The organism is Mycobacterium ulcerans subsp. shinshuense (genome assembly GCF_002355775.1).
GTDB lineage: Bacteria > Actinomycetota > Actinomycetes > Mycobacteriales > Mycobacteriaceae > Mycobacterium > Mycobacterium marinum.
Window position 1 is genome coordinate 460,667 of sequence record NZ_AP017624.1, and the last position, 57,671, is coordinate 518,337.

At 66.2% G+C, this 57,671-nt stretch carries 51 protein-coding genes and 5 pseudogenes (2 of these 56 running past the window's edge); 32 read left to right on the forward strand and 24 right to left on the reverse strand.

The features are described from left to right. The 4 genes in view from SHTP_RS02170 to SHTP_RS02185 are tightly spaced (at most 15 nt apart) and all read right to left on the reverse strand, a layout consistent with a single transcriptional unit that may run on beyond the window. A protein-coding gene (locus SHTP_RS02170; RefSeq protein ID WP_096372273.1) for a TIGR03619 family F420-dependent LLM class oxidoreductase crosses the window boundary here: on the reverse strand, window positions 1-827 show its 5' portion. Its footprint begins 55 nt before the window's first position; 827 of the gene's 882 nt are visible here — the first part of the coding sequence; it begins with the start codon at window positions 825-827; its stop codon lies beyond the left edge, outside the window. A gap of 5 nt (window positions 828-832) precedes the next feature. After that, window positions 833-2,011, reverse strand: a complete 1,179-nt coding sequence (locus tag SHTP_RS02175; protein WP_096369641.1) for a thiolase family protein — start codon at window positions 2,009-2,011, stop codon at window positions 833-835. Next, the gene (locus SHTP_RS02180; RefSeq protein WP_096369642.1) at window positions 2,011-3,072 is read right to left on the reverse strand and encodes a thiolase family protein; all 1,062 of its coding nucleotides are present in this window, start codon (window positions 3,070-3,072) and stop codon (window positions 2,011-2,013) included. Before SHTP_RS02180 ends, SHTP_RS02175 begins: the two co-directional genes overlap by 1 nt. Window positions 3,073-3,087: 15 nt before the next feature. Then, entirely contained in the window at window positions 3,088-4,077 is a 990-nt protein-coding gene (locus SHTP_RS02185; protein ID WP_096369643.1) for a Zn-ribbon domain-containing OB-fold protein, read from the reverse strand. A 70-nt stretch (window positions 4,078-4,147) separates the two neighbouring features. Here SHTP_RS02185 and SHTP_RS02190 point away from each other — a divergent pair. Next, window positions 4,148-5,186 (forward strand): annotated as a pseudogene (locus tag SHTP_RS02190) (LLM class F420-dependent oxidoreductase). A 60-nt stretch (window positions 5,187-5,246) separates the two neighbouring features. On the opposite strand, the gene SHTP_RS02195 reads toward SHTP_RS02190, so the two are convergent. After that, window positions 5,247-5,957, reverse strand: a complete 711-nt coding sequence (locus SHTP_RS02195) for an acetoacetate decarboxylase family protein (RefSeq protein WP_096369644.1) — start codon at window positions 5,955-5,957, stop codon at window positions 5,247-5,249. A gap of 29 nt (window positions 5,958-5,986) precedes the next feature. Between SHTP_RS02195 and SHTP_RS02200 the strand changes: the two genes are divergently transcribed. Then, a complete protein-coding gene (locus SHTP_RS02200) occupies window positions 5,987-7,192 on the forward strand; it encodes a cytochrome P450 (protein WP_096372274.1) in 1,206 nt (401 codons plus the stop codon). Window positions 7,193-7,209: 17 nt separating this feature from the next. On the opposite strand, the gene SHTP_RS02205 is transcribed toward SHTP_RS02200, so the two are convergent. After that, window positions 7,210-8,052, reverse strand: coding sequence for a crotonase/enoyl-CoA hydratase family protein (locus SHTP_RS02205; RefSeq protein WP_096372275.1), 843 nt, complete (start codon window positions 8,050-8,052; stop codon window positions 7,210-7,212). 46 nt (window positions 8,053-8,098) lie between these two features. Here SHTP_RS02205 and SHTP_RS02210 point away from each other — a divergent pair, with 46 nt between their 5' ends. Genes SHTP_RS02210 through SHTP_RS02225 form a run of 4 tightly spaced genes read left to right on the forward strand, consistent with a single transcriptional unit; the run spans window position 8,099 to window position 12,975 of the window. Further along, a complete protein-coding gene (locus SHTP_RS02210) occupies window positions 8,099-9,751 on the forward strand; it encodes an acyl-CoA synthetase (RefSeq protein ID WP_096369645.1) in 1,653 nt (550 codons plus the stop codon). 13 nt (window positions 9,752-9,764) lie between these two features. Then, entirely contained in the window at window positions 9,765-10,532 is a 768-nt protein-coding gene (locus tag SHTP_RS02215; RefSeq protein WP_096369646.1) for a fructosamine kinase family protein, read from the forward strand. Window positions 10,533-10,584: 52 nt separating this feature from the next. After that, entirely contained in the window at window positions 10,585-11,415 is an 831-nt protein-coding gene (locus SHTP_RS02220; RefSeq protein ID WP_015357364.1) for an amidohydrolase family protein, read from the forward strand. Window positions 11,416-11,427: 12 nt separating this feature from the next. Then, window positions 11,428-12,975, forward strand: a complete 1,548-nt coding sequence (locus SHTP_RS02225; protein WP_096369647.1) for an acetolactate synthase large subunit — start codon at window positions 11,428-11,430, stop codon at window positions 12,973-12,975. Here SHTP_RS02225 and SHTP_RS02230 read toward each other — a convergent pair. The 6 genes from SHTP_RS02230 to SHTP_RS02250 all read right to left on the reverse strand — a co-directional run bounded on the left by SHTP_RS02230 (window position 12,972) and on the right by SHTP_RS02250 (window position 21,742). Further along, entirely contained in the window at window positions 12,972-13,697 is a 726-nt protein-coding gene (locus SHTP_RS02230) for a serine hydrolase (RefSeq protein ID WP_096369648.1), read from the reverse strand. The genes SHTP_RS02225 and SHTP_RS02230 overlap by 4 nt on opposite strands. Beyond that, on the reverse strand, window positions 13,697-15,460 hold the full coding sequence (locus SHTP_RS30630) for a hypothetical protein (protein WP_231991822.1): 1,764 nt from the start codon (window positions 15,458-15,460) through the stop codon (window positions 13,697-13,699). The genes SHTP_RS02230 and SHTP_RS30630 overlap by 1 nt, the downstream gene beginning before the upstream one ends. Continuing rightward, window positions 15,457-17,724: a PE family protein gene (locus SHTP_RS30635; protein WP_477505927.1), complete on the reverse strand. Its 2,268-nt coding sequence runs from the start codon at window positions 17,722-17,724 to the stop codon at window positions 15,457-15,459. Before SHTP_RS30635 ends, SHTP_RS30630 begins: the two co-directional genes overlap by 4 nt. A gap of 137 nt (window positions 17,725-17,861) precedes the next feature. Then, a complete protein-coding gene (gene fadD17 / locus SHTP_RS02240) occupies window positions 17,862-19,373 on the reverse strand; it encodes a long-chain-fatty-acid--CoA ligase FadD17 (RefSeq protein ID WP_096369649.1) in 1,512 nt (503 codons plus the stop codon). Window positions 19,374-19,435: 62 nt separating this feature from the next. Beyond that, window positions 19,436-20,533, reverse strand: coding sequence for an acyl-CoA dehydrogenase family protein (locus tag SHTP_RS02245; RefSeq protein ID WP_096369650.1), 1,098 nt, complete (start codon window positions 20,531-20,533; stop codon window positions 19,436-19,438). 30 nt (window positions 20,534-20,563) lie between these two features. Further along, entirely contained in the window at window positions 20,564-21,742 is a 1,179-nt protein-coding gene (locus SHTP_RS02250; protein WP_015357358.1) for an acyl-CoA dehydrogenase, read from the reverse strand. Between the two features lie 223 nt (window positions 21,743-21,965). Between SHTP_RS02250 and SHTP_RS02255 the strand changes: the two genes are divergently transcribed. From SHTP_RS02255 to SHTP_RS02310, 12 genes are all read left to right on the forward strand, one after another. After that, window positions 21,966-22,157, forward strand: a complete 192-nt coding sequence (locus SHTP_RS02255; RefSeq protein WP_096372276.1) for a ferredoxin — start codon at window positions 21,966-21,968, stop codon at window positions 22,155-22,157. A gap of 70 nt (window positions 22,158-22,227) precedes the next feature. Continuing rightward, the gene (locus SHTP_RS02260; RefSeq protein WP_012396514.1) at window positions 22,228-23,139 is read left to right on the forward strand and encodes a 3-oxoacyl-ACP reductase; all 912 of its coding nucleotides are present in this window, start codon (window positions 22,228-22,230) and stop codon (window positions 23,137-23,139) included. A 236-nt stretch (window positions 23,140-23,375) separates the two neighbouring features. Further along, window positions 23,376-24,140: an MlaE family ABC transporter permease gene (locus SHTP_RS02265; protein WP_015357355.1), complete on the forward strand. Its 765-nt coding sequence runs from the start codon at window positions 23,376-23,378 to the stop codon at window positions 24,138-24,140. Window positions 24,141-24,174: 34 nt separating this feature from the next. Beyond that, on the forward strand, window positions 24,175-25,017 hold the full coding sequence (locus SHTP_RS02270) for an MlaE family ABC transporter permease (protein WP_096369651.1): 843 nt from the start codon (window positions 24,175-24,177) through the stop codon (window positions 25,015-25,017). A gap of 15 nt (window positions 25,018-25,032) precedes the next feature. Further along, window positions 25,033-26,235 (forward strand): virulence factor Mce family protein, encoded by a 1,203-nt coding sequence (locus SHTP_RS02275; protein ID WP_096369652.1) that lies wholly within the window; start codon window positions 25,033-25,035, stop codon window positions 26,233-26,235. Next, window positions 26,235-27,287, forward strand: coding sequence for an MCE family protein (locus SHTP_RS02280; RefSeq protein ID WP_096369653.1), 1,053 nt, complete (start codon window positions 26,235-26,237; stop codon window positions 27,285-27,287). The genes SHTP_RS02275 and SHTP_RS02280 overlap by 1 nt, the downstream gene beginning before the upstream one ends. Continuing rightward, window positions 27,277-28,338 carry an MCE family protein gene (locus SHTP_RS02285; protein ID WP_096369654.1) on the forward strand — a complete coding sequence of 354 codons (1,062 nt, stop codon included), beginning with the start codon at window positions 27,277-27,279 and terminating at the stop codon, window positions 28,336-28,338. The genes SHTP_RS02280 and SHTP_RS02285 overlap by 11 nt, the downstream gene beginning before the upstream one ends. Then, window positions 28,335-29,768 carry a virulence factor Mce family protein gene (locus SHTP_RS02290; protein ID WP_096369655.1) on the forward strand — a complete coding sequence of 478 codons (1,434 nt, stop codon included), beginning with the start codon at window positions 28,335-28,337 and terminating at the stop codon, window positions 29,766-29,768. The genes SHTP_RS02285 and SHTP_RS02290 overlap by 4 nt, the downstream gene beginning before the upstream one ends. Continuing rightward, window positions 29,765-30,916 carry a virulence factor Mce family protein gene (locus tag SHTP_RS02295; RefSeq protein ID WP_012396507.1) on the forward strand — a complete coding sequence of 384 codons (1,152 nt, stop codon included), beginning with the start codon at window positions 29,765-29,767 and terminating at the stop codon, window positions 30,914-30,916. The genes SHTP_RS02290 and SHTP_RS02295 overlap by 4 nt, the downstream gene beginning before the upstream one ends. Window positions 30,917-30,927: 11 nt before the next feature. Beyond that, window positions 30,928-32,610, forward strand: coding sequence for a virulence factor Mce family protein (locus SHTP_RS02300; RefSeq protein ID WP_096369656.1), 1,683 nt, complete (start codon window positions 30,928-30,930; stop codon window positions 32,608-32,610). Between the two features lie 23 nt (window positions 32,611-32,633). Then, the gene (locus tag SHTP_RS02305; protein ID WP_172900617.1) at window positions 32,634-33,374 is read left to right on the forward strand and encodes an Rv1363c family protein; all 741 of its coding nucleotides are present in this window, start codon (window positions 32,634-32,636) and stop codon (window positions 33,372-33,374) included. Next, a complete protein-coding gene (locus tag SHTP_RS02310; protein WP_011741710.1) occupies window positions 33,374-33,874 on the forward strand; it encodes a hypothetical protein in 501 nt (166 codons plus the stop codon). Before SHTP_RS02305 ends, SHTP_RS02310 begins: the two co-directional genes overlap by 1 nt. Before the next feature lie 44 nt (window positions 33,875-33,918). On the opposite strand, the gene SHTP_RS02315 is transcribed toward SHTP_RS02310, so the two are convergent. From SHTP_RS02315 to SHTP_RS02340, 6 genes and pseudogenes are all read right to left on the reverse strand, one after another. Continuing rightward, window positions 33,919-34,500, reverse strand: a complete 582-nt coding sequence (locus tag SHTP_RS02315; protein WP_012396504.1) for a hypothetical protein — start codon at window positions 34,498-34,500, stop codon at window positions 33,919-33,921. An 87-nt stretch (window positions 34,501-34,587) separates the two neighbouring features. Beyond that, window positions 34,588-36,090: an alpha,alpha-trehalose-phosphate synthase (UDP-forming) gene (locus SHTP_RS02320; RefSeq protein WP_096369658.1), complete on the reverse strand. Its 1,503-nt coding sequence runs from the start codon at window positions 36,088-36,090 to the stop codon at window positions 34,588-34,590. Further along, window positions 36,091-36,255: a hypothetical protein gene (locus SHTP_RS02325; protein ID WP_011741708.1), complete on the reverse strand. Its 165-nt coding sequence runs from the start codon at window positions 36,253-36,255 to the stop codon at window positions 36,091-36,093. It lies immediately after the preceding gene. Window positions 36,256-36,322: 67 nt separating this feature from the next. Continuing rightward, complete coding sequence (locus SHTP_RS02330; protein ID WP_015357345.1) at window positions 36,323-36,625, reverse strand: Rv3488 family transcriptional regulator; 303 nt, start codon at window positions 36,623-36,625, stop codon at window positions 36,323-36,325. 148 nt (window positions 36,626-36,773) lie between these two features. After that, window positions 36,774-39,656: pseudogene (locus tag SHTP_RS02335) on the reverse strand (MMPL/RND family transporter); the annotation flags it as partial. 282 nt (window positions 39,657-39,938) lie between these two features. Then, window positions 39,939-41,141, reverse strand: coding sequence for an ISAs1-like element IS2404/ISMul1 family transposase (locus tag SHTP_RS02340; RefSeq protein ID WP_420872928.1), 1,203 nt, complete (start codon window positions 41,139-41,141; stop codon window positions 39,939-39,941). A gap of 588 nt (window positions 41,142-41,729) precedes the next feature. On the opposite strand from SHTP_RS02340, the gene SHTP_RS02345 reads away from it, so the two are divergent. The 8 genes and pseudogenes from SHTP_RS02345 to SHTP_RS02380 all read left to right on the forward strand — a co-directional run bounded on the left by SHTP_RS02345 (window position 41,730) and on the right by SHTP_RS02380 (window position 49,430). Beyond that, window positions 41,730-42,410 (forward strand): ATP-binding cassette domain-containing protein, encoded by a 681-nt coding sequence (locus tag SHTP_RS02345; RefSeq protein WP_096369660.1) that lies wholly within the window; start codon window positions 41,730-41,732, stop codon window positions 42,408-42,410. A gap of 145 nt (window positions 42,411-42,555) precedes the next feature. Beyond that, window positions 42,556-43,244: pseudogene (locus tag SHTP_RS02350) on the forward strand (ABC transporter permease). 66 nt (window positions 43,245-43,310) lie between these two features. Continuing rightward, window positions 43,311-44,246: an enoyl-CoA hydratase gene (locus SHTP_RS02355; protein WP_096369661.1), complete on the forward strand. Its 936-nt coding sequence runs from the start codon at window positions 43,311-43,313 to the stop codon at window positions 44,244-44,246. A gap of 190 nt (window positions 44,247-44,436) precedes the next feature. Beyond that, window positions 44,437-45,681, forward strand: a complete 1,245-nt coding sequence (locus SHTP_RS02360) for an aminotransferase class I/II-fold pyridoxal phosphate-dependent enzyme (RefSeq protein WP_096369662.1) — start codon at window positions 44,437-44,439, stop codon at window positions 45,679-45,681. Window positions 45,682-45,821: 140 nt separating this feature from the next. After that, window positions 45,822-47,471, forward strand: coding sequence for a fatty acyl-AMP ligase (locus tag SHTP_RS02365; RefSeq protein ID WP_096372277.1), 1,650 nt, complete (start codon window positions 45,822-45,824; stop codon window positions 47,469-47,471). Further along, a complete protein-coding gene (locus SHTP_RS02370) occupies window positions 47,468-47,710 on the forward strand; it encodes an acyl carrier protein (RefSeq protein ID WP_011741702.1) in 243 nt (80 codons plus the stop codon). The genes SHTP_RS02365 and SHTP_RS02370 overlap by 4 nt, the downstream gene beginning before the upstream one ends. Before the next feature lie 91 nt (window positions 47,711-47,801). After that, window positions 47,802-48,635, forward strand: coding sequence for an SDR family oxidoreductase (locus SHTP_RS02375; protein WP_096369663.1), 834 nt, complete (start codon window positions 47,802-47,804; stop codon window positions 48,633-48,635). A 3-nt stretch (window positions 48,636-48,638) separates the two neighbouring features. After that, the gene (locus tag SHTP_RS02380) at window positions 48,639-49,430 is read left to right on the forward strand and encodes an SDR family NAD(P)-dependent oxidoreductase (protein ID WP_011741700.1); all 792 of its coding nucleotides are present in this window, start codon (window positions 48,639-48,641) and stop codon (window positions 49,428-49,430) included. 6 nt (window positions 49,431-49,436) lie between these two features. On the opposite strand, the gene SHTP_RS02385 is transcribed toward SHTP_RS02380, so the two are convergent. Beyond that, on the reverse strand, window positions 49,437-50,972 hold the full coding sequence (locus SHTP_RS02385) for an LCP family protein (protein WP_096369664.1): 1,536 nt from the start codon (window positions 50,970-50,972) through the stop codon (window positions 49,437-49,439). A gap of 265 nt (window positions 50,973-51,237) precedes the next feature. On the opposite strand from SHTP_RS02385, the gene SHTP_RS02390 reads away from it, so the two are divergent. Together SHTP_RS02390 and SHTP_RS02395 are read left to right on the forward strand one after the other, a co-directional pair. Continuing rightward, window positions 51,238-51,942: an LppP/LprE family lipoprotein gene (locus SHTP_RS02390; RefSeq protein ID WP_096369665.1), complete on the forward strand. Its 705-nt coding sequence runs from the start codon at window positions 51,238-51,240 to the stop codon at window positions 51,940-51,942. A 68-nt stretch (window positions 51,943-52,010) separates the two neighbouring features. Continuing rightward, on the forward strand, window positions 52,011-52,754 hold the full coding sequence (locus SHTP_RS02395; protein WP_096369666.1) for a DUF2510 domain-containing protein: 744 nt from the start codon (window positions 52,011-52,013) through the stop codon (window positions 52,752-52,754). A 55-nt stretch (window positions 52,755-52,809) separates the two neighbouring features. On the opposite strand, the gene SHTP_RS28335 is transcribed toward SHTP_RS02395, so the two are convergent. Next, window positions 52,810-53,052, reverse strand: a complete 243-nt coding sequence (locus tag SHTP_RS28335; RefSeq protein WP_011741697.1) for a hypothetical protein — start codon at window positions 53,050-53,052, stop codon at window positions 52,810-52,812. A gap of 203 nt (window positions 53,053-53,255) precedes the next feature. Here SHTP_RS28335 and SHTP_RS02405 point away from each other — a divergent pair, with 203 nt between their 5' ends. The 3 genes and pseudogenes from SHTP_RS02405 to SHTP_RS02415 all read left to right on the forward strand — a co-directional run bounded on the left by SHTP_RS02405 (window position 53,256) and on the right by SHTP_RS02415 (window position 56,158). Beyond that, window positions 53,256-54,407 (forward strand): TDT family transporter, encoded by a 1,152-nt coding sequence (locus SHTP_RS02405; protein ID WP_096372278.1) that lies wholly within the window; start codon window positions 53,256-53,258, stop codon window positions 54,405-54,407. 82 nt (window positions 54,408-54,489) lie between these two features. Continuing rightward, a pseudogene (locus tag SHTP_RS02410) lies at window positions 54,490-55,178 on the forward strand (GAP family protein). Between the two features lie 104 nt (window positions 55,179-55,282). Then, window positions 55,283-56,158: pseudogene (locus SHTP_RS02415) on the forward strand (alpha/beta fold hydrolase). 68 nt (window positions 56,159-56,226) lie between these two features. Here the strand turns inward: SHTP_RS02415 and SHTP_RS29615 are convergent. From SHTP_RS29615 to SHTP_RS02425, 3 genes are all read right to left on the reverse strand, one after another. Then, window positions 56,227-56,352 carry a hypothetical protein gene (locus SHTP_RS29615; protein WP_262875350.1) on the reverse strand — a complete coding sequence of 42 codons (126 nt, stop codon included), beginning with the start codon at window positions 56,350-56,352 and terminating at the stop codon, window positions 56,227-56,229. Window positions 56,353-56,361: 9 nt separating this feature from the next. Next, window positions 56,362-56,490 (reverse strand): hypothetical protein, encoded by a 129-nt coding sequence (locus SHTP_RS29620; RefSeq protein ID WP_265338807.1) that lies wholly within the window; start codon window positions 56,488-56,490, stop codon window positions 56,362-56,364. 119 nt (window positions 56,491-56,609) lie between these two features. After that, the gene (locus SHTP_RS02425; RefSeq protein ID WP_096369667.1) at window positions 56,610-56,996 is read right to left on the reverse strand and encodes a response regulator; all 387 of its coding nucleotides are present in this window, start codon (window positions 56,994-56,996) and stop codon (window positions 56,610-56,612) included. Between the two features lie 208 nt (window positions 56,997-57,204). Between SHTP_RS02425 and SHTP_RS02430 the strand changes: the two genes are divergently transcribed. After that, the gene (locus SHTP_RS02430; RefSeq protein WP_231991692.1) at window positions 57,205-57,612 is read left to right on the forward strand and encodes a hypothetical protein; all 408 of its coding nucleotides are present in this window, start codon (window positions 57,205-57,207) and stop codon (window positions 57,610-57,612) included. 41 nt (window positions 57,613-57,653) lie between these two features. Here SHTP_RS02430 and SHTP_RS02435 read toward each other — a convergent pair whose 3' ends face one another. Next, window positions 57,654-57,671, reverse strand: the end of a protein-coding gene (locus SHTP_RS02435; RefSeq protein WP_096372279.1) for a DHA2 family efflux MFS transporter permease subunit. The gene runs 1,620 nt beyond the window's last position; 18 of the gene's 1,638 nt are visible here — the last part of the coding sequence; the start codon falls outside the window, past its right edge; it ends in the stop codon at window positions 57,654-57,656.

Sequence of the window (57,671 nt, forward strand, 5' to 3'; positions counted from 1 at the left end):
TCCTGCTTCTTGCCCAGCGGCGCGTCGAACCCCAAGCCGTCAAAGACCCACGGTATGACGATGTTGTCGGTCACCCCGGCCTCGGCGAGCTCGCGGTGGCCCTGCACTCCGAACTTGTCGATGCACACCGCCTGAAACTCGAATGGTTGCTCGGCTCGCCCATATTCGGCGCGCAGTTGGTTGAGCTTTCCGATGGTTTCGGCCAGCTGCTCACCGGTCATCATCGCGCTGGTCCAGCCGTCGCCGATGCGGGCTGCGCGACGCAGCGCCACGTCGGTATGCCCACCGACGTAAAACGGCACCGGCTCACTGGGGGCCGGGCTCATTTGCAGGCGATCGAAATCGTAGAACTGGCCATGGAACTCGACCATGCCGCCACCGAGCACCAGCTTGATCACGTCGATCATCTCGTCGACTCGCGCGCCGCGGCGCCGGTACGGAACACCGCACCACTCGAACTCTTCCGGCGCCCAGCCGATCCCGACACCGAAGCCGAAGCGGTTGTTGGTCAGGTTGGCCACCGAGCCGACCTGACGGGCCAGCAGCAGCGGATTGCGGGACCCGAGCTTGAGCACATTGGTGTAGAAGCGCAGCTTCGAAGTGGCCGCCCCCATCGCGGCGGCCGCGATCAGGGGATCTACCCACGGTGTGTCCTGGTTCCACATCCGCGAACCGTCGGGGGTGTAGGGATAGTCGGCGGCGGCCTTCTCCATGTAGAACAGGGAATCCGGCAACGCGATCGAGTCGAGTCCGACTTCCTCGGCGGTCTTGGCGATGCCGATCAGCTCATCGATCGGGCCCATCGCGATGCTGACGGTGTATTTCATCGGACTCATGGCTTGTCGGCCCCCACCACCCACATGGAGTAATACTGCGAGCCGCCGCCGTATGCGTGACCCAGGGCTTTCCGGGCATTGGGCACTTGGTGATCGCCGCCCTTGCCCATCACCTGGATAGCCGCCTCGGCGAAACGAATCAACCCCGAGGCGCCGATGGGGTTGGATGAGAGCACGCCGCCGGACGGGTTCACCGGCAACCGCCCGCCGATCGCGGTCTCACCGGCCTCGGTGAGCTTCCAGCCCTCGCCCTCGGGCATAAACCCAAGGTTTTCCAACCACATTGGTTCGAACCAGGAGAACGGGACATAGATCTCGGCGGCATCGATCTCATCGATCGGACTGGTGATTCCGGCCGCTTTCCACAGCGCCGCGGCCGCGTCACGGCCGGCCTGGGGGCTGACTTGGTCGCGTCCGGAGTATGCCAGCGGTTCGGTGCGCAGTGCGGTCGCGTGGATCCATGCCACCGGGTGCCCATCGGCAACGCGCGCATCGGCGATTTCCTCATTGCCGATCACCACGGCGCAGGCGCCGTCCGACGACGGGCAGGTCTCGTCGTAGCGGATCGGGTCCCACAACATCGGTGATTGCATCACCTTGTCGAGGGTGATGTCCGGCTGCTGTAGATGTGCGAGCGGGTTGCGGCTGCCGTTGAGCCGGTCCTTCACCGCGACCATTGCGCCGATGTTCGACGGAGCTCCGGAGCGGCGGATGTAGGCGCGCACGTGTGGGGCGAAATAGCCGCCGGCACCGGCGCCGACCGGTTTGATGAAGGGAATCGGAATCGACAAGGCCCACATGGCGTTGGACTCCGACTGCTTCTCCCACGCCATCGCCAGCACGCGGCGATACTTGCCGGACTGGACCAGGCTGGCCGCCACCACACCGGTGGACCCGCCCACCGAGCCCGCCGTGTGCACCCGGATCAGCGGCTTGCCGCTGGCGCCCATGGCATCGGCCATGAACAGCTCCGGCATCATCACGCCCTCGAAGAAATCGGGCGCCTTACCGACCACGACGGCGTCGATGTCGTCGAACGTCGACCCGGAATCTTCCAGCGCCCGATCGATAGCCTCGCGCACCAGGCCGTTCATCGAGACATCTTGGCGCTTGGCGACATACTTGGTCTGTCCGGTACCCAGTACCGCGGCCAGCTGTGCTCGGGCTCCGGCCATCAGTTGTTCCCTTCCATGACCGCGACCAAGTTCTGTTGCAGCGCTGGCCCGCTGGTGGCGTGTGCTAGCACGCGACCGGCTGCACCGTCCCAAATGTGTCGCGCCGCAAAGCCGATGCGTTCGAGGCCGGCGACAAACATCGGGTTGGCCGCCAGCGCTCCGCCGGACGGGTTGACTTTCGTCTTGTCGGTGAGTCCGATCGCCTCGGCGATGATCAGATGCTGGTGGGTGAACGGGGCGTGGATCTCGGCGACGTCGATGCCGGTGTCACCGCCGCTGGCCGCCTTGGCTGAGACGGCGGTGGACGGCGAGACGGTCAGGTCGCGCACGCCCAGCGACGGCGATTCGATGCGGTGCTCGAAACCCGTTATCCACGCTGGCGATTCGCGTAGCTCCCAGGCGCGATCATCGGCGGCCAGGACGATCGCGGCCGCGCCGTCGGTGATCGGCGCGATGTCGTGCCGTCGCAGCGGGTCGTTGAAGAACGGGCGGGCGAGCAGCTCGTCGATGCTCTTGGCCGGCTTCTCGGAGTCGTTTCGTTGCGAGCGGGCGAACGAGTCGAGGGCGACCTGAGCCATTTGCTCGTGGGTCCACTTGCCGGAATCCAGGCCGAGGCGGGCCTGCAATCCCGCCATCGACACCGAGTCCGGCCACAGTGGCGCAACGGTGTAGGGATCGGTCTGCCTCGACAGGATCTGGCGCAGGATGCCCGCCGAGGACTTGCCGAAGCCGTAGACCAGCGCGGTGTCGACCTCGCCGGTCAGGATCTTGATGTAAGCCTCGAAAAGCGCCCAGGCCGCATCCATCTCCACGTGGGATTCATTGATCGGCGGCACGGCGCCGATCGAATCGATCGCAGAGATAAACGAAAATGCTCTTCCGGCTAGGTAATCCGAGGATCCCGAACACCAGAAGCCAATGTCGGACTGGGTGATGCCCAGATCCTCATACAGCTGCGCGAAGCAGGGCATCAGCATTTCGACGCCGTTGGTGGTGCCGTCGGTGCGGCGGACATGCGGGGCGTGGGCAAAGCCGACGACCGCGACATTGCGATCACTCATGTGTGGGTGAGCCCTTTACAGGTGGTGTTTGTAGGTGTCATAGTCGGCGCCCGGTTCCCCGGTCGGCCGGAAATACTCGATGTTGTCGATGCCGAATCCCCACTCCTCGCGGGGCTTCCACACCGCCTCGACGCGCATGCCCATCCGCACTTCGTTGGCGTCGATGTCGGCGACCAGGTGCAGGAACGGAATGTCGGCGCCGTCGAGCAGCACGTAGGCCGCGACGTAGGGCGGCTTGATGCGCTGACCCTGGAACGGGATATTGATGATCGCGAACGTGGTCACCGTGCCCTGGTCCGGCAGTTCGACGAACTCGGTGGTCGGCTGGCCGGTGGCCGGATCGGCCCCGTGCGGCGGGAAGTAAACCTTCCCCTTCGCGCCGGTCCTCGCGCCGAGCAGTTTTCCTTCGGCGATGGCCCTGAGGTAGGCGCTTTCCTCGTGTGAGGCGGTGTGCTGAATCGTCAGCGACACCGGCGTGACGATCATCTTGACCGGATCCTGCTCACTCGGTTCTGCGGGCGGCTCGGCGTCCTCGCCCAGCTTGAAATAGGCGATGTCGGTGATGGCGCCCACCGTCTCGTCGGCCCAGTGCACGTGGACCCTGGCGCCGGTCTTGATCTTGTCCGGCCCGCCCGCATCGACGGCGTGCAGCAGCGGGGTGTCCGCGCCGTCCAGCTTGATCAGCGCCCAGGCGAACGGGCGGTCCAGCGGCTGCCCCGGTAGCGGCTCCGGCTGCCAGGTCCAGGACGCGACTGTGCCGACGGCCGACACCGGTACCATTTCGCCCAACGGTTCGTAGGTGACCGGGTCATACTCCGCCGGCGGCACGTGCACCCTGCCGTCGGATCCACGGACTCCCAGAATCCGGCGCTCGCGCAACGCGGTGAAGAACTCACCGAGGGTGGGCCCTACCGAACGGGTGTAGTCGAAGGACAACGTCAACGGCGCGGAGAGGGGCGGCTCAGGGTGATCGATCAGGGTCGGGCCGCTCGAACTGGCTGTCACGCCTTCGAGTAGAACAGGTTCTAAGAACGGTTTCAACTAGGGCTTTCTTGGGGCCCTGAGAGAGGCAGCGATGAAGCTCGGATTGCAGCTGGGGTATTGGGGCGCGCAGCCTCCCGAGAACGCTGGGGAGTTGGTCGCCGCGGCCGAGGAAGCCGGATTCGATGCCGTCTTCACCGCCGAGGCGTGGGGCTCGGACGCCTACACACCCTTGGCCTGGTGGGGTTCCTCGACCCAGCGGCTGCGGCTGGGCACCTCGGTGATCCAGCTCTCCGCGCGTACTCCGACCGCATGCGCGATGGCGGCGCTGACCCTCGACCACCTCAGTGGTGGCAGGCACATTCTGGGATTGGGCGTGTCCGGTCCCCAGGTGGTGGAGGGCTGGTATGGGCAGCGGTTCCCCAAACCACTGGCCCGCACCCGTGAATACGTCGACATCCTGCGCCAGGTGTGGGCCCGGGAAGGGGTGGTGACCAGCGACGGCCCGCACTACCCGCTGCCGCTGACGGGTGCCGGGACAACCGGCCTGGGTAAGGCGCTCAAGCCCATCACCCACCCATTGCGTGCGGATATCCCGATCATGCTGGGTGCCGAGGGGCCGAAGAACGTCGCACTGGCCGCGGAGATCTGTGACGGCTGGTTGCCCATCTTCATACACGCCCCGGATGGCCGACATGTACAACGAATGGCTGGACGAGGGATTCGCCCGCCCCGGCGCCCGGCGCAGCCGCGCGGACTTCGAGATCTGTGCGACGGCGCAGGTAGTGGTCACCGAGGACCGGCCGGCGGCGTTCGCCGCCATCAAACCGTTCGTGGCTCTCTACATGGGGGGAATGGGAGCCGAGGGCACCAACTTCCACGCCGACGTCTACCGCCGGATGGGCTACGCGGAAGTGGTCGACGACGTCACCAAATTGTTCCGGTCCAACCGCAAGGACGAGGCCGCCGAGATCATCCCCGACGAGCTGGTCGATGACGCCGTGATCGTCGGCGACGCCGACTACGTGCGTAAGCAAATCGAGGTCTGGGAAGCCGCCGGTGTCACCATGATGGTGGTCAGCGCCCGCAGCGTTGAGCAGGTCCGCGAGCTCGCCGGACTTGTTGGAGGCTGATCCACGCGGTTCTTGCCAGGTGATTAGAACACGTTCTAGATTGGCCCGGTGGGGTTGACTTCAGATGGCGTGCGCGTCGCCGAACGTCATCTCCACATTGGCTGCCGATTGGGAAACCAGCGCACGCTTGGGCAGCCCCAGCGAAGCAAGTTCCCTGGCGTAGGGGTGCTCACCCAGATGCAGACGTGCACCGCCCAGCCGGGCGCGCATTCCGGTGATTCGCATTTCCCACGGAATCTCCCGGGTGACCCCGTCCTGGTGAGAGTAGGTCTGGAGCACCTGCGCGCCCCGGGTGGGCACCGCAACGCCGTTGCTGAATTCGATGCCGGCGATCAGCTGCCCGTCCGCGCTGACATCGAAGCTGAACTTCTTGCCCTCGCGGACGTTGAAGTCCGCCATGATCTTCGGGAAGCCCCAGATGGTGCGCCCGGCCTCGAGGGTGAACGACTGGTCGACCGGCAGGTGGTGGATGAACGCCGCGGCCTTGGCCAGCGCTCGCGGTCCACGTGTTTGGACGCCCGGCGGATTCACCATGACCGCGGTGCCGTACTCGTGGTACCGGCCGAGGTCTCCGTCGACATAGCGCACCAGCATCTGCATCACCATCGCCTTGCCGGGCAGGTATTCGCACACCCGCAGCCCGCTGTAGTCGATGAGCTGTTGTGCGGCCACGGCGGGAACCGAGAACATCGCGGAGTGCAGATTGGCTGTGCGGATGCGCACCGGCATGGTGAGCACAGTGCCGGCGATGATGTGTTGAGAGACGGGCATAAGGCTCACTGTAATGCGGAGGAATGGCGATGACTAAGCCGTTGATCAAACGCGACGTCGACCTGACCGACGGCAACTTCTACGCCAGTAGGCAAGCGCGAGAGGCATATCGGTGGATGCGGGCCAATCAGCCCGTCTTCCGTGACCGCAACGGTCTGGCTGCCGCGTCCACCTATCAGGCCGTGATCGATGCCGAGCGGCAGCCCGAACTGTTCTCCAACGCCGGCGGCATCCGTCCCGATCAGGACGCGCTGCCGATGATGATCGACATGGACGACCCGGCACATCTGTTGCGGCGCAAGCTGGTTAACGCGGGTTTTACCCGCAAGCGGGTCAAAGACAAAGAGCACTCGATCGCCCAGCTGTGCGACACGCTAATCGACGCGGTTTGTGAGCGCGGAGAATGCGACTTCGTGCGGGACCTGGCCGCGCCGCTGCCGATGGCGGTCATCGGTGACATGCTCGGGGTGCTCCCCGAACAGCGAGAGATGTTCCTGAGGTGGTCAGACGATCTGGTGACATTCCTCAGTTCCCATGTGTCACAAGAGGATTTCCAGGTCACCATCGACGCCTTCGCCGCCTACAACGACTTCACCCGGGCGACCATCGCCGCGCGCCGCGCCGAGCCTACCGACGACCTGGTCAGCGTGTTGGTCAGTTCGGAAGTCGACGGTGAGCGGCTGAGCGACGACGAACTGGTCATGGAGACGCTGCTGATTCTGATCGGCGGCGACGAGACGACCAGGCACACGCTAAGCGGCGGAAGCGAGCAACTGTTGCGCAACCGCGACCAGTGGGACCTGCTGCAAAGCGACCGAGAGTTGCTGCCGGGCGCCATCGAAGAGATGCTGCGCTGGACCGCGCCGGTGAAAAACATGTGCCGAATGCTGACCGCGGACACCGAGTTTCACGGGACCGCGTTGAGCGAGGGCGAAAAGATCATGCTGCTGTTCGAGTCGGCCAATTTCGACGAGGCGGTGTTCACCGACCCGGAGAAGTTCGACATCCAGCGAAACCCGAACAGCCATTTGGCTTTCGGCTTCGGTACCCACTTCTGCATGGGCAATCAGCTGGCCCGGTTGGAGCTGTCGTTGATGACCGCTCGGGTGGTGCAGCGGCTGCCTGACTTGAGGCTGGCCGATCAGGATTCGCGGTTGCCGCTGCGGCCGGCGAACTTTGTCAGCGGCTTGGAGTCCATGCCGGTCGTCTTCACTCCCAGCCGGCCACTGAGCTGAGCACGCCGAGCGGGAGATCAGCGGTTCTGGAAGTTGGGTTTGCGCTTCTGCGCGAACGCCTGCGGACCTTCTTTGGCGTCGTCGGACAAGAACACCTCGATGCCGATCCGAGTGTCGATCTTGAACGCCTCGTTCTTGTGCATGCCCTCGGTTTCGCGGATGGTGCGCAGGATCGCCTGGACCGCAAGAGGCCCGTTGGCCGCGATGATCTCCGCAATTTCCAGCGCCTTGGTCAGCGCCTGGCCGTCGGGAACGACGTGGCCCACCAGCCCCATCTCCTTGGCCTCCGCGGCAGTGATGTGCCGTCCGGTCAGCAGCAGATCGCAGGCCACCGTGTAGGGGATCTGGCGGACCAGCCGCACCGCCGAGCCGCCCATCGGGTACAGGCTCCACTCGGCCTCCGAGATGCCGAACTTGGCGCTCTCGGCGGCGACGCGAATGTCGGTACCTTGCAGAATCTCGGTTCCGCCGGCGATCGCGGGGCCCTCGACGGCGGCGATCAGCGGCTTTTTCAGCCGGCGGCCCTTCAACAGCGCGTCGATGCGCGACGGGTCGTAGCTGCCGTCCTTGAATGAGTCGCCCGGCGGCTTCTTGGTTGCCGCCTTGAGGTCCATCCCAGCGCAGAAGTAGCCGCCCGCGCCGGTCAGGATGCAGCAGCGGATGTCGGGATCGTTGTCGACGCGATCCCAGGCCTCGACCATGATTTGCATCATTTCGCCACTAAGCGCGTTACGTCGGGACGGGCGATTCATCGTCACGATCAGGGTGTGCCCGCGCTGCTCCACCAGCGCGTCTGGTCCGGACTCCCCGTTTGCTGGCGTCTCGGAAGTATTCGGGGCCACGAGCACCGCCTTTGGCATGACATCGGCCATTCGCTTGTCAAGAAATGTAACACGTTCTAGTTTGGTGGCCGTGGCCCTGAATATTGCCGATCTAGCCGAGCACGCCATCGACGCTGTGCCTGACCGTGTAGCCCTCATCTGCGGCGATGAGCATCTGACCTATGCCCAGCTGGAGGAAAAAGCCAATCGACTGGCGCACCACCTCATCGACCAGGGGGTGCGCAAGGGCGACAAGGTCGGCCTTTACTGCCGAAACCGCATCGAGATTGTCATCGCGATGCTCGGCATCATCAAAGCGGGCGCCATTTTGATCAACGTCAACTTCCGCTACGTCGAGGGGGAGCTGAAGTACCTGTTCGACAACTCCGACATGGTGGCGTTGGTCCACGAGCGTCAGTACGCGGACCGAGTCGCCAACGTGCTGCCGGAAACCCCCAACGTCAAGACGATCCTGGTGGTGCAGGACGGTAGTGACAAGGACTACCAGCGTTACGGCGGTGTGGAGTTTTACTCGGCCATTGCCGACGGCTCGCCCGAGCGAGACTTCGCCGAGCTGCAGCGGGAGCGCAGCGCCGATGACATCTACATCCTCTACACCGGGGGTACCACTGGCTTCCCCAAGGGCGTGATGTGGCGTCACGAGGACATCTACCGGGTGCTGTTCGGCGGAACCGACTTCGCAACCGGCGAATTCATCAAGGACGAATACGATCTGGCCAAAGCCGCCGCCGCGAATCCGCCGATGATCCGCTACCCGATTCCGCCGATGATCCACGGCGCTACCCAGTCGGCTACCTGGATGTCGATCTTCTCCGGTCAAACCACCGTGCTGGCGCCGGAATTCGACGCGGACCAGGTGTGGCGCACCATCAGCGACCGCAAGGTCAATCTGCTGTTCTTCACCGGGGATGCGATGGCGCGTCCGCTGCTCGACGCGCTGATGAAGGACAACGATTACGACTTGTCGTCGTTGTTCCTGTTGGCCAGCACCGCGGCGCTGTTCTCGCCGAGCATCAAGGAGAAGCTGCTCGAGCTGCTGCCGAATCGGGTCATCACCGACTCAATTGGTTCGTCGGAGACCGGCTTTGGCGGCACCAGCATCGTGGGAGCCGGCCAGGCCACCACCGGTGGTCCGCGGGTGACCATCGACCATCGCACCGTGGTACTCGACGAGGAGGGCAACGAGGTCAAACCTGGCTCGGGGGTGCGCGGCATCATCGCCAAGAAGGGCAACATCCCGGTCGGCTACTACAAGGACGAGAAGAAGACCGCCGAGACCTTCAAGACCATCAACGGTGTTCGCTATGCGATCCCCGGCGACTACGCAATGGTCGAGGCGGACGGGACGGTCACCATGCTGGGACGCGGCTCGGTGTCGATCAACAGCGGCGGCGAGAAGATCTACCCCGAAGAGGTCGAGGCGGCGTTGAAGGGCCACCCCGATGTGTTCGACGCCCTGGTGGTCGGTGTGCCGGATCCGCGCTACGGCCAGCACGTGGCGGCCGTGGTGGCGCCCCGGCCGGGCTCTCGTCCGTCGTTGGCGGAGTTGGACGGCTTCGTGCGCAGCGCGATCGCGGGATACAAGGTGCCACGCAGCCTCTGGTTCGTCGACGAGGTCAAGCGTTCACCCGCGGGCAAGCCGGACTACCGCTGGGCCAAGGAGCAGACCGAGGCGCGGCCCGCCGACGATGTGCACGCCGCGCATGTGAACGCATGATGCGCGACGCGGTGTGAGCGACTTCGTCAAGCAGCACTCGGGTGCGCCCGCCGGTTATTTCGCGTGGGAAGCGGCAGGCCTGCGATGGCTTTCCGATGTCGACGGCGGTGTCGCATGTGTGCCGGTGGTTTCGGTGGGCCAGACGAGTCTGACGCTGCGGCGGCTGGAATCCGTGGCCCCCAGCGTTGCGGCGGCGCACGATTTTGGCCGCCGACTGGCCATCACCCACGATGCGGGCGCCCCGGCGTTCGGGGCGGGGCCGCAGGGCTGGGACGGGCCGGGATTCTTCGGGCCGTTGTCGCAGCCACTGCCGATGTCGCTGGCGCGGCACCAACACTGGGGCGACTTTTATGCTCAGGAGCGCCTGGCGCCGATGGCCGAGCTTGCCGCGCCGCGCCTTGGCGCCCCCACCCGCGCCACCATCGAATCCGTCATCACACGTTGTCGCGCAGGTGATTTCGACGACGACGATCGGCCGGCCCGGCGACACGGCGATCTGTGGGGTGGCAACGTGATGTGGACACCCGACGGGGTGGTGCTGATCGACCCCGCCGCGCATGCCGGCCATCGCGAATCCGATCTGGCGATGCTCGCACTGTTCGGCTGCGCGCACTACGAAGCCATCCTCGCCGGCTACCAGCAGCTGCGACCGCTGCGGCCCGGCTGGCGTGGCCGCATCGGACTGCACCAGCTTTACCCGCTGCTGGCGCACGTGGTGCTCTTCGGCGGTGGCCACGTCCAGCGGACCGATGTGGTGGCGCGCGCCGTTCTCGCTGCCTAGCCTCACCTGTCGAAATCACCCACCCTCGCGGGGCGTTAGAGTCTGAAGTGCGATGACGATCGACGCGTGGATGCAGCATCCGACTCAGCGATTCCTGCGCAGCGACATGCTGGCCTCGCTGCGCCGCTGGACCGACAGCTCGATCCCCGAGGCCCAGATCCCCATCGAGGCGACCATTGCATCGATGGATGCCGCCGACGTCGAGTTCGGTCTACTCAGCGCGTGGCGTGGTCCCAATGGTCAGGATCTGGTGTCTAACGACGAGGTTGCGGGGTGGGTCGATCTGCACCCGCAGCGATTCGCCGGGCTGGCGGCGGTAGACCTGGACCGTCCGATGGTCGCGGTTCGCGAGCTGCGAAGCCGAGTCGCTTCGGGGTTCGTCGGTCTGCGGGTGGTGCCCTGGTTGTGGGAGGCGCCGCCCACCGATCGCCGCTATTACCCACTGTTCGCCGAGTGCGTGGAGTCGGGGGTTCCGTTCTGCACCCAAGTCGGGCACACCGGCCCGCTGCGGCCATCGGAGACCGGCCGCCCGATCCCCTACATCGACCAAGTGGCCCTGGACTTCCCGGAGCTGGTGATCGTCTGCGGTCACGTCGGCTACCCGTGGACAGAAGAGATGGTCGCGGTGGCGCGCAAACACGAAAACGTCTACATCGACACGTCGGCCTACACGATCAAGCGGCTGCCGCACGAGTTGATCCGATTCATGAAGACTGGCACCGGACGACGCAAAGTCTTGTTCGGCACCAACTTCCCGATGATCGCTCATGCGCACGCCCTGGCGGGCCTTGACGAACTCGGTCTGGAAGACGAGGCTCGACGCGACTTTCTGCACGGCAACGCCGAGCGGGTCTTCGGGCTCGCGCAACGACCCCCAAGATAAAGGAGTAGGCAGGTGAACGGTGCCCAGGCTCTGATCAACACCTTGGTCGATGGTGGTGTTGACGTGTGCTTTGCCAACCCCGGTACCTCGGAGATGCATTTCGTGGCCGCACTGGACACGGTTGCGGACATGTGCGGTGTGCTCGCCCTCTTCGAGGGCGTGGCCACCGGTGCGGCCGATGGCTATGCCCGCATGGCCGACAAGCCCGCAGCGGTACTGCTGCATCTGGGCCCCGGACTCGGCAACGGCCTGGCCAACCTGCACAACGCCCGCCGGGCCCGGGTGCCGATGGTTGTGGTCGTCGGAGACCACGCGACTTACCACAAGAAGTACGACGCCCCATTGGAATCCGACATCGACGCATTGGCCGGCACGGTTTCGGGCTGGGTGCACCGGACCGAGACGGCCGCCGATGTCGGCGCCGACACCGCCAAGGCCATCGCCGCCAGCCGGCAGGGGCCGCAGGTTTCCACGCTGATCCTGCCGGCGGACGCGTCCTGGTCCGACGGCGCCGAGCCGGCCATGGTGCCGCCGGCGCAACCCGCGCCGGTCACCGGCGACGTGGTCTCGATCGCCAAGATGCTGCGCTCGGCGGAACCGGCCCTGCTCTTGATCGGTGGGGACGCCACCCGGGGGCCGGGTCTGGCCGCGGCCGCTCGTATCGCCGAGGCGACCGGCGCGCGGTGGCTGTGCGAGACATTCCCGACCCGGCTGGAGCGCGGCGCTGGAGTGCCCGCGGTGGAACGGCTCGGATACTTCGCCGAGGCCGCGGCGGCACAGCTGGACGGGGCCAAACATCTGGTGCTGGCCGGCGCGAAATCGCCGGTGTCGTTCTTCGCCTACCCGGGCATGGCCAGCGATCTGGTGCCCGCCGGATGCACGGTGCACGAGCTTGCCGGGCACCGGGGAGCGGCTGATGCCTTGATCGCACTGGCCGACGAGGTTGCGCCCGGGACGAGTGCGCCGCTGGCCGCGCTATCGCGCCCGCAACTGCCCACGGGTGCGCTGACCTCGATGTCAGCGGCGGACGTGATCGGCGCGCTGATGCCCGAACGTGCGATCGTCGTCGACGAGTCCAACACCTCGGGTGTGCTGCTGCCGCAGGCGACCGCCGGTGCGCCGGCCCACGATTGGCTGACGCTGACCGGCGGGGCGATCGGTTACGGCATTCCGGCCGCGGTGGGTGCCGCGGTCGCGGCGCCCGAACGTCCGGTGCTGTGCCTGCAATCCGACGGGTCGGCGATGTACACGATCTCCGGGTTGTGGACCCAGGCCCGGGAAAACCTCGATGTCACCACCGTCATCTACAACAACGGCGCCTACGACATTCTGCGAGTGGAGTTGCAGCGCGTGGGTGCCGGCTCGGCGCCCGGTCCCAAAGCGCTGGATCTTCTTGATATCTCCCGTCCCACAATGAATTTCGTCAAGATTGCGGAAGGCATGGGTGTTCCGGCCCGGCGGGTCAGTAGCTGCGAGGAATTTGCGGACGCGCTGCGCGGCGCCTTCAATGAACCCGGGCCGCATCTGATCGACGCCGTCGTGCCATCGCTGCTGGGCTAGCCGCCGCCTCCGGTAAGGGGAGATAGCTTTGCGCTGCCGCCCAGGAGCCAATCCGCGATCCTGTTCAGCGCCTTGACTCCGGTTTGGAAGCTGGCTGCCTGCGCGGCCAATGCCACACCCAGATGGCCCGATCCGGTGGGCACGATGCCGAACTGCCGCACCAAATAGTCGCCGTCCTGGCCGGGGCCCCAGCCGCCTTTTGCGGCAACTCCTTTGGCGGCCAGACCCCAGCGATGGCGCTCGGTGAGCTGGCGCATCAAGTCGATGACGGGGCTCGCGTCCGCAACACCGGGCAGTCCCGCGGCGAACAGCGCTTGCCGGTCCAGGCGCCATGGTGTTTGACCGAATGCGGTGAAACCGCGCCGAAGTCGGCGCGATTCCACCCGGGTGCACTCATCGCCGGCCGTGCCGATGACGGCCTGCACCTGTTGGGCGGCATCGAGGGGGTCGCCCAGCTGCGACCACAGCTGCTCGGCGGCCGCGTTGTCCGATTCGGTGATCGCCTTGGTCACCCATGCAGCTGCGCGCCGTGGGTTGCTGCGCAGCGCTGCGATCGCCAACGGCACCTTGACCGTCGACCAGGCGACGCCGGTCGACCAGGAGCCCAACGAACAGGTCTCGCCGCTGTCGGGGAGCGCGACCGCCACACCCGCGGTCGCCGGCAGCGCGGTGCACAGCTGCTCGAAGCTTGCCTCGAGCGCGGCGCGGGGCGCGCCCATCATCAGGCCTGACCTCCGGCGCCCGCCGCGCCGCCGCTGCCACCGGTGCCTGCCAGGGCACCCGCTCCGCCGTCGCCGCCGCCACCGCCGACCCCGCCGGTCCCGCCCGCCCCGCCCAGCCCGCCGGCCCCGCCATTGCCCGCGGTGCCGCCGCCAGAACCCGCAGCGCCCCCACTGCCGCCTTGTCCGCCATTGCCGCCGGCCGCACCGATGGAGCCGGTGCCGCCGGTGCCGCCGCCGCCTCCGTTGCCGTTGGCCCCGGCGCCGTTATTGACGCCGCCGTCGCCGCCATCCCCACCGCTACCGCCGACGGCACCGCCACCGCCCTTGCCGCCGTCGCCGCCGGTTCCGCCGGTACCCCCGTTGCCGCCGTTGGCGCCGCCGCTACTGGCCCTGCCCCCGGCGCCACCGTTGCCGCCAGTGCCGGCGTTGATGGTTCCGTCATTGCCGGCACCGCCCGTACCACCAGTACCGGCGGTGCCGGTCGCCCCGGAGGCGACGTCGCCACCGTCGCCGCCGTCGCCGCCCGCGGAACCGTTGCCGCCGGCGGGGGAGCCCTCGATGGTGCCGTTGTTGGCGTTGCCGCCGTTGCCGCCGTTACCCGCGGTGCTGCCGGCCGATCCGGCGGTGACATTCCCACCGTCCCCACCGTTGCCGCCGCCGCCGAACTGACCGCCGGCTCCGCCCTGTCCGCCTTGCCCACCGACCGCCACACCGTCGGTGCCGGTTTCTGACGCGTCGCCGCCGAGACCGCCGTCACCGGCCGGACCGCCGGCGCTGCCGGTGCCGCCGGTGCCGCCTTCCCCGCCGGTGGCCACTTCATTGTTGGCGGCATTGGTGCCGTTGCCGCCGGCTCCGCCGTCGCCACCCTGCTGGACCTGCGTGGTCGGCAGTGTTGCGGGGCTGCCATTCGTGCCGCTCCCGCCGATTTCCCCGGTGATCCCCGAACCGCCAGGGTTGCCGGCTGTGGCCTGGGGCTCGTTGGGAGTGAAGGCGATGTTGACGGCGTTCGCGCCGTCGGCGCCGTTGCCGCCGTTGCCGCCGTCGCCACCGTCGCCGCCGGTGCCTTGGGTGCCGGTGCTGCCGCCGGTGCCGGCGCCGGCACTGCCGCCCGTGCCCGGCGCACCGCCGTTACTCCCGTTGCCGCCATCGCCACCGGCTCCGCCGGACGGTGTCGGGAGGCTGGAGGCGGGGACGAACTGCGCGCCGATGGCGCCCTCGGCGCCGTTGCCGCCATTGCCGCCATGGCCGCCGTTGCCGCCGGTCCCGCCGTTGCCGCCGCTCGGACCCGCGCCGCCGGCGCCGCCGTTGCCGCCCGCTCCCGCGGTGCCGGCGTCACCACCAGCACCGCCGTCGCCTGCGGGGCTGAGGAATCCGGGGGAGCTGCCCGCCCCGCCGAACGCGCCGGCGCCACCCTTACCTCCGGCGCCGGGATTGCCGCCATTGCCGCCGGTGCCACCGCCACCGGCGGGTGCCCCGGTAGCGCCGGCCCCGCCGGTGCCACCCACGCCGCCGCCGCCGGCATTGCCGCCCTTGCCGGCGTTTCCGCCGGAGCCGGGGAGGGACACGGTGGTGCCCTGCGCGCCGGTTCCGCCGTCGCCTCCCTCGCCGCCGCTGCCGCCGCCGCCGGCCTCCCCGCCGGCACCGCCCGCCCCGCCGTTGCCGGCTGCTCCTCCGGTGCCGCCGTGGCCTCCGGTGCCGCTGTGCCCGCCGGTACCACCGGTACCGCCTGCGGACTCGTCCCCGATGCCAAGTCTGGGAGTCACGGCGGCACCGCCCGCCCCGCCGGTGCCGCCCTTGCCGGCACCGCCCCCGGTGCCACCCTGACCGCCGGTGCCACCGGCACCCCCGGCGGCCCCGCCGTTGCCGCCGGCTCCACCATCGGCTCCGGTGCCGCCAATTCCGCCGGTACCGCTTGCGGGTGCCGAGGACGTTCCGGTGCTGCCGCTACCGCCGTTGCCGCCGTCGCCGCCAACACCGCCGCTCCCACCGATGCCGCCGCCCCCGCCGGTACCGCCATTGGCGCCGGCGGCGCCACCGGCACCCCCGTCGCCGCCCTTGCTGCCGGCGGTACCGTCGCCGCCGTTGTCGCCGGTGAACACGTTGGCGTCGCCGCCGTCGACTCCGTTGCCGCCAGCACCGCCGTGACCGCCCTGCGCGCCATTTCCGCCGACGCCCTCGTTGCCCGCCTGACCGCCGGTACCGGCCAGCCGGGCCGCACCGGGGGCCCCGCCGGCGCCGCCGACGCCACCCTGACCGCCGGTGCCGCCCGCGTCGGTAGCCGTCCCGGCGCCGCCGGTACCGCCGTCGCCGCCGGTCGCGCCGCTGCCGCCGGTACCGCCGTTGCCGCCGGTGCCGTTGCTGCCGCCCTGCCCGCCGGCACCGCCGTTGCCGTCGGCCCGCCGTCGACGCCCGGATCGCCGGTTCCCGCGGTGGGGCCGGCAGCGCCGTTGCCGCCGGGCGTACCGTCTCCGCCCGCACCACCGTGTCCACCGGTGCCGCCGATGCCGAGGCTGCCGGTCTGACCGCCACCGCCGGAGCCGGCGGCGCCGCCGGTCCCGGGCTCGCCGCCTTGACCGCCGTCACCGCCGCTGCCACCCGCACCGGTCACCCCGCCACCGGTGATTCCGTCCGCCCCGGCTCCACACATGCCGCCAGCGCCGCCGTGGCCACCCTGACCGCCGTCGCCCGCGGCACCGCCTCCCAGCGCGGCGCCACCGGCACCGCCGTTGCCGCCGTTGCCGCCGATGTAGCCGTTGGTGCCGCCCTCGCCGAGGGCCGCCCCGTCGATGCCGGGCGCGCCAGCACCGCCGGTACCGCCGGTGCCGCCGGTCCCGCCGGTGCCGAAACCGCCGGTCAACCCGGCGTTGGTCAGTGGTCCCGCGGCGCCCGCGGTGCCGCCGCCACCCGCGGCGCCACCGGCACCACCGTTGCCGCCGGTGCCGGCGGCGATGCTGGTGGTGCCCGCTCCGCCAGTGTCGCCGATGCCGCCGGTGCCGCCTTGGCCGCCGAGTCCTCCGGCGCCAGCGTGGCCGAACAGCACCGGCCCGCCGCCACCGGCGCCGCCGGCACCGCCGTTGCCACCCAGACCGCCGTCGCCGCCGGTGCCGCCGGCGGCCGCAGCTGCCGCGCCCGCGGCCCCGTCGCCACCTTGGCCGCCCGCCCCGCCGTCGCCGCCGTTCATGAACAATCCGCCAGCGCCACCGTTGCCGCCGATGCCGCCATTCCCGGCCGCGCCGCCGCTGCCGGTCCCGGTGGCGCCGATGCCACCGGACCCACCCGACCCGCCGGCACCGACCAGCCAGCCGGCGTCTCCGCCGGTGCCGCCGACGCCGCCGGTGCCGCCGACGCCGCCGGTGCCGCCGCCGGTCCCGCCGATACCGCCGGCCCCGCCGGCGCCACCGCCGCCGATGAGCCAGGACCCACTGCCGCCATTGCCGCCCATGCCACCCATGCCGGCGCCGGCCGCGCCGGTGCCGCCGATCCCGCCGCCGCCGAACAGCAGCCCGCCGCTACCTCCATTGCCACCGCTGGCGCCGCCGGTCCCGCCGGCGCCACCCGCGCCGCCATTGCCCAACAAGCCGGCCGATCCGCCGCTGCCGCCAGCCTGGCCGGCAGCACCGGCCGCGCCGTTGCCTCCGCTGCCGAACAACCAGCCGCCGTCGCCGCCGTTGCCTCCGAGCGTCGTCGCATTGGCGCCGTTGCCGATGATCGGGCGGGCCAGCAGGCTCTGCGCGGGTGCGCTCACCGGGTTGATGGCCAGCTGCAGCGGCGATGTGCCGGTTGTCTCCGCGGCGGCGTAGGCCACCGCGCCCGCACTCAGGACCCGCTCCAACTGGGTATGCAATGCGGCCGCTTGGCCGGCCAACCGCTGGTAGTCGGCGGCGTGCGCGGAGAAGAACGCGGCGATGGCGGTGGACACCTCGTCGGCGGCCGCTGTCAGCATCGCGGTGGTGGGACCCGCCGCCGCGGCGTTAGCCGCGGCGACTGATGAACCGATGCCGGCCAGGTCGCCGGCGGCCGCCGTCATCGCCTATGGCGCGACAATCAGGTAGGACATCCGGGGCACCTTGGGTTCTGAGAAACACGACCTGGGCACTATCGAGGCGGATGCTATCCCGATCGGCGAAATTCATTGAGTGTTTTTCACCGAAGATCAGGCTTCGGCTACGACTGGTCGCGGATGGGCCAAACCGGATCGCCACAGTCGACACCGTCGGCCGCGAGCTGGCGTTTGAGCACCTTGAACGTCTCGGTTCGGGACAGCGCCGAACAGATCCGGACGTAGGACGGCCACTGCTTGGGGCCGAGGTCGGATTGACCGGCCAGGAATGCGCGGAACTTGTCGACATCGAACTTCGCACCGGGGGTGAGCACCATCGCCGCCATCACTTGGTCTCCGACCACCGGATCGGGTATCGCGTAGACCGCAACTTGGATGGCGTCGGGATAACGCAGCAGTACCCGCTCGATCGGTGCGGTTCCGAGGTTTTCACCATCGACCCGCATCCAATCGCCTAGGCGGCCAGCGAAGTACGCGTAGCCGGCCGCATCGCGGTAGGCGAGGTCGCCGCTGTGGTAGACGCCGCCCGACATCCGCTGCGCCGAGGCGGCCTCGTCGTTGTAGTAGCCCTCGAACCGGCCCGGCCCCGCGGTGTTCACCAGCTCCCCGACGGCTCCCACCGGACACTGCTGGCCCGTCTCGGGGTCGACAATCTCGATGTTCTCCGGCAGCGGACCCAACGAGCCCGCCGGGGTATCGGGGGTTCGCGCGATGGCTACACCCCCCTCGGTGGAACCGAAGCCGTCCTGGACGACGCAGCCGAAGCGACATCCGAAACGCTCGATATCGCCGGGTACACCTTCGTTGCCGTAGACGGCTCGCAACGGGTTGTCCGCGTCATCGGGTCGTTCGGGTGTGGCCAGCACATACGACAACGGCTTGCCCACGTAGTTTGCATAGGTGGCGCCGTAGCGGCGCACGTCGGAAAGAAACTGCGAAGCGGAGAACTTGCGCCGCAACGCCATTGATCCCTGGCATGCCACCGCCACCGCCCATCCCACCAGGACTGCGTTGGAGTGGAACAACGGCATCGACACATAACAGACGTCGTCGCGCCCGAGGCCGAAGCGCTGCGTCATGGTCACGCCCGCGATCGCGACCTTGCTGTGGCTGCACTTGACCGCCTTGGGATCACCGCTGGTGCCGGAGGTGTAGATGAGCATGAAAAGATCGGCCGGTGCGGCAGTTTGAAAGCTGATCTCCGAATTACGATGCGCAGCAATCACTTCCGCCCACTCGACTGAGTCGACGTTGACGTGCTCGATGCCGTCCAGGGTGCTCGCCGATGCCGTGTCGGCGAGCACCATCTGGCAGTCGGCGTGTTCGATGTCGCGGGCAAGTGCCGCGCCGCGGCGTACCGGATTGAGGCCTACCGGAATGATTCCGGACATTCCGGCTGCGGCCAGCATCGCCGAGAAGAACGGCGTGTTCTGCAGCAACACGCCGACATGCGGCGGGCGAGTGGGGTCAAGGCGCTCACGCAGCGCCGCGGCGATCGCGGCGCCGTGCCCGATGTGGTCTGCCCAGCTGGTGAAGGAGTCTTCGAAATAGATTCCCCGGTCTCCGATTTCGGCGAGCGGGACCAGCAGCTGGGGGACGGTGGGGTCCGCGCTCAATTCAGCCCCTTCGTTGGTCTCGACGAGCGTGAAGCTGCGGCCGCGCCCAGCGCCGTCGCCTCCTACGCTGGAGTCTCCGCCAGTTCACGGCCGATTTGGCGAAGCGCTGTGGTGGCCCCGCCCAGAGCGAACTCGGCTTCCTTGGCGGCCAGGAAGTAACGGTGCACCGGATGATCGGTGTCGACACCGACCCCGCCGTGCACATGCACGATGGTGTGCGCGACACGGTGGCCGGCCTCAGCCGCCCAGAAGCCCGCCGATGCCACATCGATCTCAGCGGGCAGGTCCTCCGATACCCGCCAAGCGGCCTGGGTCAGTGTCAGTCGCAATCCCTTGACGTCGATGTAGCCGTCGGCCAGGCGCTGTCCCACCGCCTGGAAACTGCCGATCGGGCGGTCGAACTGCTCGCGGGTACGCGCGTATTCGGCGGTCATCTGGAGTCCGCGTTCGAGTACCCCGAGCTGAAATGCGCTGCGGCCCAGGGTATTAACGGTGCGCAGCCAGGCGGTGACATCGGATCCGCCGATCCCGCGTGCGGCATCCACCTCCGTGCCGTCCAGGGCCAGATGGCCGACGCTGCCCAGGCCGGTAGTCTGCAGCGCGGTGACGCTGACCCCGGGGTCATCGGCGGCAACCAGGAAAACAACGGTGCCGGAATCGGTTTCGGCGGGAACAAGAAAGGCGTCTGCGACCGGACCGTAGCCCACCTGAGTGCGGGTGCCGGTGAGACGGAAACCCGCGCCGGACCGCGCAGCCTGGACCGGTCCCTCGCCCATCTCCGCGTCAAGGGCCACGGCAAGGATCTTCTCACCGCCGACCGCCGCGGCACCCCAGCTCTGCTGCAGTTCTTCGGAGCCGAACCGGGCCAGCGCGCCAGCGGCCAAAACCACCGACTCGAGGTAGGGCACGGCGGCTAGCTGATGCCCGAGCGCGACCAGGATCGCAACCTGCTCGAGCACCCCGAAACCGTCACCGCCCACCTGGGTGGCGGCGGCACTGGACAGGATGTCGCTGTCGATCAGCTTGCGCCACAGCTCGCGGTCGAATCGTTGCTCCAACCCGTCGAGCTGGCGCTGGTGCTCGGGCGTGCACACCGCGTCCACGATGGTGTCGACCAGACCGCCAAGATCCTGAGCCGCTTCAGTCGTCGAGAAGTCCATAGAAGTCCGTCCTCTGAGAATGTGTGAAAGTCAGCGGTTGGCCCGGGGCAGTCCCAGGGCGACCATGCCGATGATGTCGCGCTGGACTTCGTTGGTGCCGCCGCCGAAGGTCAGGATCAGACACGCCCGGTGCATCCGCTCGACGCGCCCGCGAAGCAACGCGCCGGGGGAGTCCTGACGCAGGGTGGCCGCGGTGCCCAGGACCTCCATGAGCAGCCGGTAGGCCTCGGTGGCCAGCTCGGTGCCGAACACCTTGGCGGCCGATGCGTCCGCCGGTGACGGGGCGGCGTCGTTCGAGGCCAGCTCCCAGTTGATCAGCTTGAGCACCTCGACCTTGGCGTGCACCCGGGCCAGGTTCAGCTGCACCCACTCCGAGTCGATGAGACGGGCGCCGCCGGCATCCTTGGTGTTTTGCGCCCATTCGCGGACTTCCCGCAGGGCCATGGATATCGGTGCCGACGAGACCAGGGCCACCCGCTCGTGGTTTAGCTGGTTGGTCACCAGTTTCCAGCCCGCGTTCTCCTCACCGATCAGGTTGGTCACCGGCACCCGCACGTCGGTGTAGTAGGTCGCACTGGTGTCGGGTCCGGCCATGGTGTGCACCGGTGTCCACGAGAAGCCTTCGGCGGTCGTGGGAACGACCAGCATGGAGATGCCGCGGTGTTTCTTGGCCTCCGGGTTGGTGCGCACCGCCAGCCAGACCCAGTCCGCGTAGGCGATCAGGCTGGTCCACATCTTCTGGCCGTTGATCACATAGTCGTCGCCGTCGCGAACCGCCGTGGTTCGCAGGTTGGCCAGGTCGGTGCCCGCGCCCGGCTCGGAGTAGCCGATGGAGAAGTGCAGATCCCCGGCGGCGATCTTGGGGAGGAAGAACTTCTTCTGCTCGTCGGTGCCGAAGGCCATGATGGTCGGCGCCACGCTATTGATCGTCAGGAACGGCACCGGGGCACCGGCGATGGCCGCCTCGTCGGTGAAGATCAGCGAGTCCATCGGCGAGCGGTCCTGGCCGCCGTATTCCTTCGGCCAGTTCAGGGTGAGCCACCCGTCCTTGCCCATCTGGGCAACCGTCTCGCGGTAGACGTTGCCGGTGCCGTATTCGCCCTGGACCGAACTCAGCGCCTCGCGGCGCTCCGGCGTCATCAGGGTGGTGAAATACGACCGCAGTTCGCGGCGCAGCTCCTCCTGCTCGGGTGTGTAACTGATGCGCATTCCTGCCGCCTCCGGTCAACCGATTGGGTTGGGTAACCGGCCATGACAGGCATCTCCACACCTGCCGACACGCAGCCAACGGTACCCATGCGTTACCCCGGTTGTAACACGTTCTAGTCTGGGAATCCAGCGACCGTTTCGTCAGCGGTGCGGTCGTCCTAGGGTGGTGCTACACAATGATCACTGGCTGGCCCAGGTTCTGGGCAAGATCAAGGAGGGCGCCGTGCGAGTGATAGTCGACCGTGACCGGTGCGAAGACAACGCCGTGTGCCTGGGGATTGCTCCGGATATCTTCGACTTGGACGACGACGACTATGCGGTCGTCAAGACGGATCCCATCCCCCCCGACCAGGAGGCTCTGGCCGAGCAAGCGATCGCCGAATGCCCGCGTGCGGCCCTGTTGCGTGAGGATTAGGCCAGCGGCCCGCTGTGCCCGGCATGGCGTAGCCGCCATGGCGTAACCGGAAACTAGAGGTATTCATAAATTGACTAGCAGCACGAACGTGACCGATCTGTCCGGAAGGGTCGCGGTGGTCACCGGCGCGGCCGCGGGACTGGGCCGTGCCGAGGCGGTCGGCCTGGCCCGGCTCGGCGCCACCGTGGTGGTCAACGACATCGGCTCGGCCTTGGACGCCTCTGACGTCATTGATGAGATCAGCGCCGTCGGTGCCAAGGCGATTGCGGTGGCCGGCGACATCAGCCAGCGCGCCACCGCCGATGAACTGATTGCCACCGCCGATGGGCTGGGCGGGCTCGACGTCGTGGTCAACAACGCCGGCATCACCCGCGACCGGATGCTGTTCAACATGACCGACGAGGACTGGGACCAGGTCATCGGGGTGCACCTGCGCGGCCACTTCCTGCTGACCCGCAATGCGGCAACCTATTGGCGCCAGAAAGCCAAGGCGGCCGGGGGCTCGATATTTGGGCGGCTGGTCAACACCTCATCGGAAGCGGGGCTGGTCGGTCCCGTCGGGCAGGCCAACTACGGCGCCGCCAAGGCCGGCATCACCGCACTCACTCTGTCCGCGGCGCGGGCGTTGGGCCGTTACGGCGTATGCGCCAACGCGATCTGTCCGCGGGCCCGCACCGCCATGACCGCCGACGTCTTCGGGGCGACGCCCGACGTGGCGGCGGGCGAGATCGACCCGTTGTCGCCGGAACACGTGGTGACTCTGGTGCAGTTTCTGGCGTCCCCGGCGGCCGCGGCGGTCAACGGGCAGCTGTTCATCGTCTACGGTCCGCAGGTGACGCTGGTGGCGGCGCCGACGGCGGAGCACAAGTTCAGTGCGGACGGCCCGGCCTGGGAGCCCGGCCAGCTAACCGATACATTGCACGATTACTTTGCTGGGCGAAACCCCGAACACAACTTTTCCGCTAGCTCGCTGATGGCTTGAGCAGGAATAAGTGGACTTTGCCCGGGGCCTGCCATCGGCTAGGGCCGGTGGCGGACTTACCCGCGCGGCAACGCAACTGACCAGCAAGATTGATCGTGATTATACGAGTATCCGTTCATTGACATGCCCAAGTCGTTCTGAGTTAGTATGAGCCGGCTCACACGAAGGCAAGTGCGGACCCTGGGCTGGCTCTTGGGAAACACTGGCGTCGTCGCCGACTGGGACGGGGGACCAAGTTGATCCAACAACTTGCGGTTCCAGCCCGGGCGGTCGGCGGGTTTTTCGAGATGTCCATCGACACCGCGCGCGCCGCCTTCCGGCGGCCGTTTCAATTCCGGGAGTTCCTCGACCAGACGTGGATGGTGGCCCGGGTATCACTGGTGCCCACGCTGCTGGTCTCCATCCCGTTCACGGTGCTGGTGGCATTCACCCTGAACATCTTGTTGCGCGAGATCGGTGCCGCCGACCTTTCGGGGGCCGGGACCGCGTTTGGCACCATCACCCAGCTGGGGCCGGTGGTTACCGTGCTGGTGGTGGCAGGTGCCGGCGCCACCGCGATCTGTGCGGATCTGGGTGCTCGCACCATCCGCGAGGAGATCGATGCGATGCGGGTGCTGGGCATCGACCCCATCCAACGCTTGGTGGTGCCCCGGGTCCTGGCTTCCACTGTGGTTGCGCTGCTGCTCAACGGCTTGGTGTGCGCGATCGGCCTGTCGGGTGGCTACGCGTTCTCGGTCTTTCTGCAGGGCGTCAACCCCGGTGCGTTCATCAACGGTCTGACCGTGCTGACCGGGCTGCGCGAGTTGATCCTCGCCGAGATCAAGGCCCTGCTGTTCGGGGTGATGGCAGGTCTGGTCGGCTGCTATCGCGGCCTGACCGTCAAGGGCGGGCCCAAAGGCGTGGGCAATGCGGTCAATGAGACCGTGGTCTACGCGTTCATCTGCCTATTCGTGATCAACGTGGTAATGACCGCTATCGGCGTGAGAATCTCGGCCCGGTAACAAATGACCGATAGCAAGCGATGGTGATGAGGCGATGAGCTATGACGTCACTATCCGCTTTCACCGGTTCATGTCGAGGCTGGTTCGGCCGGTCGACAACTTTGGCGAGCAGGCGCTGTTCTACGGCGAAACCGTGCGCTCCATCCCCAACGCGATCACGCGCTACCGCAAGGAAACGATCCGACTGGTAGCCGAGATGACGCTGGGCGCGGGGGCCCTGGTCATGATCGGTGGGACCGTCGGAGTGGCGGCCTTTCTGACCCTGGCGTCCGGCGGCGTCATCGCCGTGCAGGGCTACTCATCGCTGGGCGACATCGGTATCGAGGCGTTGACCGGCTTTCTGTCGGCGTTCCTGAACGTGCGTGTCGTCGCTCCGGTGATCGCCGGTATCGCACTGGCGGCCACCATCGGCGCCGGTGCCACCGCGCAGCTTGGCGCGATGCGGGTGTCCGAGGAGATCGATGCCGTCGAGTGCATGGCGGTCCACTCGGTCTCCTACCTGGTGTCGACGCGGTTGATCGCCGGGCTGGTCGCGATCATTCCGCTGTACTCGCTTGCGGTGCTGGCGGCTTTTTTCGCCGCCCGCTTCACCACGGTTTTCATCAACGGACAGTCCGCGGGACTCTATGACCACTATTTCAATACCTTCCTGATTCCATCCGATCTGCTGTGGTCATTTCTGCAAGCCATCGTGATGGCGATCGCGGTAATGCTGGTGCATACGTACTACGGCTACAACGCCAGCGGCGGCTCGGTGGGGGTCGGGATCGCCGTCGGTCAGGCGGTGCGTACCTCGCTGATTGTCGTCGTAGTCATTACCCTTTTCATTTCGCTCGCCGTTTACGGAGCGTCCGGCAATTTCAACCTCTCTGGATAAGGACTCGATAGGGCTATGGCAGGCGGCGGATCGCGACGCACCTCCGCGCGGGTGGCGGCAGCGCTGCTGGCTAGCTTGTTGGTGGCGGGCATCGCCCTGACCTACCTGTCCTACACCTCGGCCTTCACTCCGACCGACACCGTGGTCGTCTCCTCGCCACGGGCCGGGCTGGTGATGGAGAAGGGCGCCAAGGTCAAATACCGCGGAATCCAGGTGGGCACGGTCGAGGACATCTACTACAGCGGCGATCAGGCGCGGCTGAAGCTGGCCATCCGAAGCGCCGAGATGCACTTCATCCCGTCGAACGCGACGGTCCACATCGCCGGAAACACCATTTTCGGCGCCAAGTCGGTGGAGTTCATCCCGCCCAAGACGCCGTCGCCGACCTCGCTGCACCCCAATGCGAAGGTGACGGCCTCCGAGGTTCAGCTCGAGGTCAACACCCTGTTCCAGTCGCTGATAGATCTGCTGCACAAGATCGACCCGGTCGAGTTGAACGGAACGCTCAGCGCGCTGTCGGAGGGGCTGCGTGGTCACGGCGACGACCTGGGCGCGCTGCTGTCCGGCCTGAATACGCTTACCCGCCAAGCCAATCCGAAATTGCCGACGCTGCAGGAGGACTTCCGCAAGGCGGCGATCGTGACCAACACCTACGCCGACGCGGCGCCCGACCTCAACACCGTGTTCGACAGCCTCCCGACGATCAACAAGATGGTCGTGGACAAGCAGAACGACCTGGACACCACGCTGCTGGCCACCATCGGTCTGGCCAACAACGGTTACGAGACGCTGGCGCCGGCCGAGCAAGATTTCATCGCCGCCATCAACCGGTTGCGGGCCCCGGTGAAGGTGGCGCATGACTACTCGCCGGAATTCGGCTGCCTGTTCAAAGGCATCGGGCGCGGAATCAAGGAATTCGCCCCGTTGATCGGCGTCCGCAAGGCCGGCCTGTTCACCTCGTCGAGCTTCGTGTTGGGCTCGCCCTCCTACACCTACCCGGAGAGCCTGCCGATCGTGAACGCCTCGGGCGGTCCGAATTGCCGTGGCCTGCCCGATATTCCGACCAAGCAGACCGGCGGGTCGTTCTACCGGGCACCCTTTCTGGTCACCGACAACGCCAACATCCCCTACGAGCCGTTCACCGAGGTACAGGTCGACGCGCCCTCGACACTGCAATTCGTGTTCCACGGCACCTTTGCGGAACGGGACGACTTCTGATGGCGTCCGGGGGTATGCCGTCGCACCGGTCGATGGTGATCAAGGTCAGCGTTTTCGGGGTGGTCATGTTGGTGGTGGCCGCCGCTTTGGTCGTGGTATTTGGGGATTTTCGCTTTGGGCCCACCAACGTCTACCACGCGACGTTCACCAACGCGTCGCGCCTCAAGGTGGGCCAGAAGGTTCGAATCGCGGGGGTGCCGGTCGGTTCGGTCAAGGCCGTCGACCTCAACCCGGACAACACGATCGACGTGGCATTCGCGATCGACAGGGCGTACACGATGTACTCGTCGACGCGGGCGGTGATCCGATACGAAAACCTGGTTGGTGACCGGTATCTGGAGATCACCTCGGGGCCCGACGAGCTGCGCAAGCTGCCCCCGGGCGGCACCATCAACGCCGAGCACACCCAACCCGCGCTGGATCTGGACGCATTGCTGGGCGGGTTGCGCCCGGTGCTCAAGGGCCTGGACGCCGACAAGGTCAACACCGTCACCGGCGCCGTCATCGAGTTGCTGCAGGGCCAGGGCGGGGCGCTGGCCAACGTGCTCGCCGATACCAGCGCCTTCTCGACCGCGCTGGCCCGACGTGACCAGCTCATCGGCGACACGATCACCAACCTCAACTCGGTGCTGGCCACCGTCGACCAGCGCAGCGCACAGTTTTCGGCCAGCGTCGACCAGCTGCAGCAGCTGATCACCGGGCTGGCCGAGAACAAGGACGTCATCGCGGGAGCCATCCCGCCGCTGGCATCGACGACGACGGACCTCACGGAGCTGCTGAAGAATTCGCGCCGGCCGTTGCAGGGGCTGTTGGAAAACGCGCGGCCGCTGGCCACCGAACTCGACAACCGCAAGGACGAGGTCAACAACGACGTCGAGCAGCTGGGCGAGGACTACCTGAGGTTGGCCGCCCTCGGCTCGTACGGGGCGTTCTTCAACATCTACTTCTGCACGGTGACAATCAAGATCAACGGTCCGGCCGGCAGTGACATCCTGATCCCGATGGGCGGCCAGCCCGATCCCAGCAAGGGGAGGTGCGCTTTTGCCAAGTAGCAAACACGACCGCGACTCGCTTCGCACCGGCATCTTCGGTGTGGTGCTGGTGATCTGCGTGGTGCTCATCGCATTCGGCTACAGCGGACTGCCGTTCCTGCCGCAGGGCAAGACCTACAACGCGTACTTCTCCGACGCCGGCGGCATCACTCCCGGAAACAACGTCTACGTTTCGGGCTTCAAGGTCGGCACCGTCTCGGATGTGAGTCTGGCCGGGGACGCCGCCAAGATCACCTTCAGCGTGGACCGCCACGTCGTGGTCGGCGACCAGTCACTGGCCGCGATCCGCACCGACACCATCCTCGGCGAGCGCTCCGTTGCGGTGACCCCCGCGGGCAGCGGGAATGCCACCACGATCCCGTTGAGCCGCACCACCACCCCCTACACGCTCAATGGCGCCCTGCAGGATCTGGGCGGCAGCGCGAGCAACCTGGACAAGCCGCAGTTCGAGCACGCGCTGCGGGTGCTCACCGAGACGTTGCACGACGCCACCCCGCAGCTGCGCGGTGCACTTGATGGCGTGACCGCGCTGTCGCGCACCCTCAACACCCGCGATGAGGCGCTGCAAGGCCTGCTGGCGCATGCCAAGACGGTGACGGGGGTGTTGTCCGAACGTGCCGCGCAGGTCAACAAGTTGATCCAGGACGGCAACCAGCTGTTCGCGGCCCTGGATGAGCGACGTTCTGCGCTCGGCGCGCTGATCTCGGGGATCGACGACGTTTCGGTCCAGCTTTCCGGGTTTGTCAACGACAACCGCGAAGAGTTCGGGCCGGCACTGAGCAAGCTGAACCTGGTCGTGAGCAACCTCAACGAGCGTCGCGACTACATCACCGAGGCGCTCAAGCGGCTGCCCGCCTATGCGACCACGCTGGGCGAAGTGGTGGGCTCCGGCCCGGGCTTCAACGTCAACGTCTACAGCGTGCTGCCTGCACCGATGGTGGCCATGGTGTTCGACACCGTGTTCCAGCCGGGCAAGCTGCCGGATAGCTTTGCCGACTACCTGCGCGGGCTGATTCAGGAGCGCTGGATCATCAGGCCGAAGTCACCATGATGAAGCAACGTCTCAGTAGTCGGGGTATGCGGACGGTCACCATCGTCGCGCTGGTTGCGGCGTTGGTCGGCGGCCTCTACGTGCTGTTCTCCGGGGGCGAGAGCGGCCGGAAAGTCGTCGCGTACTTCACCTCCGCCGTTGGCATCTACCCCGGGGACGAGGTTCGCATCCTCGGTGTGCCGGTCGGGCGGATCGACTCGATCGAGCCGCGGCCGGCCGACGTCAAGATCACGATGTCGGTGTCCAACGACGTCAAGATTCCGCGGGATGCCCAGGCGCTGATCGTTTCGCCGAACTTGGTGGCGGCGCGGTTCATTCAGCTCACCCCGGTTTACACCGGCGGAGCGGTGCTGCCCGACGGAGCGAGCATCGATCTGTCCCGCACCGCGATCCCGGTCGAATGGGACGAAATCAAGGAATCGCTGACCCAACTGGCTGTCCAGCTCAGTCCGGCGGCCGGCGAACTTCAGGGCCCGCTGGGAGCCGCGATCAACCAGGCCGCAGACACCCTCAACGGCAACGGCGACTCGTTCCACAACGCGTTGCGGGAACTGTCGCAAGTGGCTGGACGCCTTGGTGATTCGCGCAACGACATCTTCAGCACGGTCAAGAATCTGCAAGTGCTGGTCGACGCGCTCTCGCAGAGCAACGAACAGATTGTGCAGTTCGCCGGCCATGTGGCCTCGGTGTCGCAGGTCCTCGCCGATAGCTCGCGCAACCTCGACAACACCTTGGGCACGCTCAACCAGGCGCTTTCGGACATCAAAGGCTTCCTGCGCGAAAACAACTCGACGCTGATCGAAACGGTCAACCAGCTCGGCGACCTCACCCAGACCCTCAGTGACCAGAGCGACAACATTGAGCAGGTGTTGCACGTGGCCGGTCCCGGTATCACCAACTTCTACAACATCTATGACCCCGCACAGGGCACCCTCAACGGGTTGCTTTCCATACCCAACTTCGCCAACCCGGTTCAGTTCATCTGCGGTGGTTCCTTTGACACCGCGGCCGGGAAATCGGCGCCCGACTACTACCGGCGCGCCGAACTATGTCGGGAGCGGCTGGGTCCGGTGTTGCGCCGGCTCACGGCCAACTACCCGCCGTTCCTGTTCCACCCGCTCAACACCATCACCGCCTACAAAGGCCAGATCATCTATGACACCCCGGCCACTCAGGCCAAAGCCGAGACACCGGTTCCGGAGCTGACCTGGATCCCGGCTCACCCCGCACCGCAACCCGCGCCGGGAAACACCACCGATCTGCAGAGTCTGTTTGTTCCCCAGGCCCCCGGGCCCACGCCCGTATCTCCGCCGGGTTACGGTCCCGCGCCCGGGCCTCCGCCCGCGCCGGCCCCGGCCGGACCGGATGCCGGCCTGTCGAGCCCGGCGCCGGGGGCGCCGCTGCCCGCCGAGCAGGGGGCCGGCGGATGAGCCGAATCTGGATACGCAGCAGCGTGTTTGTGGCGTTCAGTGCGCTGCTGGCTGGCTGTCAGTACGGCGGGCTGAATTCCCTGCCGATGCCCGGCACCGCCGGCCACGGTGGCGGTGCGTATTCGGTCACGGTGGAAATGCCGGACGTGGCGACGCTTCCGCAGAACTCACCGGTGATGGTCGACGAGGTCACCGTCGGCAGTGTCTCCGGCATCAATGCGGTGCAGCGACCCGACGGATCCTTCTATGCCGCGGTCAAATTGGCCTTGGACAAGAACGTGGTGCTGCCGGCCAACGCGACCGCGAAGGTCTCTCAGACGTCCCTGCTGGGGTCACTGCACATCGAACTGGCCGCACCGACCGACAAACCCGCCGAAGGCAGGCTCGCCGACGGGTCAAGGATCCCGGAATCGCACACCGGTCGATCTCCCACCACCGAGGAGGTCTTCTCGGCGCTGGGCGTGGTGGTGAACAAGGGCAATGTCGGCGCGCTAGAAGACATCACCGATGAGGTCTACCAGGCGGTCGCGGGCCGGCAAGGGCAGTTCGTCGACCTCGTGCCCAGGCTCGCGGAACTGACGGCGGGCCTCAACAAGCAAGTCGACGACATCATCGGTGCGGTGGACGGGCTCAACCGATTCTCCGCAATCCTGGCCAGGGACAAGGACAATCTAGGCCGCGCGCTGGACACCTTGCCCGACGCGCTTCGGGTGCTCAACAAGAATCGCGGCAACATCGTCGAGGCGTTCTCTTCGCTGAAGAGACTGGCCATGGTCACCTCGAACGTGCTGTCCAAGACCAAGGTGGATTTCGCCGAAGACCTCAAGGGCCTGTACTCGGTTGTCAAGGCGCTCAACGACAACCGCAAGGACTTTGTCTCCTCATTGCAGCTGTTGCTGACGTTCCCGTTCCCCAACTTCGGGATCAAGCAGGCGGTGCGCGGCGACTACCTCAACGTGTTCACCACCTTTGACCTGACTTTGCGCCGGATCGGTGAAACGTTCTTCACCACCGCCTACTTCGACCCGAACATGGCGCACATGGACGAGATCGTGAACCCGCCCAACTTCTTGCTCGGCGAAATGGCCAACCTGTCCGGACAGGCGGCCGACCCGTTCAAGATTCCAGCCGGCACGGCGTCACAGTAGGGGCCGAGACGATGATCGACAAGCTCACCAAGATCCAGCTGTCCATCTTTGCGATCATCACGGTCCTCACCTTGACGGTGATGGGCATCTTCTACTTGCGGCTGCCCGCCACGTTCGGCATTGGTACCTATGAGGTGAGCGCCGACTTCGTCGCGGGCGGGGGCCTGTACAAGAACGCCAACGTCACCTATCGGGGTGTCGCGGTCGGGCGGGTGGAATCGGTTGGCCTGAACCCCAACGGGGTGACCGCGCAGATGCGGCTCAACAGTGGCACCGCCATCCCGTCCAACGTCACAGCCACCGTGAAGAGTGTGTCGGCGATCGGTGAGCAGTACATCGATCTGGTTCCGCCCGACGATCCGTCGGCGGGCAGGCTGCACGACGGATCCCGGATCGAGCGCAACAACACCCGGATCGGCCAGGACGTCGCCGACCTGCTGCACCAAGCCGAGACGCTGGTCAACAGCCTCGGTGATACCCGGCTGCGCGAGGTGCTCCACGAGGCCTTCGTGGCCACCAACGGCTCGGGGCCGGAGCTGGCTCGGCTGGTGGAGTCGGCACGATTGCTGGTCGACGAGGCGAACGCCGACTACCCGCAGGTCTCGCAGTTGATCGACCAGGCCGGGCCGTTCCTGCAAGCGCAGGTGCGAGCCGGTGGCGACATCAAATCGTTGGCCGACGGGTTGGCCCGGTTCACCGCGGAACTGCGCCAGGCCGATCCGGGGCTTCGCAATACGTTGGCCACCGCACCGGATGCCATCGATGAGGCCAACACCGCGTTTTCCGGTATCCGTCCGTCCTTTCCGGCGCTGGCGGCAAACCTGGCCAACCTGGGCAGGGTCGGGGTGATCTATAACAAGTCAATCGAGCAACTGTTGGTGGTCTTTCCGGCCTTGTTCGCCGCGATCACCACCGCCGCCGGCGGTGTGCCGCAGGACGAGGGTGCCAAGCTGGACTTCAAGGTCGACCTGAACGACCCGCCGCCATGCAACGTGGGATTTCTGCCGCCGCCCTTGATTCGGTCACCCGCCGACGAGACGTTGCGTGAACTTCCGCCGGACATGTACTGCAAGGTCGCGCAGAACGACGCCACCACGGTGCGCGGTGCGCGTAACTACCCCTGCCAGGAGTTCCCCGGCAAGCGGGCGCCCACCATTCAGCTGTGTCGTGACCCGAAGGGGTACTTCCCGGTTGGGCGCAACCCCTGGCGCGGTCCGCCGGTGCCCTACGACACGCCGGTCACCGATGGGCTCAACATTCTGCCCCCCAACAAGTTTCCCTACATTCCGCCGGACTCGGATCCGGATCCGGGCACTCCGATTGTGGGGCCGCCACCGCCCGGTGTGATCCCTGGTCCGCCACCGGCGCCCAACCAGCCGGCCCAGCCCGCTCCACCACCCAACGACAACGGGCCGCCGCTGCCGTTCACGTCGTGGATGCCGCCGGACTACCCGCCGCAGGCGCCGCAGATTCCCTACCCCAAGACGCTGCCGCCGCCGCCACCGCCGGTGGGCGTCGGCCCCGAACCCGGGCCGCAGCCACAAGCCAGCGGCCCGGCCTACACCACCTATGACCCGCTCACCGGTGTATTCAAGGACCCGGCCGGTGGCACTGGTATCTTCGTGGGTGGCATCAGCGGAGCGTCCAGCGCGGAGAATTGGGTGGATCTCATGCTTGCTCCAAGGACCATGTAAGCGCTGATGCGGGGGCCTATGTGGTGGAAGTAGTGGAATCGGCAGACGCGGATAAGCAGACGCCGACGCAGCGGGTGCGTCGGCGGGCGTCTCGTGCCGCGGGGCCCGCGAAAAGCGAGTCCGGCGAATCGGATGCGGGTGAAACCACCGTCGGGGTTACCGCCGCACCGAGCACTGCCAAGCGGCCGGCCAAGCCGGCCAAGCCGGCCAGGTCGCTGACGACGGTTCGGCCGCCGCCACGGCGTCCGGCCCACCGCAAGCTGGTCGGATGGCTGTCTGCGGCGGCCGGGCTGGTCCTGGCCGCCGCGCTGGGCACCGGCGTGGCCGTCCTGATGGTGGGGCACCGCGACGCCGAAGCCGTACAGGCCCGCCAGCAACGCTTCGTCGATACCGCCACCCAGACGGTGGTCAACATGTTCAGCTACACGCCCGACACCATCGACCAGGCCGTCAACCGGTTCGTCGACGGCACCAGCGGGCCGCTGCGCGGCATGCTGAGCGCGAACAACAACGTCGAGAACCTCAAGGGTCTGTTTCGCGCCACCAACGCCACCTCGGAGGCGGTCATCAACGGTGCCGCGCTCGAAGACATCGACTCCGTTACCGACAACGCGTCGGTGCTGGTCTCGGTCCGGGTCACGGTCGCCGACATCGATGGGGTCAACAAGCCCTCCATGCCCTACCGGTTGCGGGTCATCGTGCATGAGGACGACACCGGGCGGATGACCGGCTACGACCTGAAGTATCCGGACGGGGGCAACTGATGCGATTGCGGCGGTGGCAGCGGTGGGTGATCACTGTCGCGGCAAGCATGCTGGCTGTCGTCATCGTGGGGTTGGCCGCCCTCGGCGGTTGGTTCTATTGGGACCGAGTGGAGGCGCGCGGGGAGGCCGCGGCGCGCGCGGTGCTGCCCGGGCTGGCCGCCAAAGATATACCCCTGGTCTTCGGATACGACTACCAAACTGTCGAGCGCAGCCTCAATGCCGCCTATCCGTTGCTGACCCCGGCCTATCGCGAGGAATTCGAGAAGAGCGCCAACGCGCAGATCATCCCCGAGGCCAAGAAACGCGAAGTGGTGGTCCAGGCCAATGTCGTCGGCGTCGGAGTCATGGCGGCCAAACGGAATTCCGCGTCGGTGATGGTCTACCTGAACCGCACGGTGACCGACAAATCGCGCCAGCCGCTCTACGACGGCAGCCGACTTCGGGTGGACTACAAGCGCATCGGTGGAAAGTGGCTGATCGCGTACATCACGCCGATCTGAGTTTCCCGCTCACCCGCAGTGTCCTTGGTGCCCTCGGCGCAGTGTCAGTAGCACATCGCAATGTCGTTGCAGTACAACGGGTAACGCTCGATCGGGCTGGGCGGAGGCCCGACCATCTGCAGGGAGAACGGCTCCTTTTTCATGTCCGGCTGCATGCCGCAGACGGCATCGTGCAGTGTTGTATGCGTACCGCTCATCGTTTCATCGCTGAACGCATAGGTGTCGGTGGACGGTGCCGTGCCGCCGCCCGGACACACGACGCCGTCCTGTTTGGTGACGGTGAAGGTCCACAGCACGCTGGATAGCCGAGCTCTGCCGCTGAAGTTCTGCAGCTTTTCCGCCCGGGTTATCGGTGCGTTCGGTGTCGCGCTCACGACGTTGAGGGCACAGTTGAAGGCCCATACCACCGGGTCGGAGTAGTCGTTCATGTTGCGAGTGCCCGACGGCTGATCGCACAGCGCGGTGATTGTCCAGGTCACCCCCGACACCCCGGCCTCATTGAGGGTGTACGCGCCGTCCGGTGGGGGCCCCAGCGCGTGTGCCGGGCTTTCCGATTCCAGTGTCAGCCCCAGCGCGACGGCCGAAACAATGCCAGCGCCGACGGCCAGGCCATGGCGGATCTTCACGCCGAACCTCCCTTGAACGCCTTGCACGCCTTCTCGAGTATCACAGCGTTTCGGCCCGAAAACCATGGCTTTGGCGGCCGGGTTGGTCTAGTCGGCGGCGTCGGCCGAATCGTTGGGGCGCGAGTCGGCCAATGCGTCCAGGAAGGATCGGGCCCAGCGGTCCACGTCGTGAGCAAGTACCTGCCGTCGCATCGACCGCATCCGGCGCCGCCCCGCTTCCTCGGTCTGGTTGAGCGCCTCTTCGATCCCGTCCTTGACGCCTTCCAGGTCGTGCGGGTTGACCAGATAGGCGTGCCGGAGTTCGGCGGCGGCACCGGTGAATTCACTGAGCACCAGGGCGCCACCCAGATCGCTGCGGCAGGCCACGTACTCCTTGGCCACCAGGTTCATCCCGTCGCGCAGCGGGGTGACCAGCATGACGTCGCTGGCCACGAAGAAGGCGATGAGTTCGTTGCGCGGAACGGGCCGGTGTAGATAGTGCACCACCGGATGGCCAACCTCGGCGTACTCGCCGTTGATGTGGCCGACTTGGCGCTCGATGTCGTTGCGCAGGGTCTGGTAGCTCTCCACCCGTTCCCGGCTTGGTGTCGCCAACTGCACCAAGACGGTGTCGTCCCGCTTGACGCGGCCCTCGGCGAGCAGCTCGGAGAAGGCTTTGAGGCGGACATCGATTCCCTTGGTGTAGTCGAGCCGGTCGACACCAAGCAGGATCTTGCGGGGATTGCCCAGTTCGGCGCGAATCTCGCGGGATCGGCGCCTGATGTTACGGTCGTGGGCCGTCTGGTCGAGCGCGCCGGAGTCGATGGAGATGGGAAAGGCGCCGACGCGAATGGTGCGCGATCCCAATATCACCTCGCCGAACCGCGACCGCACCCCAACCGTCCCGCGCGAGGTGTCGGCTCCGACCAGTCTGCGCGACAGGATCAGGAAGTTCTGGGCACCGCCGGGCAGGTGGAAGCCGACCAAATCGGCGCCCAGCAGGCCCTGGATGATTTCGGTGCGCCAGGGGAGCTGCATAAACAGCTCCACCGGCGGGAAGGGGATGTGCAGGAAGAAGCCGATGGTCAGATCCGGGCGCATGGCACGCAACATCTTGGGGACCAACTGCAGCTGGTAGTCCTGCACCCAGACTGTCCCCCCGCGCGCGGCGGCCCGGGCGGTGGCCTCGGCGAACCGGCGATTGACGTCGACGTAGCGATCCCACCATTCGCGCTGATAGATCGGCCGGACGATGACGTCGTGATAGAGCGGCCACAGGGTGGCGTTGGAAAAACCCTCGTAGTACTGGGCGACGTCGTCAGCGCTGAGCCGTACCGGCTGAAGCTGCAATTCGTCTTGGACGATCGGCTCGTCCTGCACGTCCACGTCGTTTTCGACGACACCCGCCCAGCCGACCCAGGCCCCCCGCCGCCGGCGCAACAGCGGCTCGAGGGCCGTGACCAGCCCGCCGGGGCTGCGCTTCCAGACGATGGTGCCGTCGGGAAGCCGCTCCTGATCGACGGGCAGGCGGTTGGCGACAACTACAAAGTCTGAGTCCCCGAAGACCTCCGTGCTTGCAGGTTCCGCGGACTGGCGTCCCCCGGGACCCATTTAGTTCTCGGGCTTCGCCGGTCCAATACCGAGCATGGATAGGAAAACGCGGCATTCGTCGGCATCGTTTGCGTAGGCCGCGACGACACGCCTGGCCTGGTTGGCGGTGCTATCGGCGAGTGGCTCCACGTCGCCGATATCGCCATGATCAGTTTTTGTAGGCATCACACAACTGTAGGCCACACCCGTATTGCGTTGCAGCGATCGCCCTGGTTGGCGCGCTCAGCTCGGCTTAGAGGTCGCTGCCCAAGACCTCGCGAGCCAGCTCCCGCAGGGCCCGGCGATCCTCGGTCAGCGCCGCCCGTCCGGCGGGGGTGGCCCGGTAGACGCGACGCGTGCGGCCGTCGACAACCCGCTGCTCAGACAGCAGCAGACCGTCGGCCTCCAACCGATGCAGGGTCGGGTACAAGGTGCCGGGGCTGACCTTGTAGCCGTGCCGGCTCAGCTCCTCGGTCAGCCAGGCGCCGTGAACCTCATCGTCGGCGGCGTGATGCAGGATGTGCAATCGCACCGCCGCCCGCTGGAATTCCCGCACTCACACCACCTCCACGTAGTGACGAAACCGATATCGGATTGCGATTCTAGGCTCATGACGCGGTGGCCGAGGGCCGGGCCGGATCTCCCGCTAGCCCGATGCGGTTCTGCGGAGGTACCGAACCGACGCCGCCAGCACCGAAGTGGACAGCCAGCGTCGCGCCGAGGCGATGCGCTTGCGCAACCAAGGTCCCCCAGCGGCGAGGGCCCGCCAACGAAGCGCGCAGGAACGGCGGCGGCGACCACCAGAACCACCGACCCAATAGGCCCATGATCGCGGGCACCGCGAAGATGCGCACCACCAGCGTGTCGACGATGAGCCCGGCCCCGATGGTGGTGCCGACTTGCTCGATGCTGAGCACGTCGCTGGACGCCATGGCAAACATCGTGATCGCAAAGACGATGCCCGCGGTGGTGACTACCCCGCCGGCGCCACCGAAGGCACGGATCGTTGCCGTGCGAAGACCGACCCCGCGGTCCGGGTGGGCGAGTACCTCCTCGCGCACCCGCACCGTGAGCAGCAGGTTGTAGTCGGCGCCCACCGCCACCAACGAAATGAAGGCCATGGACTGCACCGCCCAGTGCAGGTCCTTGCCCAGCAGGTCGTGCCAGATGAACGTGCTGATGCCCAGCGCCGACAGATACGAGACGATCACCGCACCGATAACCACCGCCGCCGCCACCGGGCTGCGCAGCATCAACAGCACGATCAGAAACACCAATGCCAGCGCTGCCGCGGCAAGCAAGACAAAGTCGTGGTGGACGTACCCGCGCAACTCGGCGGTCGCGGTGCCGAAGCCGGCGATGTTCACCGTGCTTCCGGCCAGCACGCCCTCCTTGGTAGCGGCCTTGACGGCGGCGACGATCTGCGGAGACCGGTTGGCGCCATCCCCGCCGAAGACCGCGCCGTCGCCGAACACCAGCAGCCGAGTCACGTGTCCGTCGGGGGAGAAGTACAGGTTGGCCGCTCGCTGGAAGCGCGGGTCATTCCAGGCCTGCTGGGGCAGGTAGAAGGTGCCCTCGGCGCTGCCCTGAAAGCCTTGGCGCAGGCCCCGCAGATAATCAATGATGTCCGAAATCGCGGTGTGCGCATCGTGCACGGCGTCGGCGAGTTGTGCGGTCGTCGCGCTGAGCTGTGCCATGTCGGCGCCCATGATGGCCAGGGACTGATCGGCGGTGGTCAGGGACTTGGCCGTGTCGGACATTCCCGCGCCCAGCTGTGATGTTCCTTTGGCAAGCGAATTCGTTTCCACCACAATGGAATCAGCCAGATCGATCACCTTGAGTACCAATGCGCACACCGGGTCGCTCGGGCAATTGGCAACGCTGTTGGTGTAGTCGCGCAGCGGGTTCAGGTATCCCGAGACCTGCGCCGCGGTGTCGTGCAGTTGAACCAATCGGGAGTCCATGGCGTCGATGCCGGAGTTGACCCGGCCGAGCCCGTTCGCACTGCCGGAAAGCTGTTCCTGCAGACGTGATATCGCCGCAGAGAACCGCGATAGCGTCGGCGCAATCACATTGATCGAGGAGAAGCGGTGATCCAGCTGGGCGATGCGCTGATCGAGCCGGTCGCCGATGGCGCCTGCCTGGTTGGCCAGCGTCGCTTCGTCGGGCACCGAACCTGCTGGGCGGGAGGCGGACTGCACCATCCGGATGCCGGGAATCGTCATCAGCTGGCGGGTCACCCGCTCGATCGCGATCACGCCGGTGGGATTGCGTAGATCGTGGTCGGTCTCGATGGATACGGTCTCCGGAAGTAGTTGGTTCGGCGGGAAGTGCCGGTCGGTGGCCTGGTAGCCCCGGTTGGCCAGGGTGGAGTCCGGTTCTGCGGCGGGCTCGTTGAAACCGAAGGTCAACCCGGTGATGGGCAGCGTGCAGATCAGCAGAACGAGAGCCGCGGCCACCAGAACGGGGCCTGGCCAGCGTGCCACCATGGTGCCGATACGCCGCCAGCGTCGATGGATCGGCCGGTCCACCGTCCTCGGCTGCGCCAGTCCACGGCGTCCCGCGAGGTCCAGCAAGGCCGGTAGCAGGGTAAGCGAGGCGAGCATCCCGATGAGAACGCCTACCGCGCAGGGCAGTCCGGCGCTGCGCAGCAACCCGACATCGGCGAAGGTCAGACACGACAGGGCGGCGGCGAGGGTGAGCGCGGAGGCCAGGACTACCGGCATCACGTTGCGATTGGCGGCCAGCAGCGCTTGTTCGTGCTCGACGCCGTCGCGGCGCGCCTCGTGATAGCGCCCGAGCAAGAAGATCGCGTAGTCTGTAGCTCCGCCGAGCACCATGGCACCCAGCAACGCGACCGAGAAGACGGAAACCTCGAGAAGATTGTGCTGGCCGAGTAGTGAAACGATCGAACGGCCGACCGCCAGGCCGAGTCCCACTGCCACCAGCGGAATCGTGGCGGTAATCACGGATCGGTACACCGCGAGCAGCAGTAAGGCGATGAGAACCACGGTCACACCGGTCAGTAGCAGCATCTGCCGATCGATCTCGCCGAATTCGTCGGCGACGGTGGCGCCCGGGCCGGTGACGTAAGCCCGCAAACCCGGTGGGGTGGGCTGGTCGGCCACGGTCCGCCGCACCGCGTCCAGCGCCGCGTTCGCCTGCGCCGCACCGAGATCCCCGGCCAGTCGCAGCATCGTGTATTGGGCCTCGCCGTCGGTGCTGACGGCCGCCTTGGCGGTATAAGGGTCCGACCGTAGGTCCATGGCCGACACCAGACTCGTGGGGTCGGAGCGCAGTTTGGCCAACAACTTGTCGTAGAAAGCGCGCTCTGCCGGCCCGAGCCGGTGATCGCTCTCCAGCACGAGATAGTTGATGTTGCCGGCGTTGCCGTCGCGGAACTGCTCGCCCATCCTGGCGCCCGCGACCGATACCGGCGCGTCGGCGGGAAGGAACCCGCGGCCGTGGGAACGGGCCGTGCTTTCGGCCTGCGGGATCAACAGGTTGCCCACGGTGGCGCCGACGATCCAGAGCCCCACAATAAGCACGGCGTATCGACTGGTGATTTTGGTAAAGCGATCCCACACGGGATGTGAAAGTACCGGAATTCCACGCGCACCCTTGTGAGCTGTACCACTAGGGGGTATTTAGTTTGACTCCGTGCCACCGCGATCGACCGTCGGCAGCCACGGTATTCATTAGCCAAATTGGCTGCGATCGGCTATTTGTATAGCGAAGGAATATGTGGGCCGCGGCATTCGATTGACAAGTCGTATCAAATGCCCGCTGACGCGCTATTTCCCCCGCCGGCTGGGTTGGTGTCAGGCGGCTCGACCAGTGGGTATGACCCAGGGCTCCGGCGTTGTTGATTAGCAGGATTGTGAGCTGGGGAATTGTGGATTGAGGAGGTCTAGGCGGCGGTTGGCGGTCAAAGCGGTGATCCGGCAGGCTTCGGCGATGTTGTCGGCGCCGTTGAGGCGGTGCAGATTGATCGCGGTGTTGCGTAGCGTTGCTAGGACCTGTGCGCCGTTTCCGGTATGTGCCCTTTGACGGTCTTCGTCGAAGGTGACGTCGCGTATCCAGTGCAGGCTGTTCTCGATTCCCCAGTGTTGACGCATCCAGGTCATGATCGCGGTAGGGCGGGCGTGCTCGAACGGCAGGCTGCAGATGGCATAGACCACCTCCACGCTGCGCTGGTCGGTGGTGGTGATCAAGCGTTCACGAGTGATCCGGATGATTTGTTTTGCGTAGGGGAAGCCGATTCCTCGTGCAGTGGTGATGATTTGCAGGGTGCGGGTCTCGACACGGCCGTGGCCGCGGGAGTCGTCGGTAGCGGCTGCGGGCACCTCGGCCCAGGGCAGCGCGGTGATACGCGCAAGTATTTTGGCTTGGTTGGACTTGACGATCATCAGGTAGTGCGACTTCAAGGTGGCGCAGATCAACTTCGCGGTGACGACCTGGGTATGCATCGCATCCACGGTGACCAGCCACCGCAAGCTACCCGGCAGCAGCGTGAGCAGGGCACGTACGCAGGGAATTTCATTGCTTTTCTCGGCGACAGCGAGTTGACCGAGCACCAATCGGGCACGGTGGGCGAACACCGACACGAGATGCGTGGCTGTCGCTTTGGCGCGTAAAGCACCACGCAGCATCTTGCCGTCCAACGCGATCGGCACCAATCCACTGGGGTCGCTGCTGGCCACGTGTGCAGTGAAGTAACTGCCCATCCTGGCGTTGAGGTCGGCGGGGTCTAGCCGAGACAAAACAGCGCGGAAGGTCTTCTCACTGGGCCGCCGGAACCGGACCCCTAATTGGGCCAACACATCATCGGGAGCGGTGGCCGCCCATGTGGCAAAACCAGCATAGCCGCGCATCCCCGCGGCAGTGGCCAGAACCGCGATCGCCAACAAAGCCATCAGCGAATACCTCCGACCGCGTGGGTCCCTCGGGTCTGGCACCGAGGCCAACACATCGAGAAACTCCGATCCGATGAGCTCGCTGCGCTCACCAGGACTCCAGCGGTCGAACACCTCTGGAACCGACGACACAGGCAATACTGAAACGGTAGGCACGGGCAACTCCAGACCAACGACGAACAGTAACCAACTCGATCGTTCTCCAGATAGCCCGTGCCTACACTCCGGCCCCAATAGCGCGGCACCAAAGATCATCAACCCAGCTCACAAGCCTGCTAATCAACAACGCCGGAGCCCTGGGGTATGACCGCTTTTCACCGCCCTTTGCGGGAAGTGCGGTGAAACGTTGCTGGCCGCCGTGTCGACAAGGCGGTAAGTCTCCTTTGTCAACCTTTTTGACAATCGGGTATCAGCAAATTCCCAGGGGGACGTTCAGGTAACTCCAAGTTGTGCGGAAGCCCGTGTTCGATCGCCCGGCGGGGAGCGGGGGTCTTCGTCTGCAAATCTATTCACCGTGAGGTTTTTGTTTGATTTCACCGCGCCGCCGGGATTTATCGGAGGAGAAAACCTAATTCCCTCAACCGTGAAACCCGAAGGCGGACACCGGTGAGCCAGTGGGTCCTACGGAATCGGTCTTCGATATCGGCTTTCGATAGTGTTGTTGGTCGAGACTGCCGGGTCTGGCGGCCGGCTTCATGATCGGCTGGTCAGATCGAGAGCCCGCACACGTTGGGAGGTGCCGTAGTGGGCGAGGGCCCGGTGTTCGAGTTGGTCGATGTGGTCGTCCAGCGCGACCGGGTTCGCGCGCTGGATGGGTTCACCGCCGCGGTTCCGGCGCAGGGTGTGACGGCGGTGTTCGGGCCATCGGGATCGGGCAAGTCGACAATGTTGCGCCTGTGTAATCGACTGGAGGTGCCAACGAGCGGGCGAGTGTTCTTCTGGGGCAACGATATTGCTGAGTGTGACCCGCTGTGGCTGCGGCGCCGAGTGGGCATGTGCTTCCAGCGTCCGACGCCGTTTGCGGGCACCGTGGCCGATAACCTCCGGGTCGCTCGGCCGGACGCCTCCGAAGCTCAGATGGCCGAAACCCTGGCCCGGGTTGCGCTGAGGGGATCGTGGCTGGATCGCGATGCCACCGCGCTATCGGGCGGAGAGGCGCAGCGGATGTGCCTGGCCCGGACCTTGCTGGTGCAACCGCAAGTCTTGTTGCTCGACGAACCAACCTCGGCGGTCGACGCCGACGGGGCCGCGGTGATCGAGGGCGCGGTCCGGGAACTGGCGGACGACGGGATTCCGGCGCTGTGGGTCACCCACGATGCGGCTCAGGCCGAGCGCGCCGCCGACCGCATTCTGCATATCACCCGGGGGCGCTGCACCGGCCTCGATTCGGTTGTGGACAGGCCCGCAGACGGGCAGGTGAGCTAGTGAACGGTCAGATCGGGTGGATAGGGCTGGCGACTTCGCTGGCCCTGGTCGCGTTCGCGGCGGCTATTTCGCTTTGGCAGCGATTGGGCTTGGAGCGGCAGGTGGTCTCTGGGCGGCGGCCCGCGCGCCGGTGCAGCTGCTGCTGGTGGGGGGTGCGTTGACCCTGCTGTTCGAGCCGGGGCGCTCGCTGTGGTGGTCCTGGGCGTGGATCGCCGGGATGATCGGCTACGCCGGGGATGTGGCACGCCGGAGGGCGCCGGAGGTGCCGCGGCTAGCGCTGCTGGCGGTCGCCGCATTTTCTGCTGCGGCGGTGCTCACCCTGGGAGTGATTTTCGGGCTAGGGGTGTTTCCCCTGCAGGCACGCACCGTGGTGCCGATCGCCGGAATGATGATCGGCAACTCGATGACCGCGATGGTGCTGGTGGCTCGCCGCCTCGTCGACGAACTGCGCGACAAGCGCGACGAGGTGGAGGCGAGACTAGCGTTGGGGCAGCCCTCCCGTCAGGCCGCCGCCCCTACCTGCGGACCTCGTTGCGGTCAGCGATATCGCCGCAGATCGAGACCACCAAGGCCACCGGGTTGGTGTTCCTGCCCGGCGCCATGACCGGGCTTATCCTGGCCGGTGTATCACCGCTGCAGGCCGTGCTGGTGCAGGCGGTCGTGATGTTTTTGATCCTCGGCTCGGTTGCGGCCACCACCGTGGTCGTCGGGCTCGGTCTGGTCCGCCTGGTGTTCACCCGCGATCATCGGCTGCGACCGTTGCGGCAGCCAACCGGGGTCCACGGGGGCCCCAGTCGCGCCCGACCGTCCGGCCGGCGGGCAACCCAGCGATGACCCGCTTACACAATGGACGTAATCTGTAAAGATCCACGCAAGCCCAGGACAAGTTAGGCGGGCGCAATGACACTCTCCGAGCAGGCCGACACCAGCGCGGAGGGTGTCGCCCCCGCCGAACTGGTGGCCTACGAAACCCTTGATGAGGGCCGTATCGCCCGGATCTGGCTCAACCGGCCCGAGGCGCACAACGCGCAGAACCGCACCCTGTTGGTGCAGCTGGACGAGGCGTTTGGTCGAGCCGAGGCGGACGACACCGTGCGAGTGGTGATTCTTGCCGCGCGTGGCAAGAACTTCTCCGCCGGACACGATCTCGGGTCCGAGGCGGCGCTGCTGGAACGCAAACCCGGGCCGGCGCAGCATCCGACCTTCCGATCGCACGGTGGGACCCGCGACGCGGTAATGGAGAAGCTCTACCTGCAGGAGTGGCACTTCTACTTCCAAAACACCTGCCGCTGGCGCGATCTGCGCAAGATCACCATTGCCCAGGTACAGGGCAATGCGATCTCGGCGGCGCTGATGCTGATCTGGGCCTGCGATCTGATCGTCGCCGCGGACAATGCCAAGTTCAGCGACGTGGTGGCGGTGCGTCTGGGGATGCCCGGGGTCGAATACTATGCCCATCCTTGGGAATTCGGGCCGCGCAAAGCCAAAGAGCTGTTGTTGACCGGTGATTCGTTAGACGCTGAGGAGGCGTACCTGCTAGGCATGGTGTCCAAGGTTTTCCCTGCCGATGAGCTGGCGGACAAGACCCTGCAGTTCGCCCGTCGTATCGCCGAACGTCCTACCATGGCGGCGTTGTTGGTCAAGGACTCGGTCAACGCGGCTTCCGACGCGATGGGATTCACCGAGGCGCTACGGCACGCGTTTCACGTGCACGAGCTGGGGCACGCACACTGGGCGGCCCACAATGAGAACCGGTACCCGATTGGTCTGCCGCCCGACGTCGAGGACTGGCGTACGGCCGGGCCGACCCAGGTGGCTCGACGCGATACGCCCTGAACCCGGCCGTGACGCGGTTGTCAAGAACCGGTACCAAACCACAAAGTATGTTCAGGCGGCCCCCGGGGCGTTCCCGTTGCGGACTGGTTGAATCCGGTTTTTCGGAACCAAATTCCAAGATTCTGCGCCATTGCTGTCACTTGACAGAAAGCATCCCTTAAGTGGCCTAACTTGGTGTCTAATTACACGCGTGCTTAATACGTCGCGGTTGAACCTGCACGCGCGGGTAGAGCGGGACAGTCGCTTGGCCGCCTTCCGGCACTACGGCGCTCGCATGGAATTGCCGTTCTTTCGGACCGTGGAGTCCGCCCCCGGGCCGACCACCGTCGTCGAAGGACAGCCCCGGGTGATGTTCGCCTCGAACAATTCCCTGGGCCTAGGTGGCGACCCTCGCTTGGTTGAGGCGGCGAATCGGGCGACCGAGCGCTACGGGCCCTCGTGTGCGGGGGCGCCTCCGTTCTGCGGCACGCTGCAGATCAAGGTCGAGCTCGAAGAGTTACTGGCCGACTGGTACGGAACCGAGGCGGCGTTGGTCTACAACAGCGGATACCTGACCAACGTGGGCGCGCTCACCGCCCTGTTGGGCGTCACCGATCTGGCGTTTCCCGATAGCGAAGCGCACGCATCGATCCAGGACGGCATCCGGCTGTCCGGGGCCAGCTCGCGGTTCTTTGCGCACAATGACCTCGATGCGCTGGAACGCAATCTGATCCGCACCGCTGACCGCGGCGGCACCAAACTCATCGTCGTCGACGGGCTTTACTCGATGCAGGGCGACATCGCGCCGATGGCCCGCATTGCGGCGCTGGCCAGCAAATATAACGTGGGCCTGTTCGTAGACGAGGCGCACAGCGTCGGCGTCTTCGGGTCGCGGCGCACCGGAATCGCCGAAGAATTCGGATGTGCCAAGGATGTCGACGTGTTGATGGGCGGCATGTCGAAAGCGATCGCCTCCACCGGCGGTCACATCGTTCGATCCCAAGACCTGATTGATGTGCTCAAGTTGCACTCCAATGCCCATATCTTCACCGCAACGGCCGCGCCGGCCGCGTTGGCCGCAAGCGCTGCGGCGATCGAAATCATTCGCGGCCCGGAGGAGGCACAGCGCGCCGCCGCAGTCCTGGCCAACGCCCAAGCCCTGCACGACGGTCTGGTCGCACAGGGCTTGCAGGTGCGAGGAGGGATAGTCCGGGCCTACGGTTCGGGCGCGATGGCACCGCATGTGTCGGTTTGGATCGGGCGGGAAAGCCAAGCGATCGCCGCGTGGAACCGAGCCTTCGACGATGGTGTCTTCTGCGCGCTGGCGCTTCCGCCCGCGGTCGGTGAGAACGAGGCATTGATGCGGTGCAGCGTGTCGGCGGGTCACTCGACGGCCCAGATCGAGCGAGCGGTCAAAGTCATTGCCGCCGCCGTGCTTGGCGCACGAGACAAATGATCGCTGAGTGTCAAATTGCTGGCTGATGTTAACAATTTGGTGTCAAGAAATTCAATCGACAATGCTCGTTCGCGCGCAATCTTCGGAAATCGCGATAACCGCTCAGGTGCTAGTCCGTCAAGATGGGAAGCGGCAGGAATATGAGTAGGTTTACCGACGCCATCGCAACGACCGCTAGCAATTCCCCGCGGGGTTTGCACTTCGGCGCCGCGGGTGGATTGCGGTTTGCCAGCTGGCGCGACATTCATCAGACGGCGGTGCGGGTTGCGGGCCGGTTGTCGGCGGAGGGAGTCACCCGCGGCAGCAGGGTGACCGTGCTGGCCGCCGGGCCCGAGGATGTCGCTCCCGTCGTACAAGGCATCTGGCGGCTGGGCGCCGCGATGACGATGCTGCAGCAACCGACCTCGCAGGCCGATCTGGCCGGGTGGCACGCCGGTACGTTGCGCGCGCTGGCGTTGCTGGACACCCGCTGGGTGGTCATCGGGGAGCCTTTCCTTGCTGCGGCCGAGACCTTGCGTGCGGCGGGATACCGCGTCATCGAGATAGGTGAGAGCTGGCCCGAACTTGCGGCCACCGAGGAGCCGACCGGCGAGGACGACGTCGCGCTCTACCAACTCACATCGGGATCGACAGGAGATCCCAAGGCCGTCGCGATCACCCATGGCAACCTGTTCGCCGACGTCGCAGCCATGACGGCGGAGGTGCATTTGGACCCCGAGGTCGACATCACCGCGAGTTGGCTTCCGCTGTCACATGACATGGGGCTGATCGCCTACCTGATCTCTCCGATGTTCGCCGGCAACGGCGCGGTCTACATCACGCCGACGGAGTTTGTGGTGTCCCCGCTCAAGTGGATGCAGATCCTGACCGAGCGGCGGGCCACCATCACCGCGGCGCCCAACTTCGCGTACTCGATCATCAGCCGCCGACTCAGCGCGATCGAGGACGGCACCTACGACCTGGGTGCCCTACGCTGCGTCGTCACGGGTGCGGAGCCCATCGATCCCGCGACCATGGCGGAGTTCGCGCGGCAAGCCGGGCGCTTTGGACTGCGCCACACGGCGCTCGGCGCCGCCTACGGTCTGGCCGAAGCGACCGTCGCGGTGTCGTTTTCGCCTGTCGACAATCCGCTCACGACCGAGTCGGTGTGCGTCGAGGAACTGGAAAACCGGGGTCTGGCGCTACCGGCGTGCTCCTGCGGGGGGCCGACGAAACAGTTCGTGACACTGGGGCCCCCGATGTCCGGGGTCGAGGTGCGGATCGTCGCCGCCGACGGCAGCAACCTGCCGCCGCGCCGCATGGGCGAGATCGCGATCGCCGGCGACGCCGTGGCCCGTCACTACCTCACGACGGACGGAGAGGTCGCCGCCGTGGACCCGGACGGCTGGCTTTTCACCGGCGACCTCGGGTACCTCACCGAGGGCGGCGAAATCGTCGTGTGCGGGCGCCGCAAGAACGTCATCATCGTCGCCGGCCGCAATATCTTTCCCGCCGACATCGAGCGGCTGGCCGCGTCGGTCCACGGCATCAGGCGCGGAGGTGTTGTCGCGTTCGGGGTCACCCTGGCCGATCGGCGCGAGGAGATCAGGATCGTCGCCGAGACCGTTGCGGACCCGTCCATCGAGGACGGCCGGGAATTGCGCCGCCAGATCGCCCAGAATGTGCGCGGCGCAACGGGCTTGAGCCCGACGGTGCTGCTGGTCGGCAAGGGTAACGTCCCCAAGACCGCGTCGGGCAAGATCCGTCACGTCATGGCACGAGAACTCTTCGGAGAGGTCAGTCCAGCATGAATCCACTCGATCAAGCGATTCTGTCCGTTATCGCGTCGCTGGCGCCCGACCACATGGCACCGGTAACCGTCGATTCGTATCTGGTTGATGACTTGGGCTATGACTCGCCACGCAAGATGGAACTCGTCGCGGCCTTGGAGAACCGCCTGCAGATGCGGCTCAAAGATCCCGAAATCCCGCTCGAGACGGTGGGCGAAGTGATCGGGTGGGTCAACCGGCACGTGGGCGAGACGGCGTAGTCGGTCCGCGCGCCGGGGGGAGCCGCAGCGGCGATCATGGTGCATGGTTCTATGACTAGAACCTGTTGCAGTTTTGGCGTGAGGGGTCCAGATGCAGCTTTCGTTCCAAGACCGGACGTACCTGGTCACCGGCGGCGGTAGCGGAATCGGAAAGGGAGTGGCCGCCGGGCTGGTCGCGGCCGGAGCCTCGGTCATGATCGTCGGCCATAACCCCGACAAGCTCGCCGGCGCGGTACAGCAACTCGAAGCGTTAGGTGCCAACGGCGGCGCCATCCGGTACGAACCCACCGACATCACCAACGAGGACGAGACCGCCCGCGCGGTGGATGCGGTTACCGCCTGGCACGGCCGGCTGCATGGAGTGGTGCACTGTGCGGGCGGATCGGAGACCATCGGACCGATCACCCAGGTCGACTCCGAAGCGTGGCGCCGTACGGTCGACCTCAACGTCAACGGCACCATGTACGTCCTCAAACACGCCGCAAGAGAGATGGTGCGGGGCGGCGGCGGATCGTTTGTCGGCATCTCCTCGATTGCGGCCAGCAATACCCATCGCTGGTTCGGTGCCTACGGTGTCACCAAGTCCGCGGTCGATCACCTGATGCAGTTGGCCGCCGACGAGCTCGGCGCGTCGTGGGTCCGGGTAAACAGCATCCGCCCCGGCCTGATCCGCACCGACCTCGTCGCAGCGATCACCGAGTCCGCGGAGTTGAGCTCCGACTACGCGATGTGCACGCCGCTGCCCCGCCAGGGTGAGGTCGAGGACGTCGCCAACATGGCGATGTTTCTGCTCAGCGATGCCGCCAGCTTCGTCACCGGACAGGTCATCAATGTCGACGGCGGCCAGATGCTGCGGCGCGGCCCGGACTTCTCGGCGATGCTGGAACCGGTGTTCGGCCGTGACGCACTGCGCGGATTGGTCTGACCCATGACTCGACTGGTTGGACAGCGAATCCTGGTGACCGGCGCCGGCTCCGGCATCGGCCAGGCCACGGTGTTGCGGCTACTGGACGAGGGGGCCACGGTGGTTGGCGCCGATATCGATGCGGATGGCCTATCCAGAACCCAGGCGCGCACAGCCGAGGCCGGGACCGGCGCCAGACTCACCACGTGCCAGATCGACGTCGCTGACGAGAAGTCGGTGGTCGACGGCGTTGGCGCGGCGGTCCAGGCGCTCGGCGGTCTGGATGCGCTGGTCAACGCCGCCGGGATGTTGCGTGCCGCGCACACGCATCAAACCAGCATCCAACAGTGGAACCAGATCATCGCGGTCAACCTGACCGGCACCTTTCTGGTGGTCCGGGAAGCACTGCCGGCGCTGCTCGACAATCAGCGCAGCACCGTGGTGAACTTCAGCTCCACCTCGGCCGCGTTTGCCCATCCGTACATGGCCGCCTACGCGGCCAGCAAAGGCGGAGTCCAGGCGTTCACCCATTCCTTGGCCCTCGAGTACGCCCGAGACGGTCTACGAGCGGTGTGCGTGGCGCCCGGGAGCATCAAGTCCGGCATCACCGACGCCACCGGCGGGTACATCCCGGCGGACGCGAATTGGTCGCTGTTCACCCGGCTGATGCCGATTCTGCCGACCACCGAGACCTCCAGTGGCGCCGGAATGGCCGATCCCTCCGTCGTGGCGGGCGTGATCGCGATGCTGGTATCCGAGGATGGCGCCTTCATCACCGGCACCGAGATCCGCATCGATGGCGGAACTCACGCCTGACTCGGGCTAGTTGACGCAGGGAACTCCGCCGCCGTCGATCGGCTGTCCGTGGTCTGGCGCCGGATAGCTGGAGCTGTCGTCGCCCCCGTTGTAGTACGCGTTGGGCTTGGGGTAGGTGGTTGTGTCGTCGTCGGAATCGTCGGGCGCCGGCATCGAGAAGTTGGTGTCCACCGTTACCTGGATATGTCCGGGTTCGATGCTGGCATCCGGTTGCTTCGGGGCGTCGATACCCAACAGGGTGCCCAGGTTCATCGCGTCGGCCTGCGCACCGGGGCCGTACTTGATCCTGGTGGCCGCCGGGTCTCCGGACTTGCGGTCGCGGACCTGATCGGTGGTATAGCCGCGCTTGCGCAGTGCGTTGGACACCTGGCTGGCCAACCCGCTGATGCTGCCCGCGTTGACCACGTCAACGACGGTGGACGGGCTGGGTTTGGCCGGCGTCGTGGTCGCCGTGGCGGCGGTTGATGTGCTGCCGATGGCCGCTGCTACCTCGGCCTTGATCGCCGCGGGATCGACGATGTTGACGTCCTGGCCGTCGATGTTGTCGTACCGCACCACCGGCAGCGTCCGGAACTCGATGTCGGCTCCGGCCAGCTCACCCATGCGGCGAATCAGGTCCTCATCCCAGCCCCCGGACAACACGAGGTCTTTGCGTGCCACCGCCATCAGGCTGTCCAGCCGGTCCAGGTTGGTGAAGGTGCCCGAATCCTGCAGATCGCGCATGACCGACGACAGGAAAGCCTGCTGGCGGTGGGTGCGATCCAGGTCCCCGTTGTCCAGACCGTGGCGCTGGCGCACAAAGGCCAGCGCCTGGGCGGCATCCAAGCGCTGGCGGCCGGCGGGGAAGTCGGCTCCCGAGTAGGAGTCGTCAACGGCATGGTTCAGGCAGACTTCCACGCCGCCCAGGGTTTGGGCGAGGTCATAGAAGCCCGCCAAATTGACCTCGGCGAAGTAGTCGATGGGAACACCGGTCAGAGCGCGCACCGCACGCAAAGTTGCGGCCCGGCCGGCTTCGCGGCCGCGGGTCTCGAGTTCGCGCTGGCTGGTCACGCCCTGATCGATCAGCTCCTGCGCGACGTACTGCTTGGTGAGCCCGTAAGCCTCTTTGATCTTGATGTGGTTGTAGCCGGGAACGCCGGTGAACGGCACCCAGTCGTCACGCGGGATCGAGAAGGCGACAACTTTTCCATCGGCGCTGACATGCACCAGGATCAGCGTGTTGGTGTTGTAACCACCTTGATCCGAATCACCCGCGTGCAGGTGCTTCAGGATCGACCACGGCAGGTCGTTGCCTTCTTGGTCCTTACGTGAGTCCAGCCCGATCAGCAGGATGTTCATGTTGTTGCCGGTGGATCGCGGATCCTCGGCAGTCAGGGCCTGGGAGATGGTGATGCCGGTCAGCGCGCCGTGAGCCACCCAATATCCGGCCCCGGTCATTCCCAGCGCGACCACCGACACCAGGGTCATCAGGGTGCGCGACACCCGCCGGCGGATCGGTGACGGTTTTCGAACAGCGCGATGCCGGGCTTTGGTACGTCCCATTACGAGCCTTAGTCCGCTACCGGCCCACCGACCGACGCTTGGCCAGCGGTTTGCGGGGACGTCGCTCGATGCATGCCGTCCAGTATGCGGCAGATTGCTGTGTGGACCCTACTCCAGAAGCTCTGATGTGGGCAGATTCACCCCCGGCGTGGCGCTGATTTCACGGCCGCGACATTTCCCCTACCTGCATGTTCTGGCTACAATTCGCCAAACTCGGAAGTACCGTACAGGTGTCTGGAGGGTATTGGGGGGGACCCCGGGAAATATGGCTTCAGGCGAGATCGACCCCAACTGGCCGCCACCGGTCTATCAGCCGTCCGACAACATCGACACCACGCCACCGTCGTCGCAACCTGGAGTGCGGGGCGGATCCGGCCGGGTGATCTGGCTGGTCGTCGCACTGGTCGCCGCCGTGTGCGTCGGCGTGGTGGCGATCATCGCGTACTCGGCCAGGCGCCAGCCGGCCGCGAGTTCGCCGGCCACCACAGCGGCCACCGCACCGGCCACGACGTCGGCCACGACGCCGGTCGCGACATCGCCCACCAGCGCGCCGCCCGGGTCATGCGGCCCGGATGAGGCGGCGGCGGTGGCGGCGGCGCTGGCCACGCTGCCCCCGGATAAAAAGACCGGTAGGCCGCGGAACCCCACCCCGGAATTCAGCGACTACGACCCCTGCGCGGAGCTATCCGCGGTGGTGGTGACGGTGGTCGATGCGACTCGCAGCTCGCCAGACGAGGCGCTGATGTTTCATCGCGGGCAGTTCGTCGGGACGGCGACACCCGAGGCATACCCGTTCACCCAGTTGGAAGCTCCGGCATCCACCGACGATCTGGTGGTCCTCACGTATCGGTCCAGGCAGAGCTGTGACGCTCGCGAGGATGGCGTGCTGACCGTCGTCGGGTTTCAGTGGCAGGGTGACCACGTGCAGATGCTTGATCCGCCGCCAGACCCATGGGATTCGCCACCGTGATCTGGCCGGCCGACGCGGTTTGAGCTGACCAGTTCCTGACGTTTGAATCGATTGAATGAAGCGTGCGGGTGCCGACTTCACCGCCGGCGGGATGGTATGCCGATCCCGGCGGTTCCGGGGGACGACGATATTGGGACGGTGAGCGCTGGACTGAGCACTGTCGGGCAGACGCTGGGATAGCGCGCTCGCCGCTGGTGGCCGTTGTCGACGGTGTGCACCGGGGATGGTCGGCGATGCCGCTGGCGCTGCGGTTGCTGTTGCCCATCGCCTTCGTGCTGATCTCGGCGGGAATCGGCGTTGCGTTTTGGCTGCAATCGCCGCCCGACAACTGGGCGCGACTGCCCAATCATCTCGAATGCCGCATACAGGAGGGGCTACAGCCGCCGGACCAGATCATCGTGGCCGCGGTGCAGGTCGAACATCCCACCGCGGGCGTACTCGAGCTGGTGATTCGGTTCGCCGAACCGTTGCCGCAGTCACCCAGCGGTAGTCATGCATCCGGGTTCGTGGGCTATGTGCTGACATTCAGCGTTGCCAACAACGGCCGCAAGTTCGTCGAGCTGGGTCCCGAAGAGGACACCGACGACCTCGCCATCACCGCCACCCTGACGTCCAACGGGAATGACGTGACCATGCGGCCGGATCGAGACACCAATGCCCGCAGAACCGCGCCCGACACCATTGAAATCAACCTCGACCTCAAGCGACTGGGAATCGAAAACCAACTAGTGGTTCCCACGCTGACCGTCGACTCACAATTCAACACACCGTCGACCACCACGGTGGAGTTCGCGTCGCAAGTTTGTACCTAGTGAATCCGTTGTGGTCGGCAAGCATTCGTGACCGACGTCGAGCCTCGAGCGAGGGCTATTGGACCCTCACGATTTCTTCTCCCGACGTGTAGTAGAAGGGGATATTCGAGCCCGTTGCGCGTTCAATGAGAAAAATGATGAATGGTTCGACTTCGTAGTAACGGTGAACACAGCCACGTGCGTCTACTGCGGTAGCGCACCTGCGGCCCGGTGCGCCGCACCGTTGCTTGATAGGCATGGCGAACGCGGCAACCAAAAGCACGACGGCAATGCAGACCGCAACCGGGACTCTGTTCAATGCGAACCTTTCGCCGGAGCATCACTGCAGGCAGTGTATTCGGCTCGCGCTCAACCCTCACGCACCACGGTCGTGGCGGCAATTTGCCCTACGCAGTCCGGCCGGCCGGCGGTTTGGCCGCCCGTACCGGCCGCCGCCGCACGGGCGCGCAAGTTGCGGCGCCGCGCGGCGCCGAAGCGAACTCGGCACTAGGTTTCTCAGCTATGGCCGTTACAAATTCGCCCGGTACGCCGTCGCCGCCTACTCGCGTCGAGGTGCTGGGCAACATCGGGCCCAACTGGTTTGCCTCGGTCATGGGTACCGGAATCGTGGCCGTCGCCGGCGCGACCCTGCCCGTCCACGTGGTGGGGCTGCGGGCCTTCACCCAAGTCGTCTGGGTGATCGCCGCGGCGCTGCTTCTCGCGCTGATCGTCCTGGTCGGCGGCCACTGGCTACGACACCCCACCGTCGCGCGCAGTCACGCCCGCAATCCGCAGATGGCGCACTTTTACGGAGCTGCCCCCATGGCGCTCATGACGGTCGGTGCCGGCGCAGTGCTGGCGGGCGGGCCCCTCATCGGCGAGCGACTCGCCGTCGACCTGGATTGGGTGTTGTGGACCGCGGGCACCATCGGCGGCCTGTTCACCGCGGTGAGCATTCCGTTCCTGATGTTCACCCAGCACCGTGTCGAGCCCGATGCGGCATTCGGTGGGTGGCTCATGCCGGTGGTCCCGCCGATGGTGTCGGCCGCGACCGGCGCATTGCTGCTACCGCATATGCCGGCCGGATCCGGCCGCGAAACCATGCTCTACGGCTGCTACGCGATGTTCGGATTGTCGTTTGTGGCGTCGCTGAACATCATCGCGATGATCTGGAGCCGGCTGGTGTTGTACGGCACCTCGGGCACCGCGCGAGTACCCACGTTGTGGATCGTGTTGGGACCCCTGGGGCAATCCATCACCGCCGCCGGACTTTTGGGGGCGGCCGCCGCGACCGGCGCGGTGGACCACGAATTGGCGGAGACCATGCAGGCGTTCGCAATCATCTTCGGCGTCCCGGTGTGGGGCTTCGCGATGTTGTGGATAGCGCTGTCCACCGCGCTGACGGTGCGCACGCTGCGCCGGGGCATGCCGTTCGCCCTGACGTGGTGGAGTCTGACCTTTCCGGTCGGCACCGTTGTCACCGGCACGTCGCAGCTGGCTCTCCATACGCATTTGCCGGCATTCCGGGTCGCCGCTGCCGCTGCCTACGCCGGCCTGCTGGCCACCTGGGTGCTGGTGGCTATCCGGACCGTGCGCGGGAGTCTGCGTGGCAACCTGCTCAACCTGCCGCCCAGCTCTGCGCCGTTCAAGGCCAGCAAGGATCCGGTTCCCTGAACGAATTCTGTTGTCGCCGGCCTGAGGGTTGGCGTGAATATCGGGGGGCCGGGCGCGTTGTCATGGTCGGTGCGTCCGGTCGATGCGAAAATTGCTGCCCGTGACAGGAAATTCCGGCTCAGTGCTGGCCAGCCTCGTTCCCCTCGCGCTGGTGATCGCGGTCTCGCCAATAACCATCATTCCGGCGGTATTGGTGCTACATGCGCCCCCCCGGCCGACGGGGCTGGCGTTCCTGGGTGGCTGGGTGCTGGGGCTGATAGCGGTGACGGCGATGTTTGTCGCCGGGTCGGAACTGTTCGGTGGTCTGCGTAGGTCCCCACCCGCCTGGGCATCCTGGGCTCGGATCGTCGTCGGGTCGTTGCTCATCTTGTTCGGCATCTACCGCTGGTTGAACCGGCACGGGGAGGTCGAATCACCACGGTGGATGCGGTCGTTCGCCACCATCACGCCACGGCGCGCCGGGATAACCGCGGCCGTGTTGGTGCTGGTGCGCCCCGAGGTGGTGATCATTTGCCTGGCGGGGCTGGACTGGCGATCGGCACCGGTGGGCTCGGTGTCGCGATGAGATGGGTCTGCGGTGCGATTTTCGTCGCCATCTCGGCATCGACGGTGGCCGGTCCGATCCTGGCCTTCGTGGGTGCGGGTGACCGTCTGGAGGATTCGCTGGATCGGCTCAAGGAATGGATGGAAAAGAACCACGCGGGGATGCTCGCGGCCGCCTTGATCCTGATCGGTGTGATGGTGCTCTACAACGGAATTCACGCGCTGTAGGGGATCCGCCCTGGTCACGCGGGTGGGTGTGTGGCTTGCTCGGGGAGCCTCGAGAGCTCGCATTCGGACTCGGACTCGACGTTAGAGCGTCTTAGTATCAGCTGGTGGCGACTGCACCCGAGCGGTTCTCGGTTCAGGGGCCCGATGGCGTTCGCATCGTGGCAGATCGCTGCGGTGACCCGCGAGGACGTGCCGTGGTGTTCTTGCACGGCGGCGGACAGACTCGGCGCTCGTGGGGCCGAGTGGCCGCCGTCGTGGCCGAGCGGGGTTGGCAATCGGTCACCGTGGACTTGCGTGGGCATGGTGAATCCGACTGGTCACCGCACGGGGACTATCGCGTTGTCAGCTTCGCCGCGGATATTCAAGAGGTGCTGCGGGGCCTGCCCCCGCAATCGGTTCTGGTGGGCGCGTCGTAGGGCGGGTTCACGTCGATGCTGCTGGCCGGGGAACTTTCGCCGGGCATTGCCAGTGCCGTCGTTCTGGTGGACATCGTGCCGAACATGGATCCCTCCGGAGCCAGTCGGATACATGCGTTCATGGTCGAGCGGGTGGAATCGGGGTTCGGCTCGCTGGATGAGGTGGCCGATATGATCGCCGCCTACAACCCCCACCGACCCAGGCCGACCGACTTGGAGGGCCTGACCACCAACCTGCGCCGTCGCGGCGATCGGCGGTATTGGCACTGGGATCCGCGGTTCATCAGCGGCACCGCCGCCTTTCTCCCCATCGAAGTCACCGAGCCTCATCGGCTGTACGCCGCCGTCGACACGATCCTGCGCGGCGGCGTTCCCATGTTGCTCATTCGGGGGCAAATGAGCGACCTGGTCAATCAGGAGCGAGCCGAGGAATTTCTTGCCCGCTTCCCGAATGTCGAGTTCACCGATGTCCGCGGCGCCGGGCACATGGTCGCCGGCGACCGCAACGACATCTTCGCAGCGGCCGTGTTGGACTTTCTGAGCCGCCATCTCGACGCTGGGTGATCGATCCCTGGCTACTCGGGAGCGGTTGGCCAACAGGCCCGCGGCAGACCGGAAATGAGGTCAGCCTGCTAGCCCTGGGTCAGCATCTTCTTGATCTCCGCAACGGATGCTTCCAGCTTGCGGATGCGCTCGTTGGAGTCCTCGGCGGTGCCACGCATGTCGCCGCCGTATGCCCTGAGTACGTCGGCGAGCATATGCTGGGTTTAGCCAAAAGCCTTGATCGCGTCGACTATTTCCTCGTAGCTGGTCCGCGACGCTTCCAAGGCAGCGATGCGGGCCTTGAGGTCGCGCAGCGTGCTGTCGAGCGCTTCAGATGCTTCAGGTAGGGCCACTCTGAAAATCCTAGGTGTTTTTCCAGCCGAACCGTCTATTTTTTTGTGGCAATGACGACCTTTTGGTCGACCTCGTGCCAGTACGGGTGTGGCACCGAACCCGCGGGCTCGTTGGCTAGTCAGCTGGGAATGCCGGCATTGACCAAAGTCTGTACGCCGCTGGCACAACCACGCAGGAAGTCGGGGGCGTAGACGTCCCGGACCTGCTGCACGGCCGCCAGCTGGTTGGCGCAGACCTTGTGCACCTGGCCGGAGACGATGATCGAGTCGGCCGGGAACCCCATTGCCTGCATCCGGCTGATCGTGAAGCGGCCGTCTTTCACGGGCTTGTCGTAGCCGAGTCGGTAGGACGGGCCCGTCGTTTCACCGGCGTCCGCGTATGCGGGTGCAGAGGCGATCAGCGTCACTCCAGCCGCGATACCGACGACGACTCGCGACAGCCGCCCAGTGGACAGGCACCGCGTTGCCGGCAGTGGGTGGCTGTAGGTCGCTGCGGCGTCCGTCATGAGATTGGCCCCTATCTGTCGTTTCAGGATCCCACTTCCTGTGGCGGTCTTCTGTGCCGCAGTGGACCCTCGCGTCGCTACTGTATGACATCGGTTCCAAAAATGGAAGTGAGGATCGAAAACGGGCAAATTGTTGCCTGGCGTTGGAATGCGGGCTCAGATTTGTGCCAAAGTTGACTCATTCCAAAACAAGCCATACATTGGTGGGGTGCCGAGGTTGAATCCCGCAGGTAAGGACCTTGGCCGCGTCCTAGAGTGGCTGTTGAACCGGGACGTTCCAGATAGTGAAATCGGTTCCGCGCTCAACTTGCCCAGGGCGACCTATTCACGGCGTAAGGATGCTGACGATTTCCCCAGCTACGCGGAGTTGATCGCGGTGGGGGAGTACTTCGACGTCTCCTCGCGCGTGCTACAGATTGCGTTCGGCTGGCGCGGGCAGGATGAGTTGATCCTGCTCGACATCGAAGAGATGCGCCAGTACATGGAACAGGCGGGGGCCTCGTTTTTCGGTAATGAACGAATACGTCGCTACATCGAGGAGCGCGAGGGCGCTGACTACCCGTTGGCCGCGGCAATCCTGAAAATGACGGAGCCCCCGGAGTCCGGGGCTAGCTGATTCCCCCGGCCCTCGGGCCGCGCCGGCCCCACGGTGGTGCGCTATGGCTCAACCTGCAA

Coding starts and splice junctions, on each gene's coding strand:
- SHTP_RS02175 (WP_096369641.1), bottom strand. CDS start 2,011: ATGGCCGGAGCCCGAGCACAGCTGGCCGCGGTACTGGGTACCGGACAG.
- SHTP_RS02180 (WP_096369642.1), bottom strand. CDS start 3,072: ATGAGTGATCGCAATGTCGCGGTCGTCGGCTTTGCCCACGCCCCGCAT.
- SHTP_RS02195 (WP_096369644.1), bottom strand. CDS start 5,957: ATGCCCGTCTCTCAACACATCATCGCCGGCACTGTGCTCACCATGCCG.
- SHTP_RS02200 (WP_096372274.1), top strand. CDS start 5,987: ATGACTAAGCCGTTGATCAAACGCGACGTCGACCTGACCGACGGCAAC.
- SHTP_RS02205 (WP_096372275.1), bottom strand. CDS start 8,052: ATGCCAAAGGCGGTGCTCGTGGCCCCGAATACTTCCGAGACGCCAGCA.
- SHTP_RS02220 (WP_015357364.1), top strand. CDS start 10,585: ATGACGATCGACGCGTGGATGCAGCATCCGACTCAGCGATTCCTGCGC.
- SHTP_RS02230 (WP_096369648.1), bottom strand. CDS start 13,697: ATGATGGGCGCGCCCCGCGCCGCGCTCGAGGCAAGCTTCGAGCAGCTG.
- SHTP_RS30635 (WP_477505927.1), bottom strand. CDS start 17,724: ATGACGGCGGCCGCCGGCGACCTGGCCGGCATCGGTTCATCAGTCGCC.
- SHTP_RS02245 (WP_096369650.1), bottom strand. CDS start 20,533: ATGGACTTCTCGACGACTGAAGCGGCTCAGGATCTTGGCGGTCTGGTC.
- SHTP_RS02250 (WP_015357358.1), bottom strand. CDS start 21,742: ATGCGCATCAGTTACACACCCGAGCAGGAGGAGCTGCGCCGCGAACTG.
- SHTP_RS02270 (WP_096369651.1), top strand. CDS start 24,175: ATGAGCTATGACGTCACTATCCGCTTTCACCGGTTCATGTCGAGGCTG.
- SHTP_RS02275 (WP_096369652.1), top strand. CDS start 25,033: ATGGCAGGCGGCGGATCGCGACGCACCTCCGCGCGGGTGGCGGCAGCG.
- SHTP_RS02280 (WP_096369653.1), top strand. CDS start 26,235: ATGGCGTCCGGGGGTATGCCGTCGCACCGGTCGATGGTGATCAAGGTC.
- SHTP_RS02290 (WP_096369655.1), top strand. CDS start 28,335: ATGATGAAGCAACGTCTCAGTAGTCGGGGTATGCGGACGGTCACCATC.
- SHTP_RS02295 (WP_012396507.1), top strand. CDS start 29,765: ATGAGCCGAATCTGGATACGCAGCAGCGTGTTTGTGGCGTTCAGTGCG.
- SHTP_RS02300 (WP_096369656.1), top strand. CDS start 30,928: ATGATCGACAAGCTCACCAAGATCCAGCTGTCCATCTTTGCGATCATC.
- SHTP_RS02310 (WP_011741710.1), top strand. CDS start 33,374: ATGCGATTGCGGCGGTGGCAGCGGTGGGTGATCACTGTCGCGGCAAGC.
- SHTP_RS02320 (WP_096369658.1), bottom strand. CDS start 36,090: ATGGGTCCCGGGGGACGCCAGTCCGCGGAACCTGCAAGCACGGAGGTC.
- SHTP_RS02325 (WP_011741708.1), bottom strand. CDS start 36,255: ATGCCTACAAAAACTGATCATGGCGATATCGGCGACGTGGAGCCACTC.
- SHTP_RS02355 (WP_096369661.1), top strand. CDS start 43,311: ATGACACTCTCCGAGCAGGCCGACACCAGCGCGGAGGGTGTCGCCCCC.
- SHTP_RS02365 (WP_096372277.1), top strand. CDS start 45,822: ATGAGTAGGTTTACCGACGCCATCGCAACGACCGCTAGCAATTCCCCG.
- SHTP_RS02370 (WP_011741702.1), top strand. CDS start 47,468: ATGAATCCACTCGATCAAGCGATTCTGTCCGTTATCGCGTCGCTGGCG.
- SHTP_RS02375 (WP_096369663.1), top strand. CDS start 47,802: ATGCAGCTTTCGTTCCAAGACCGGACGTACCTGGTCACCGGCGGCGGT.
- SHTP_RS02380 (WP_011741700.1), top strand. CDS start 48,639: ATGACTCGACTGGTTGGACAGCGAATCCTGGTGACCGGCGCCGGCTCC.
- SHTP_RS02385 (WP_096369664.1), bottom strand. CDS start 50,972: ATGGGACGTACCAAAGCCCGGCATCGCGCTGTTCGAAAACCGTCACCG.
- SHTP_RS02390 (WP_096369665.1), top strand. CDS start 51,238: ATGGCTTCAGGCGAGATCGACCCCAACTGGCCGCCACCGGTCTATCAG.
- SHTP_RS02405 (WP_096372278.1), top strand. CDS start 53,256: ATGGCCGTTACAAATTCGCCCGGTACGCCGTCGCCGCCTACTCGCGTC.
- SHTP_RS29615 (WP_262875350.1), bottom strand. CDS start 56,352: ATGCTCGCCGACGTACTCAGGGCATACGGCGGCGACATGCGTGGCACC.
- SHTP_RS02425 (WP_096369667.1), bottom strand. CDS start 56,996: ATGACGGACGCCGCAGCGACCTACAGCCACCCACTGCCGGCAACGCGG.